The sequence below is a fragment of the Mesobacillus selenatarsenatis SF-1 genome, from assembly GCF_000813125.1.
Taxonomy (GTDB): Bacteria; Bacillota; Bacilli; order Bacillales; family Cytobacillaceae; genus Mesobacillus; species Mesobacillus selenatarsenatis.
Window position 1 is genome coordinate 1 of record NZ_BASE01000124.1, and the last position, 48,909, is coordinate 48,909.

General features: G+C 43.6%; 43 protein-coding genes, 21 tRNA genes, 1 rRNA gene, 1 riboswitch and 1 other annotated feature. Of the genes, 51 read left to right on the forward strand and 14 right to left on the reverse strand.

Annotated elements, in window-relative coordinates; genetic code table 11:
- The first annotated feature begins 84 nt into the window (after window positions 1-84).
- The 27 genes from rrf to TY49_RS21905 all read left to right on the forward strand — a co-directional run bounded on the left by rrf (window position 85) and on the right by TY49_RS21905 (window position 10,997).
- Window positions 85-200, forward strand: a 5S ribosomal RNA gene (gene rrf, locus TY49_RS21775).
- A 10-nt stretch (window positions 201-210) separates the two neighbouring features.
- Window positions 211-286, forward strand: a tRNA-Val gene (locus TY49_RS21780).
- A 12-nt stretch (window positions 287-298) separates the two neighbouring features.
- Window positions 299-371, forward strand: a tRNA-Thr gene (locus TY49_RS21785).
- Between the two features lie 10 nt (window positions 372-381).
- Window positions 382-457, forward strand: a tRNA-Lys gene (locus TY49_RS21790).
- A gap of 40 nt (window positions 458-497) precedes the next feature.
- Window positions 498-582 (forward strand) — tRNA-Leu (locus TY49_RS21795).
- Between the two features lie 20 nt (window positions 583-602).
- Window positions 603-677 (forward strand) — tRNA-Gly (locus TY49_RS21800).
- Window positions 678-687: 10 nt separating this feature from the next.
- Window positions 688-776 (forward strand) — tRNA-Leu (locus TY49_RS21805).
- A 28-nt stretch (window positions 777-804) separates the two neighbouring features.
- Window positions 805-881: transfer RNA gene (locus tag TY49_RS21810), tRNA-Arg, on the forward strand.
- A 17-nt stretch (window positions 882-898) separates the two neighbouring features.
- Window positions 899-975 (forward strand) — tRNA-Pro (locus tag TY49_RS21815).
- A 17-nt stretch (window positions 976-992) separates the two neighbouring features.
- Window positions 993-1,068: transfer RNA gene (locus tag TY49_RS21820), tRNA-Ala, on the forward strand.
- Window positions 1,069-1,090: 22 nt separating this feature from the next.
- Window positions 1,091-1,167 (forward strand) — tRNA-Met (locus tag TY49_RS21825).
- A gap of 190 nt (window positions 1,168-1,357) precedes the next feature.
- Window positions 1,358-1,434 (forward strand) — tRNA-Ile (locus TY49_RS21830).
- 16 nt (window positions 1,435-1,450) lie between these two features.
- A tRNA-Ser gene (locus TY49_RS21835) sits at window positions 1,451-1,543 on the forward strand.
- A gap of 22 nt (window positions 1,544-1,565) precedes the next feature.
- Window positions 1,566-1,639: transfer RNA gene (locus TY49_RS21840), tRNA-Met, on the forward strand.
- Between the two features lie 3 nt (window positions 1,640-1,642).
- Window positions 1,643-1,718 (forward strand) — tRNA-Asp (locus TY49_RS21845).
- Window positions 1,719-1,874: 156 nt separating this feature from the next.
- A tRNA-Phe gene (locus TY49_RS21850) sits at window positions 1,875-1,947 on the forward strand.
- 38 nt (window positions 1,948-1,985) lie between these two features.
- Window positions 1,986-2,061: transfer RNA gene (locus tag TY49_RS21855), tRNA-His, on the forward strand.
- 6 nt (window positions 2,062-2,067) lie between these two features.
- Window positions 2,068-2,141: transfer RNA gene (locus TY49_RS21860), tRNA-Gly, on the forward strand.
- A 3-nt stretch (window positions 2,142-2,144) separates the two neighbouring features.
- A tRNA-Ile gene (locus tag TY49_RS21865) sits at window positions 2,145-2,218 on the forward strand.
- A gap of 13 nt (window positions 2,219-2,231) precedes the next feature.
- Window positions 2,232-2,306, forward strand: a tRNA-Asn gene (locus TY49_RS21870).
- 7 nt (window positions 2,307-2,313) lie between these two features.
- Window positions 2,314-2,404: transfer RNA gene (locus TY49_RS21875), tRNA-Ser, on the forward strand.
- Window positions 2,405-2,407: 3 nt separating this feature from the next.
- A tRNA-Glu gene (locus TY49_RS21880) sits at window positions 2,408-2,479 on the forward strand.
- A gap of 599 nt (window positions 2,480-3,078) precedes the next feature.
- Window positions 3,079-5,037 (forward strand): 1,4-alpha-glucan branching protein GlgB, encoded by a 1,959-nt coding sequence (glgB, locus tag TY49_RS21885; RefSeq protein ID WP_041968012.1) that lies wholly within the window; start codon window positions 3,079-3,081, stop codon window positions 5,035-5,037.
- A complete protein-coding gene (locus tag TY49_RS21890; RefSeq protein WP_041968013.1) occupies window positions 4,955-6,103 on the forward strand; it encodes a glucose-1-phosphate adenylyltransferase in 1,149 nt (382 codons plus the stop codon). Before glgB ends, TY49_RS21890 begins: the two co-directional genes overlap by 83 nt.
- A gap of 22 nt (window positions 6,104-6,125) precedes the next feature.
- Window positions 6,126-7,154: a GlgC family sugar phosphate nucleotidyltransferase gene (locus tag TY49_RS21895; protein WP_041968014.1), complete on the forward strand. Its 1,029-nt coding sequence runs from the start codon at window positions 6,126-6,128 to the stop codon at window positions 7,152-7,154.
- Window positions 7,151-8,602 carry a glycogen synthase GlgA gene (gene glgA / locus TY49_RS21900; protein ID WP_041968015.1) on the forward strand — a complete coding sequence of 484 codons (1,452 nt, stop codon included), beginning with the start codon at window positions 7,151-7,153 and terminating at the stop codon, window positions 8,600-8,602. Before TY49_RS21895 ends, glgA begins: the two co-directional genes overlap by 4 nt.
- Complete coding sequence (locus tag TY49_RS21905; protein ID WP_041968016.1) at window positions 8,592-10,997, forward strand: glycogen/starch/alpha-glucan phosphorylase; 2,406 nt, start codon at window positions 8,592-8,594, stop codon at window positions 10,995-10,997. Before glgA ends, TY49_RS21905 begins: the two co-directional genes overlap by 11 nt.
- 331 nt (window positions 10,998-11,328) lie before the next feature.
- Here the strand turns inward: TY49_RS21905 and TY49_RS21910 are convergent, their stop codons facing one another.
- Entirely contained in the window at window positions 11,329-12,201 is an 873-nt protein-coding gene (locus TY49_RS21910) for an EamA family transporter (protein ID WP_041968017.1), read from the reverse strand.
- A gap of 142 nt (window positions 12,202-12,343) precedes the next feature.
- Here TY49_RS21910 and TY49_RS21915 point away from each other — a divergent pair, with 142 nt between their 5' ends.
- From TY49_RS21915 to TY49_RS21925, 3 genes are all read left to right on the forward strand, one after another.
- Window positions 12,344-13,225 carry a cupin domain-containing protein gene (locus tag TY49_RS21915; protein WP_041968018.1) on the forward strand — a complete coding sequence of 294 codons (882 nt, stop codon included), beginning with the start codon at window positions 12,344-12,346 and terminating at the stop codon, window positions 13,223-13,225.
- A gap of 153 nt (window positions 13,226-13,378) precedes the next feature.
- Window positions 13,379-13,786, forward strand: coding sequence for a DUF2243 domain-containing protein (locus TY49_RS21920; protein ID WP_269745789.1), 408 nt, complete (start codon window positions 13,379-13,381; stop codon window positions 13,784-13,786).
- 16 nt (window positions 13,787-13,802) lie between these two features.
- On the forward strand, window positions 13,803-14,351 hold the full coding sequence (locus TY49_RS21925; protein WP_052442266.1) for a hypothetical protein: 549 nt from the start codon (window positions 13,803-13,805) through the stop codon (window positions 14,349-14,351).
- A 275-nt stretch (window positions 14,352-14,626) separates the two neighbouring features.
- Here TY49_RS21925 and TY49_RS21930 read toward each other — a convergent pair whose 3' ends face one another.
- Window positions 14,627-15,391: a TraR/DksA C4-type zinc finger protein gene (locus TY49_RS21930; RefSeq protein ID WP_041968020.1), complete on the reverse strand. Its 765-nt coding sequence runs from the start codon at window positions 15,389-15,391 to the stop codon at window positions 14,627-14,629.
- A 110-nt stretch (window positions 15,392-15,501) separates the two neighbouring features.
- Complete coding sequence (locus tag TY49_RS21935; RefSeq protein ID WP_041968021.1) at window positions 15,502-16,434, reverse strand: 1,4-dihydroxy-2-naphthoate polyprenyltransferase; 933 nt, start codon at window positions 16,432-16,434, stop codon at window positions 15,502-15,504.
- Window positions 16,435-16,764: 330 nt separating this feature from the next.
- Here TY49_RS21935 and TY49_RS21940 point away from each other — a divergent pair, with 330 nt between their 5' ends.
- The 10 genes from TY49_RS21940 to TY49_RS21985 all read left to right on the forward strand — a co-directional run bounded on the left by TY49_RS21940 (window position 16,765) and on the right by TY49_RS21985 (window position 29,506).
- On the forward strand, window positions 16,765-18,171 hold the full coding sequence (locus TY49_RS21940) for an isochorismate synthase (protein WP_041968022.1): 1,407 nt from the start codon (window positions 16,765-16,767) through the stop codon (window positions 18,169-18,171).
- Entirely contained in the window at window positions 18,168-19,919 is a 1,752-nt protein-coding gene (gene menD, locus TY49_RS21945) for a 2-succinyl-5-enolpyruvyl-6-hydroxy-3-cyclohexene-1-carboxylic-acid synthase (protein ID WP_041968023.1), read from the forward strand. Before TY49_RS21940 ends, menD begins: the two co-directional genes overlap by 4 nt.
- Window positions 19,916-20,725, forward strand: coding sequence for a 2-succinyl-6-hydroxy-2,4-cyclohexadiene-1-carboxylate synthase (gene menH / locus TY49_RS21950; RefSeq protein ID WP_041968024.1), 810 nt, complete (start codon window positions 19,916-19,918; stop codon window positions 20,723-20,725). Before menD ends, menH begins: the two co-directional genes overlap by 4 nt.
- Window positions 20,726-20,740: 15 nt before the next feature.
- Entirely contained in the window at window positions 20,741-21,559 is an 819-nt protein-coding gene (gene menB / locus TY49_RS21955) for a 1,4-dihydroxy-2-naphthoyl-CoA synthase (RefSeq protein WP_041968025.1), read from the forward strand.
- Window positions 21,560-21,629: 70 nt separating this feature from the next.
- Window positions 21,630-23,120 carry an o-succinylbenzoate--CoA ligase gene (locus tag TY49_RS21960; RefSeq protein WP_041968026.1) on the forward strand — a complete coding sequence of 497 codons (1,491 nt, stop codon included), beginning with the start codon at window positions 21,630-21,632 and terminating at the stop codon, window positions 23,118-23,120.
- The gene (gene menC / locus TY49_RS21965; protein WP_156972750.1) at window positions 23,104-24,213 is read left to right on the forward strand and encodes an o-succinylbenzoate synthase; all 1,110 of its coding nucleotides are present in this window, start codon (window positions 23,104-23,106) and stop codon (window positions 24,211-24,213) included. Before TY49_RS21960 ends, menC begins: the two co-directional genes overlap by 17 nt.
- Before the next feature lie 430 nt (window positions 24,214-24,643).
- Window positions 24,644-25,858, forward strand: coding sequence for an NO-inducible flavohemoprotein (gene hmpA / locus TY49_RS21970; RefSeq protein WP_041968028.1), 1,215 nt, complete (start codon window positions 24,644-24,646; stop codon window positions 25,856-25,858).
- 102 nt (window positions 25,859-25,960) lie between these two features.
- Window positions 25,961-26,234: a binding site (T-box leader), on the forward strand.
- Between the two features lie 81 nt (window positions 26,235-26,315).
- Window positions 26,316-27,953 (forward strand): methionine--tRNA ligase, encoded by a 1,638-nt coding sequence (gene metG, locus TY49_RS21975; RefSeq protein ID WP_041968029.1) that lies wholly within the window; start codon window positions 26,316-26,318, stop codon window positions 27,951-27,953.
- Window positions 27,954-28,048: 95 nt separating this feature from the next.
- Entirely contained in the window at window positions 28,049-28,867 is an 819-nt protein-coding gene (locus tag TY49_RS21980) for an alpha/beta fold hydrolase (protein WP_041968030.1), read from the forward strand.
- A gap of 6 nt (window positions 28,868-28,873) precedes the next feature.
- Entirely contained in the window at window positions 28,874-29,506 is a 633-nt protein-coding gene (locus TY49_RS21985) for a CPBP family intramembrane glutamic endopeptidase (RefSeq protein WP_041968031.1), read from the forward strand.
- A gap of 30 nt (window positions 29,507-29,536) precedes the next feature.
- On the opposite strand, the gene TY49_RS24400 is transcribed toward TY49_RS21985, so the two are convergent.
- On the reverse strand, window positions 29,537-29,692 hold the full coding sequence (locus tag TY49_RS24400; protein WP_084135575.1) for a DUF1540 domain-containing protein: 156 nt from the start codon (window positions 29,690-29,692) through the stop codon (window positions 29,537-29,539).
- A gap of 116 nt (window positions 29,693-29,808) precedes the next feature.
- On the reverse strand, window positions 29,809-30,831 hold the full coding sequence (locus TY49_RS21990) for a metal ABC transporter solute-binding protein, Zn/Mn family (protein WP_041968032.1): 1,023 nt from the start codon (window positions 30,829-30,831) through the stop codon (window positions 29,809-29,811).
- Between the two features lie 222 nt (window positions 30,832-31,053).
- On the opposite strand from TY49_RS21990, the gene TY49_RS21995 reads away from it, so the two are divergent.
- The gene (locus TY49_RS21995; RefSeq protein ID WP_041968033.1) at window positions 31,054-31,617 is read left to right on the forward strand and encodes a beta-class carbonic anhydrase; all 564 of its coding nucleotides are present in this window, start codon (window positions 31,054-31,056) and stop codon (window positions 31,615-31,617) included.
- A gap of 3 nt (window positions 31,618-31,620) precedes the next feature.
- Here the strand turns inward: TY49_RS21995 and yidD are convergent, their stop codons facing one another.
- Both yidD and ytzI read right to left on the reverse strand, forming a co-directional pair.
- Window positions 31,621-31,875 carry a membrane protein insertion efficiency factor YidD gene (gene yidD, locus TY49_RS22000; protein WP_041968034.1) on the reverse strand — a complete coding sequence of 85 codons (255 nt, stop codon included), beginning with the start codon at window positions 31,873-31,875 and terminating at the stop codon, window positions 31,621-31,623.
- Window positions 31,876-31,926: 51 nt separating this feature from the next.
- Window positions 31,927-32,094 (reverse strand): YtzI protein, encoded by a 168-nt coding sequence (gene ytzI, locus TY49_RS24405; protein WP_084135577.1) that lies wholly within the window; start codon window positions 32,092-32,094, stop codon window positions 31,927-31,929.
- 134 nt (window positions 32,095-32,228) lie between these two features.
- Between ytzI and TY49_RS22005 the strand changes: the two genes are divergently transcribed.
- On the forward strand, window positions 32,229-32,669 hold the full coding sequence (locus TY49_RS22005; RefSeq protein WP_041968052.1) for a Dps family protein: 441 nt from the start codon (window positions 32,229-32,231) through the stop codon (window positions 32,667-32,669).
- A gap of 278 nt (window positions 32,670-32,947) precedes the next feature.
- Here the strand turns inward: TY49_RS22005 and TY49_RS22010 are convergent, their stop codons facing one another.
- Window positions 32,948-33,205, reverse strand: coding sequence for a DUF6154 family protein (locus tag TY49_RS22010; RefSeq protein WP_041968035.1), 258 nt, complete (start codon window positions 33,203-33,205; stop codon window positions 32,948-32,950).
- A gap of 254 nt (window positions 33,206-33,459) precedes the next feature.
- Here TY49_RS22010 and TY49_RS22015 point away from each other — a divergent pair, with 254 nt between their 5' ends.
- Both TY49_RS22015 and ytkD read left to right on the forward strand, forming a co-directional pair.
- Complete coding sequence (locus TY49_RS22015; protein WP_041968036.1) at window positions 33,460-33,780, forward strand: hydrolase; 321 nt, start codon at window positions 33,460-33,462, stop codon at window positions 33,778-33,780.
- Window positions 33,781-33,866: 86 nt separating this feature from the next.
- On the forward strand, window positions 33,867-34,334 hold the full coding sequence (gene ytkD, locus TY49_RS22020; RefSeq protein ID WP_041968037.1) for an RNA deprotection pyrophosphohydrolase: 468 nt from the start codon (window positions 33,867-33,869) through the stop codon (window positions 34,332-34,334).
- A gap of 215 nt (window positions 34,335-34,549) precedes the next feature.
- On the opposite strand, the gene TY49_RS22025 is transcribed toward ytkD, so the two are convergent.
- Genes TY49_RS22025 through TY49_RS22035 form a run of 3 tightly spaced genes read right to left on the reverse strand, consistent with a single transcriptional unit; the run spans window position 34,550 to window position 37,125 of the window.
- The gene (locus tag TY49_RS22025) at window positions 34,550-35,356 is read right to left on the reverse strand and encodes an ABC transporter permease (RefSeq protein WP_439646188.1); all 807 of its coding nucleotides are present in this window, start codon (window positions 35,354-35,356) and stop codon (window positions 34,550-34,552) included.
- On the reverse strand, window positions 35,337-36,113 hold the full coding sequence (locus TY49_RS22030) for an ABC transporter ATP-binding protein (protein ID WP_041968039.1): 777 nt from the start codon (window positions 36,111-36,113) through the stop codon (window positions 35,337-35,339). The genes TY49_RS22025 and TY49_RS22030 overlap by 20 nt, the downstream gene beginning before the upstream one ends.
- Window positions 36,114-36,129: 16 nt before the next feature.
- Window positions 36,130-37,125: an ABC transporter substrate-binding protein gene (locus TY49_RS22035; RefSeq protein ID WP_041968040.1), complete on the reverse strand. Its 996-nt coding sequence runs from the start codon at window positions 37,123-37,125 to the stop codon at window positions 36,130-36,132.
- A gap of 139 nt (window positions 37,126-37,264) precedes the next feature.
- Here TY49_RS22035 and TY49_RS22040 point away from each other — a divergent pair, with 139 nt between their 5' ends.
- The 3 genes from TY49_RS22040 (at window position 37,265) to TY49_RS22050 (ending at window position 39,486) form a co-directional block, all read left to right on the forward strand.
- The gene (locus tag TY49_RS22040) at window positions 37,265-38,026 is read left to right on the forward strand and encodes an alpha/beta hydrolase family protein (protein ID WP_232310504.1); all 762 of its coding nucleotides are present in this window, start codon (window positions 37,265-37,267) and stop codon (window positions 38,024-38,026) included.
- Between the two features lie 55 nt (window positions 38,027-38,081).
- A complete protein-coding gene (locus tag TY49_RS22045; RefSeq protein WP_023626888.1) occupies window positions 38,082-38,324 on the forward strand; it encodes a DUF2584 domain-containing protein in 243 nt (80 codons plus the stop codon).
- Between the two features lie 157 nt (window positions 38,325-38,481).
- Entirely contained in the window at window positions 38,482-39,486 is a 1,005-nt protein-coding gene (locus tag TY49_RS22050; RefSeq protein WP_041968042.1) for a DUF3231 family protein, read from the forward strand.
- Window positions 39,487-39,556: 70 nt separating this feature from the next.
- Here the strand turns inward: TY49_RS22050 and pckA are convergent, their stop codons facing one another.
- Window positions 39,557-41,146: a phosphoenolpyruvate carboxykinase (ATP) gene (pckA, locus tag TY49_RS22055; RefSeq protein WP_041968043.1), complete on the reverse strand. Its 1,590-nt coding sequence runs from the start codon at window positions 41,144-41,146 to the stop codon at window positions 39,557-39,559.
- A gap of 281 nt (window positions 41,147-41,427) precedes the next feature.
- A riboswitch (SAM riboswitch) is annotated at window positions 41,428-41,567 on the forward strand.
- Window positions 41,568-41,853: 286 nt separating this feature from the next.
- Here pckA and metK point away from each other — a divergent pair.
- Together metK and asnB are read left to right on the forward strand one after the other, a co-directional pair.
- On the forward strand, window positions 41,854-43,056 hold the full coding sequence (gene metK / locus TY49_RS22065; RefSeq protein ID WP_041968045.1) for a methionine adenosyltransferase: 1,203 nt from the start codon (window positions 41,854-41,856) through the stop codon (window positions 43,054-43,056).
- A gap of 253 nt (window positions 43,057-43,309) precedes the next feature.
- A complete protein-coding gene (gene asnB, locus TY49_RS22070; protein ID WP_041968046.1) occupies window positions 43,310-45,205 on the forward strand; it encodes an asparagine synthase (glutamine-hydrolyzing) in 1,896 nt (631 codons plus the stop codon).
- A gap of 3 nt (window positions 45,206-45,208) precedes the next feature.
- Here the strand turns inward: asnB and TY49_RS22075 are convergent, their stop codons facing one another.
- Complete coding sequence (locus TY49_RS22075) at window positions 45,209-46,084, reverse strand: C39 family peptidase (protein ID WP_041968047.1); 876 nt, start codon at window positions 46,082-46,084, stop codon at window positions 45,209-45,211.
- 92 nt (window positions 46,085-46,176) lie between these two features.
- Window positions 46,177-46,701 (reverse strand): gamma carbonic anhydrase, encoded by a 525-nt coding sequence (locus TY49_RS22080; RefSeq protein WP_041968048.1) that lies wholly within the window; start codon window positions 46,699-46,701, stop codon window positions 46,177-46,179.
- A 114-nt stretch (window positions 46,702-46,815) separates the two neighbouring features.
- Between TY49_RS22080 and TY49_RS22085 the strand changes: the two genes are divergently transcribed.
- Both TY49_RS22085 and tbcS read left to right on the forward strand, forming a co-directional pair.
- On the forward strand, window positions 46,816-47,619 hold the full coding sequence (locus TY49_RS22085) for an alpha/beta hydrolase (RefSeq protein WP_041968049.1): 804 nt from the start codon (window positions 46,816-46,818) through the stop codon (window positions 47,617-47,619).
- A gap of 38 nt (window positions 47,620-47,657) precedes the next feature.
- A complete protein-coding gene (tbcS, locus tag TY49_RS22090) occupies window positions 47,658-48,752 on the forward strand; it encodes a tetraprenyl-beta-curcumene synthase (RefSeq protein WP_041968050.1) in 1,095 nt (364 codons plus the stop codon).
- The last annotated feature ends 157 nt before the right edge of the window (window positions 48,753-48,909 follow it).

Genomic DNA, 48,909 nt, shown 5'->3' on the forward strand with positions numbered 1-48,909 from the left:
GTTTTTTGCATCAGCAAAATAACTAAAAAAATCTCTTGCAAAATAAATAAAAGACAGTATAATAGATATTGTCTTCAAAAAATGTCTGGTGACGATAGCGAGAAGGTCACACCCGTTCCCATACCGAACACGGAAGTTAAGCTTCTCAGCGCCGATGGTAGTTGGGGGTTTCCCCCTGTGAGAGTAGGACGTCGCCGGGCAGTTTTAAATGGAGGATTAGCTCAGCTGGGAGAGCATCTGCCTTACAAGCAGAGGGTCGGCGGTTCGATCCCGTCATCCTCCACCATTTTCCTTTAATGCCGGTGTAGCTCAATTGGTAGAGCAACTGACTTGTAATCAGTAGGTTGGGGGTTCAAGTCCTCTTGCCGGCACCTTTTGTACGAGCCATTAGCTCAGTCGGTAGAGCATCTGACTTTTAATCAGAGGGTCGAAGGTTCGAGTCCTTCATGGCTCACCAATGTTTTTTTACGAAAGTAAAATAACATTTAATCAAATATGCGGGTGTGGCGGAATTGGCAGACGCACCAGACTTAGGATCTGGCGCCGCAAGGCGTGGGGGTTCGACTCCCTTCACCCGCACCATTTTTTAAAACATTAAATTTGCGGAAGTAGTTCAGTGGTAGAATACAACCTTGCCAAGGTTGGGGTCGCGGGTTCGAATCCCGTCTTCCGCTCCATAGTTCTTAAGCCGGGGTGGCGGAACTGGCAGACGCACAGGACTTAAAATCCTGCGGTAGGTGACTACCGTACCGGTTCGATTCCGGTCCTCGGCACCACCAAGTTAGCTATTAAATAATTACATTTGCGCCCGTAGCTCAATTGGATAGAGCGTCTGACTACGGATCAGAAGGTTATGGGTTCGACTCCTTTCGGGCGCGCCATTATATTTTCTCTTTATCGGGGAGTAGCTCAGCTTGGTAGAGCACTTGGTTTGGGACCAAGGGGTCGCAGGTTCGAATCCTGTCTTCCCGACCATGCTACTTATTTTATATGGGGCCTTAGCTCAGCTGGGAGAGCGCCTGCCTTGCACGCAGGAGGTCAGCGGTTCGATCCCGCTAGGCTCCACCATATTCACTTAAAATAATAATTTGGCGGTGTAGCTCAGCTGGCTAGAGCGTACGGTTCATACCCGTAAGGTCGGGGGTTCGATCCCCTCCGCCGCTACCAAATTCAATCTGGTTGAACCTATTCAATCTAGGATATCCTGGACCTTTAGCTCAGCTGGTTAGAGCAACGAGCAATGCATCAATGAGATTGCTTCGAGTTGTACCCATCGAGCTGCTGCTTGAATAGACTTTCTGAGATGGGGACAGACCCACTAGGATACTTCACAACCTAGATCAATCCAGCTAAACATGGACCTTTAGCTCAGCTGGTTAGAGCAGACGGCTCATAACCGTCCGGTCGTAGGTTCGAGTCCTACAAGGTCCACCATTGCTTATTTTAACACGGAGGTATACCCAAGTCTGGCTGAAGGGATCGGTCTTGAAAACCGACAGGCGGGTAACACCGCGCGGGGGTTCGAATCCCTCTACCTCCTCCATTATCTTATTAAATATTATCGTCGCGGGGTGGAGCAGTCCGGTAGCTCGTCGGGCTCATAACCCGAAGGTCGCAGGTTCAAATCCTGCCCCCGCAATCTGGTCCCGTGGTGTAGCGGTTAACATGCCTGCCTGTCACGCAGGAGATCGCCGGTTCGATCCCGGTCGGGACCGCCATTTTAATTATCAGTAACATAGTGGGCTCAGTAGCTCAGTCGGTAGAGCAGATTGCTCACTTCCTGAATAAGCTCCTGCGTCACTCTGCGAGAAAGACCGAAGGTCATTCCAGCAAAGGACTTAAACCAGTTAAATTATAGGATACACTATTATAGTGGCTCAGTAGCTCAGTCGGTAGAGCAAAGGACTGAAAATCCTTGTGTCGGCGGTTCGATTCCGTCCTGAGCCACCTTATTTAATTTCAATTAATATACAATAATAGATATGGCGATTGTGGCGAAGTGGTTAACGCACCTGATTGTGGTTCAGGCATTCGTGGGTTCGATTCCCATCAGTCGCCCCATTTTTTGCGGGTGTAGTTTAGTGGTAAAACCTCAGCCTTCCAAGCTGATGATGAGAGTTCGATTCTCTTCACCCGCTCCATAAGGGCCTATAGCTCAGCTGGTTAGAGCGCACGCCTGATAAGCGTGAGGTCGGTGGTTCGAGTCCACTTAGGCCCATTTTTTATATTATTCCGCAGTAGCTCAGTGGTAGAGCACTCGGCTGTTAACCGAGCGGTCGTAGGTTCGAATCCTACCTGCGGAGCCATTTTTATGGGGAAGTACTCAAGAGGCTGAAGAGGCGCCCCTGCTAAGGGTGTAGGTCGGGTAACCGGCGCGAGGGTTCAAATCCCTCCTTCTCCGCCATAAGGCCCCTTGGTCAAGCGGTTAAGACACCGCCCTTTCACGGCGGTAACACGGGTTCGAATCCCGTAGGGGTCATAAGGAAAGCTGTTAGCAATTATGCTAACGGCTTTTTTTTATTTATTTAAGGTCAACAAATTGAATCTATAGCTTAGTCAGTTAGGTACTACTTAACTTAATAAGGGGATTAAACTTCGCAATCTTATCCCATGATTTCATTTGAATAGAGAGTAGACACCATCGATTACAGAACGATCAGGGCATTCGTCGTTCGATCAAAAATCCCAGAACTAGTTATAAACTATCTCCAACCCCTGTGTCTCTCCTTACCAAAAACTTACACTCAACTGAAAGTAATAAAACTCCTAAAGTAACATGAAAACGCTATCAACCAAAAATAATTTTCCGCTGATTCTCTCTATCAATCCCAATAAAATCAACTGAACCTACCAAAAAAATATTATTCAATTTCAATTTTCGTTCTCCAAATTTCGCGTAATTGGAAGATTTAGTACATTAAAGCGCTACCATTTAGTTGAATTTGTCGAAAGCACCACATTTATAACTATTATTGTCGAAATATTAAAAAAATGTTTACAAGGAATTTCGGATGGTAACTAGAATACTACTGAAAAAGGGAATTTTTATAAGTTTTGCAGAAGGCAGGTGGAAGAATCTTGGTGACTAATCCTACAGAGTTTGAATTGCATTTGTTCCATGAAGGCAATCTGTTCCAAAGCTACAATTTATTTGGAGCACATGTCATTAAAAGTGGAACTGAAACATATACTCGATTTTGTGTGTGGGCTCCAAATGCGACTCAGGTAAGGCTTACAGGTGAGTTTAATAATTGGGATGGGAATGACTATGAGCTTCATAAAGTCAATCAGGAGGGGGTCTGGCAGCTCGCTCTTGAGGGGGATCTGACCGGTACCATTTATAAATATGAGATTGTAACGGAGTCGGGTGAGCGATTGCTCAAATCTGACCCTTATGCTTTTTTCTCGGAAGTAAGGCCAAATACGGCTTCGATCGTCTACCCAATGGACGGCTATAAATGGAATGACCAGAAATGGCTGCAAAAGCGTGAAAAGAGGAGCACACTTGGCGAGCCGATGTTCATCTATGAACTTCATGTAGGTTCCTGGAAAAAGCATGATAATGGTTCGTTCCTTACATACCGTGAGCTTGTTGATGAATTGATTCCGTATATTATTGCGCATGGATACACACATATTGAAATATTGCCTCTAACTGAGCATCCGCTCGACATCTCATGGGGCTATCAATCCACTGGTTATTTTTCGGTTACGAGTCGATATGGAACGCCTCATGATTTCATGTATTTCGTTGATATGTGCCATCAAAACAATATTGGGGTCATTCTTGATTGGATTCCGGGGCATTTTTGCAAGGATGCGCATGGGCTGTATAAATTTGATGGCAGCTATGTGTTTGAATATCAGCGTGAGAATGATCGTGAGAACCAGGTTTGGGGAACAGCCAATTTCGACCTGGGAAAAACAGAGGTACAGAGCTTCCTGATCTCGAGTGCGCTTTTCTGGCTGGAAAAATATCATATCGACGGCTTCAGGGTTGATGCAGTGGCCAATATCATCTACTGGCCGAATTCAATTCAGGCTGCGAACCAGTATGGAGTAGATTTTTTAAAGAAGCTGAACAAAGCAGTCAAAGAGTATGAACCGGGAGCGCTGATGATTGCAGAGGATTCGACTGATTGGCCGCAGGTGACGGCTCCTGTGGAGTATGGCGGTCTTGGTTTTACATACAAGTGGAATATGGGATGGATGAATGACACTTTGAAGTATATGGAGGAAGAATCCCATAACAGGAAGCATATACATGATAAAGTTACCTTTTCGCTGCTTTATGCATTTTCAGAGAATTTTGTCCTGCCTTTTTCACATGATGAGGTTGTTCACGGGAAGAAATCGCTTCTTGATAAGATGCCGGGCGATTACTGGCAAAAGTTCGCACAACTCCGGCTATTGCTTGGGTTCATGGCAGCGCACCCCGGCAAGAAGCTGACCTTCATGGGTACAGAATTTGGGCAGTTTTCGGAATGGAAAGACAAAGAACAGTTGGACTGGAATCTCCTCGATTATGAAATGCATGAAAAGGTGAACCAATATAATAAGGAACTTATCAAATTGTATAAGCGGTCAAAGCCGCTGTATGAGGTCGATCAAAGCTATGAAGGCTTTGAGTGGATCGATGCTGATAACCGGGACCAGTCGATTTTTTCTTTTATCAGGAAAGGAAAGAATCCTGAAGAACTCCTGGTCATAGTTTGCAATTTCACAGAGAAAGTATATAGCGATTATCGAATCGGTGTACCGAAGCCTGGCGAATATCGGGAAATTTTGAACAGCGATGCTACAGTCTTTGGAGGTTCAGGCGTTATAAACAAAAAAGTTTTGAAAGTTGAAGAAATAGCCTTCCATGGAAGGCCATATTCTATAGAGATGAGCATTTCTCCATTCGGAATCTCAGTTTTACGTCCTGTTATAAAAAGAAAGGGGAGAAACAATCATGCAAAAGAAGAAATGCGTAGCAATGCTGTTGGCAGGAGGAAAAGGGAGCAGGCTGTACTCACTGACGAAGAATCTCGCTAAGCCTGCTGTCCCTTTTGGTGGCAAATATCGGATCATAGATTTCCCATTAAGCAACTGCACGAACTCAGGAATCCATACGGTGGGCGTCTTAACGCAATACCAACCTCTTCTGCTCAATTCCTATATTGGCATCGGCAGCGCATGGGATCTTGACAGGAAAGATGGTGGGGTGACTGTGCTGCCGCCTTATGCCGAGAGCTCTGAAGTAAAATGGTATTCTGGTACGGCAAGCGCAATTTTTCAGAATTTGAACTATCTTGATCAGTATAATCCTGAGTACGTCCTGATTCTCTCGGGTGACCATATTTATAAAATGAATTATGAATTGATGCTCAATTACCATATCGAAAAAGGTGCCGATGTGACGATCTCAGTCATTGAGGTTCCATGGGAAGAGACAAATCGTTTTGGCATCATGAATACGGATGCTGACTTTAAGGTTACTGAATTTGAAGAAAAACCAGCCGTAGCGAAAAATAATCTTGCTTCGATGGGGATTTATATTTTTAAATGGAGCGTTTTAAGGGAATATCTGATAAGAGACGATCAGAATCCAAATTCCAGTCATGATTTTGGGAAGGATATCATTCCTCTGTTAATACAAGAAAATATGAAATTATTTGCCTATCCTTTTAAGGGCTATTGGAAAGATGTAGGGACAGTACAAAGTCTTTGGGAAGCGAATATGGATTTATTGGATAAAGAATGTGAATTGAACCTGTTTGATCATTCGTGGCGAATCTACTCTGTTAATCCAAATCAGCCGCCGCAATATATTTGCCCTGAAGGAGAAGTGTCAGAGTCTCTTGTCAATGAAGGCTGCAAGATTGAAGGGGAGGTTTCCAGGACAGTCGTTTTCCAGGGAGTGACAGTGAAAAAGGGAGCTGTCGTTAAGGAGACCGTGATCATGCCAGATGCCGTTATTGGACATAACTGTGTGATAGAAAGGGCGATCGTTTCCCCAGGAGTCTATGTCCCGGATGGAACAATCATAAAGCCAGGAGAAAGCGCGCATGACATTACACTAGTATCAGAAGAAACAATCGGTGAATTGCAATCCAATTGAACCGATTCAGGAGGAAAAAGAAATGAACAAACAATTATTAGGAGTAATAGACGCGACAACCGTTCACGATGATCTCAAGGAACTTTCCATTCACCGGTCGGTGGCAGCGATCCCTTTTGGCGGTAGATACAGGCTGATTGATTTTATCCTTTCCAATATGGTCAACTCTGGTATTCAAAGCGTGGCGATTTTTCCTAAATTTCAATACAGGTCGCTGATGGACCATTTAGGGTCAGGCAGGAACTGGGATCTTAACCGGAAAAGGGATGGACTATTTTTCTTCCCTGCGCCTAACTTTGATAAACACTATACGGGAATCGGGACGCTCGACCACTTTGCTGATAACATAGATTTTTTTGAACGGGCTACACAAGAGTATGCATTGATCTCGAATTCTTATACGGTGTTCAATATGGATTTCCAGCCGCTGCTAGATTGGCATATCAAGTCAGGCTGCGATATCACGGAGGTCCAGAAGGAAGGGCAATCATTAGGAATATATCTTGTTAAAAAGACATTATTGATGGATTTAATCACGACGCGCAATGAAACTGGTTACTCGAATATGAGGGATGTCGCGACAGATCATGATAGCCAGTTCCATCTCTGTTATTACAATTTTGAAGGGTATGCCTCTATGGTTGATACAATTGAAAACTACTTCAGAACCAGCATGGACCTTATGAAGCCCGATGTCTGGAAGGAGCTGTTCACGAAGGATAGACCGATTCTGACTAAGGTGAAGGATGAGCCGCCTACCCGTTATGACGTAGATGCGTCCGTAAAAAATTCGATGGTTGCCAATGGCGGAATGATTGAAGGCACTGTCGAAAACAGCATCATTGCCCGCGGGGTAAAAATCGGCAAGGGTACCGTCATCCGCAATTGCATCATCATGCAGAAGACACAGATTAATGAGAATTGTCTATTGGATTCAGTGATTGTCGATAAGGATGCCAAAATTGAAGCAGGAACAGTGATTACAGCGCCAGCACACTCACCGGCTGTTATCCGCAAGGGTTCAGTCCAGGGAGTGGGGAGCACGTCGTGAAGGTATTATTTGCCGTATCGGAATGCGTCCCGTTCATCAAGTCAGGCGGCCTGGCGGATGTAGCGGGTTCTCTTCCGAAGGAATTGAATAAGCTTGGAGCGGATGTCAGAGTCATTTTACCGAAGTACGGATTGATACCTGAGAAATTCCGTTCTGAAATGAAGAAAGTGAAAGAGTATAATGTGCAATTAGGCTGGCGCTCGCAATATTGTGGCATTGAAACTCTTGAGCATGAAGGCGTTACTTTCTATTTTGTGGATAATGAGTATTATTTCAAGCGCGATAGCCTTTACGGACATTATGATGATGGGGAACGGTTCGCGTTTTTTAACAGGGCCGTCCTTGAATTTATCGCAGAGATCGAATTCTACCCCGATGTGATTCATTGTCATGACTGGCATACCGGGATGATTCCATTTTTACTCAGAACAGAGTACTATAAGCGGCCAGAATACGGGTTGATTAGGTCTGTGTTCACAATTCATAATCTACAGTTCCAGGGAATCTTCCCTCCAGAAGTATTAGGTGACCTTCTGCAGGTTGACAGTCGATATTTCAATGAAGAGCAGCTTGAATTTTTCGGGAATACCAATTTCATGAAAGCAGCTCTAATCGCTGCTGACCATATTACTACTGTTAGTCCTACCTATAAGGAGGAAATCCAGACAGACTTTTATGGTGAAAAGCTGGAGGGCATCCTGCGGAAAAGAAGCGAGGATCTATCCGGAATCCTGAATGGGATTGATCACGATTTATATGATCCTGAAAAGTATCCTGGATTGGCTGCCAATTTCGGAGTGGATTCACTTGAAAAAAGAGTTGAAAACAAGCTGCAGGTACAGCGTGATTTCGGTTTGCCGGAAAACGAGGAGATCCCTGTTGTGGCGATGATCACAAGGCTGACGAAGCAGAAGGGTCTCGATCTGGTCAGGGGAGTATTCCATGAAATCATGGCGACTGGAATGCAGCTGGTAGTGCTGGGAACAGGCGACCCTGAGTTTGAGCAATTCTTCAGGGAAATGTCAGCGCGTTATCCTGAGCAGTGTGGTGTATACATTGGCTTTGATGAGAATTTGGCCCATCAAGTCTATGCTGGCTCCGATCTGTTCCTGATGCCATCCAAGTTTGAGCCATGCGGGCTAAGCCAGATGCTCGCGATGCGTTACGGTGCTATTCCTGTTGTCAGAGAAACAGGCGGCCTGAACGATACTGTACAGCCTTACAATGAATTTAACGGTAAAGGCAACGGATTCTCCTTTGCAAATTTTAACGCCCATGACATGCTGTTTACGCTTGAAAGGGCACTGTCTTTTTATCATAAGCGCGAAAAATGGCTTAAGCTGGCGAAAAATGCTATGAAGACAGACTATAGTTGGGCACAGTCGGCCAGACAATACGAAGAATTATATTCCGATCTAATCTCAAGGAGTGAATCGCATGTTTTCTAGTGTTCCCCAATTCAAAAATGCTTTCTTGAAAAAACTCGAGATGATGTTTGGAACCAGCTTTGAAGAAAGCACGAGCCGGGAGCAGTTCCAGACTCTCGGGCATATGATCAGGGAGCATGTGAGTTCTGATTGGATCAAAACAAACGAACTATATCGTGCCGGAGCGAAAAAGCAGGTCTATTACTTGTCGATCGAGTTTCTGCTGGGCCGGCTTCTGAGGCATAACCTCATCAATTTAGGAGTGGAAAAAGTGGTCTGTGAAGGGCTCGGGGAGCTGGGCATTGAGCTGGATCAGCTGGAGGAAATCGAGGCGGATGCCGGGCTTGGCAATGGCGGACTCGGCCGCCTGGCTGCCTGTTTCCTTGATTCCCTTGCTTCTCTTGACCTGCCGGGACATGGCTGCGGGATTCGCTATAAACATGGACTATTTGAGCAGAAAATAGTGGATGGTTATCAAGTGGAGCTTCCTGAGCAATGGCTTAGGCATGGCCATGTATGGGAAATACGCAAAACGGATGATGCAGTCGAGGTCCCGTTCTGGGGTGAAATTGAAAGCAGGATGGAGAATGGGCGGCTTGTATTCAGGCATCTGAACGCTGAGACAATCATGGCAGTACCATATGACTTGCCTGTCATCGGCTATGAGACCCAGACTGTAAATACATTGAGGCTGTGGAATGCCGAGCCATCCAGGTTCCCGGCAAATGCGGATATTTTTAAATACAAAAAGGATACCGAATCGGTTTCTGAATTCCTATATCCGGATGATACGCATGATGATGGGAAAATCCTTCGTCTCAAACAGCAATATTTCCTGGTCGCATCCAGCTTGAAGGCGATTGTGAATTCTTTTAAAAAGAAGAATAAGAGTTTGCTAGAGTTTCATGATTATGTGAGCATCCATATTAATGACACGCACCCTGCGATTGCCGTTCCTGAACTGATGAGAATATTGATGGATGAGGAAGGCCTTGGGTGGGGCGATGCCTGGGACATCACCGTGCAGACGCTTTCCTATACGAACCATACGACACTGGCGGAGGCGCTGGAGAGGTGGCCAATCCGGATCTTCAAGCCGCTGCTGCCGCGTATTTTCATGATCGTCGAGGAAATCAATGAGCGCTTCTGCAAGCAGGTTTGGGAGCAGTATCCTGGCGACTGGGGCAGGGTTGAAAGTATGGCGATCATCGCCCATGACGAAGTGCGTATGGCGCCGCTGGCCATTGTCGGAAGCCACAGTGTCAACGGAGTTGCCCAGCTTCACACGGAGATCTTGAAAAACCGGGAGATGAACCTTTTTTATCAGTTTTATCCTGAACGGTTTAACAACAAAACAAATGGGATCACCCACCGCCGCTGGCTGCTGAAAGCGAATCCTGGCCTGTCGGGATTGATTACAGATGCTATAGGTGGTAGTGACTGGGTTTCTTCTCCTCAAAAGTTAGAGGAGTTAATGCGGTTTAAGGACGACTCCGCTTTCCTTGAAAAATTGCATGATATAAAGCAGGCAAACAAAGAGCGCCTGGCAAAGCGGATTTTGGATAAAACGGGGATACAGGTTGATACGGAATCGATTTTTGACGTACAGGTAAAAAGGCTTCATGCTTATAAGCGGCAGCTGCTGAATGTATTGCACATCATGCATCTGTATAATGCTTTGAAAAAGGATCCCGAAGCATTGCTTTATCCGCGCACATTTATTTTTGGGGCAAAGGCTTCTCCAGGTTATTATTTTGCCAAAAAGGTCATTAAGTTGATTAACTGTGTGGCTGATAAGGTGAATAATGATCCCGCAACGAATGGTAAGCTGAAGGTCGTTTTCCTTGAAAACTACCGCGTTTCCCTGGCCGAGGATATTTTTCCGGCTGCGGATATCAGTGAACAAATCTCAACCGCAAGCAAAGAAGCTTCTGGTACAGGGAATATGAAGTTCATGATGAACGGAGCAATGACACTTGGGACGCTGGATGGTGCCAATGTAGAAATAACCGATTTGGTCGGCAGGGAAAATATCTTCCTATTCGGGTTGACGGCAGAAGAAGTGCTAGATTACCAGCATAATGGCGGCTACCATTCGCTCGAATATTATCACCATGATGAGCGGATCCGGGGAGTGGTCGACCAGCTGGTCAATGGATTCTTCCCAGACACGGAAAACCACTTTAATGAAATCTATGATACCTTGCTTGGCCATAACGATCAGTACTTCGTATTGAGGGATTTTGCTTCGTATGCAGAGGCACACCAGGAGATCAGCCGGAGTTATTTGGATCGAAATGCATGGCTGCAAAAGAGTCTGGTTAATATTGCGAAGTCAGGTTATTTCTCCAGTGACAGGACCATTATGGAATATGCGGATCAAATCTGGAAGGTACAATCTGCTTTAAAAGTTTAAAAAGCTTTAGGCCAAATCTGAGACGATTTGGCCTTTTTGCTATGTCGGTGGATGAAAAGCAGAACGCGAGATGAGCATGAAGGCGGATCTAGTTGGCCGAGGTGGTATTGCAATCTTAACGAAGGGACCCTAGAGAGGTTTTATTAGCTTAAAGAGGACGCGGAATATAAACCTTCAGTTAGAAAGATTCTATAAGCCCAAAAAGCGGCAGAAGGGGCGAAAAGGTCTTATAGAAAGATTCTATTAGCAAAACGAGGCCATGAAACCAATAAGGTAAACAGAAAGCATTTCAATGCCTCAATAAGTGTAGATGCTGGCGCGGCCACTCTCTCTATAAGATCAACAAAGCGGTTCCAATCGTGATCAGTACAGCACCTGCAACGGTAGATTTTGTTGGTTTTTCTTTTAAAATGATAAAGCTCAGGATCATCGTCAATACGACGCTGAATTTGTCAATTGGATTGACAATGCTCACTTTGCCGATTGCCAGTGCTGCAAAATAACATAACCATGAGAAACCAGTTGCTGCGCCGGACAGGATCAGGAATATGTAAGATTTCCTGGAGATTTTCGTGAGTTCCTTCACAGTCCCCTGGAAAAACACAATTCCCCAGGCAAAAATAATGATTACCACTGTTCTGATGAAGGTGGCCACATTTGAATCAACATCTTCAATCCCGATTTTTGCGAGGATATTGGTCAGGGCTGCAAATATTGCTGACATGATAGCGAGAAAAATATATGATTTGGTGTTGAAAACCTTTTTTTCCTGCTTTTTCTTCTTTTTGTCTTTTCCAATCAGCACAAAGGTTCCAATAGATATAATGACACCACCAGCGACAACAGGCATTGTCGCAGGCTCCCTTAATACTATAAAAGATAACACAATCGTCAATACGACACTGGCCTTATCAATCGGGACTACTTTGGATACATCCCCAATTTGGATCGCTTTAAAAAAGGCAAGCCATGAAAGGCCGGTCGTCAATCCTGAAAGGACCAGGAAAATGAATGATTTCGTTGACAATGTGGTTATGTTTCCGGTTTGCCCAGTGATCACAACCATCAGGTAGGCCATGATCACAACGACTATCGTCCTGACGGCAGTTGCCAGGTTTGAATCGACATCCTCGATTCCGATTTTAGCGAGAATAGCAGTAAAGGAAGCAAATAGCGCAGCTAGTAAGGCTAAAATGATACTCATCGTTTATCTCCATTTCTAATAAGGTACTCTTAGTTTGGTAAACTGCAGTGGGAATATGCCTGTCCTTCAATCGAACAATGTACGTTACTTAGGTACTGGGCATACGATAGGTTGATAAAACCTGTGAAGGGAATGAAGCAAATTGTATAACGTTCCATCCTATTCCTATCCATATTATGTTGATTCCTCATCATACAGCCCAAGAACCAGCCAAAATAGCCATCAGCAAGTACTTGAAGTTCTGCTTGCTGGGATAAAAGGGGAAGCTTCAGCAGTTGATTTTTACAGTCGCCTGGCGCAGTCAGCACCGAATCAAAGGCATAAGAAAGCGATACAGCAGGCTTTGGAGGATAAGCAAGTCCACTTAAAACAATTTACCGATCTTTTTGTCACACTTACGGGACAAACGCCGCAGTATCAGATTGAACAAGTGAATTTTCGCTCTTATCAGGAAGGCCTGCAAAAGGCATATGAAGCAGAAGTAGAAGATTATCATGAATATCGAAACAGTTATTTGCTGACTCAGTATCTTCCGGTAGGGAATGTCTTCTTTAGGGCATTTGCGGATGAAATCGAGCATGCAACAAGATTTGGCTGTTTAAGGCAAGAAGGGCACAGGCCATTAATGGATAATGGAAAGCAGCCTTTTATCATAAATATTGAAGACGCTACCTTGCAAAACGAAACATTCCGTACAGCGATTTGGACAGGGAACAAGCTTCAGGTGACAGTGATGAGCATCGATGTCGGTGAAGATATTGGTCTGGAGGTCCATGAAACCGGTGATCAGTTCATCCGAGTAGAAGAAGGAGAAGCGCTTGTACAAATGGGGGACAGCAAAGATAACCTCGATTTTGAGTCCAGGGTATCTGATGACTTTGCAATTATGATTCCTGAAGGAAAGTGGCATAATGTCACCAATATAGGTGATACAAAACTTAAAGTATATGTGATTTACGCTCCACCTGAGCATCCATTCGGAACGGTCCACGAAACAAAAGCAGATGCTGAAGCTGCCGAGTAAATATTGAATACAGGGATTGGAGGTGATACTCCAATCTTTTTTTATTTTCCGTATAATATCAACATTTTTTGGGCACTAATCGTGATAGTATGTATTCTTCTAAGAGGGTGTTTTTAGTTAAAAAAAGAAAACAAGAATTTATTTATCGCAGGCTTGATCCTGGGATTAGGATTGTTGGGCGCGATAGATGGAATAGTGTTCCACCAGCTGCTCCAGTGGCATCATATGGTTCTTAGCGATAATATTCAGTTGGAGATTTTTACAGACGGCTTATTCACTGCATTGTTTTCTGCAAAGCTCCTCTGGGGCGGAGTGAAAATTTTTCAGGATGCGCGAAAGAATCAGCTTGGATACAGCTGGAGAATTTTCCTTGGAGGGATATTCATCGGCGGCGGAGCGTTTAATCTCGTTGAAGGAATTGTAGATCATCATATCCTGCAAGTGCATCGGGTCAAACCATTGGCAGAAAATCCTTTAATGTACGACCTGGCATTTTTGGCGATTGGTGCTTTGTTAGTGGTCATTGGGTTTATGATCAAGCGGCTGGAACAGAATGCGTAAAGGTGAGGTGTAGAAATTGAAAAGGTTGAGAAGCTTTTTAGTCTTTTTCATACCATTCATCGTGTTCTTTTTTTATTTTACGAGTAATAATGAGCACAATCCTTCAAGTGCCAATGCATCAAAAAATCATATGGGTCATGGTATTGTAGAGATTCCAGAAGAATATCAAATTCCTACTGTTGATGTGAACGTGAAGCAAGATCCATCCGGTACGTGGCTATTGAAGGTAAAGACAGAGCACTTTATGTTCGCTCCGGAGAAGGTAGGGGTAAAAACGCCAAGCTATAATGAAGGACATGCCCACTTATACATCAATGGGAAAAAGATCAATCGGCTGTATGGAGAATACTACAACCTTGGTGACTTGAAGAAGGGGAAGAATGAAATAATGGTTACACTCAATTCCAATAATCATGGAATATTGGCTTATAGAGGGAAGCCAATCAGTAGTAATGTAGTTGTGGAAAACGGAAAGTTAATGGAATGGTGTAACAAGCATCGCGCACCAATTATGTCCCTGGCCGAGCGTATTGGTGCCCTGTTTTCGGAAAATATTGATATTTAGGTATCCAATCGAGCGTATTGGTGCCCTGACTCTCGGAAAATGTTGATATTTAGGTAACCAATCGGCCTAATTGGTGCCCTGTTTTTCGGAAATATTGATATTTAGGTAACCAATCGACTTTATTGGTGTACATATTTTCCAAAGATTTGCGATTATCGTCTCCAATCAGCTTTATTAGCACCTATTTTACATAATGTCACAATTTTGTTGCCAAAAAGGAAAAATCCCTTCCAAAAAACAGCCTCAGTCCCAAAAGTGAACTGAGGCTGTTTTCCTTATTCATTTTTCTTTTTGTCATCATTAATATAACTGTCTCCCTCTTTATAAGGGATATCTCCAAGCTCGGACTCGATTCCGGCTTCGTCCAGCATTTCCTCGTATTCCTCTTCGGTATCACTCTGGAATACTTGTCGGTCATCACCTTCAATGTCAGTGGCGCTGAAGGATTCATAGTCTTCCGTGAACCCTTTTTCTTTTTCATTATCAATGTAGAGCTTATTGTAGTCTTCATGATCTCCAGTAAGATCAGAAGGTGTTTCAGATGTACCGAACTCGGCTACATCATTGAAGCTGTTCCTGTTGTCGGTCATTTCTTCGTTTTGCCTGCGATCGAAGTCGGCTTCATGGGTATATTCAAGAACATCTTCTTCAGCTGGACGGTCATTTGAAAGAGTTTGTTCGGCAGAGTGCTCGACGCAATATAAAGTATAAGGTACGGCTTCAAGTCGCTCAAAAGGAATCTCTTTCCCGCATTCCGCACATTTTCCGTAGGTGCCATCCTCGAATGATTTAAGAGCGCTATTAACTTTTTCAATCTGGTCATCATGATGCTCGTCCATCGCCAGATTTTTGCTGCGCTCAAACAGCTCTGTCCCGCTGTCAGCAGGATGATTATCGTAGGAAGAAAGTTCTCCTGTCGCTTCACGCTGGCTGCCCTCGAGATAGCCTTCCTCTTCATTGTTTTTTATTTGTGAAATTAGCGTTTCTTTTTCATCTATAAGCGTTTGCTTTAGTTGACTTAGCTGGTCATTTGTCAGCATATTTACACATCCTTAGTTTTAATTCGGCGTCATACGTACTAAATACCCGCTCGTGATTTTAAGAAACATAGAAAAAGCTTCCGCCAAAGGCAGAAGCTTCTCAAGTGAAATTATATTAAACTGATGAAAATGCCTACAGATAAAAGTAATCCGAAAATGGTATTGGTCTTTGCTGTCGCTGCCATTGCCGGCATCATTTGCAATGGATTTGATTTCCCGATGAAGCCTTTCGTTGCTTTTACAGCCTTAGGAATGCTGAGGGCAACAATCGCAAGCCATGGCGAAACGACTCCAGCAATGATTAAGCCGATTACCCACGCGTAGGATACAATGAACATACCCGCGAGCAGCCTGATAGCACCATTTCGTCCAAGCAGGATAGCCAGTGTTTTCCGGCCGAATTCCTTGTCGCCATCAAGGTCTCTAATATTATTCGCAAGCAAAATCGCGCCGACTAGCAAAAAGCTAGGAATAGAAACAAGTACACTTGTAGGAGTTACCGTGCCAGTCTGGATGTAGAAGGAAATCAGGATGATCAACACGCCCATGAAAAATCCTGCGACAAGCTCACCGAAAGGAGTGTAGGCAATTGGCAATGGACCGCCTGTGTAAAGATAACCAGCAGCAAGGGAAACGACACCGACAGCAGCGACCCACCAGCTAGTACTCATGCAAATATAAATGCCAAGAAGGACTGAAATTCCATAAAGGCCAAACGCCAGATTCAAGACCGTTTTAGGCTTAATGCCATGGCGGACGATCGCTCCGCCGATCCCAACGGAATTTTCATTATCAAGTCCACGTTTAAAATCATAATACTCATTGAACATATTCGTTGCTGCCTGGATTAGCAGGCTTGCTATTAACATCGCGAGGAAGATTCCCCAATGGATTCCACCGCTGTATTCTATCGCTAAAGCAGTCCCCAAAAGGACAGGGGCAAATGCGGCAGTCAAAGTGTGCGGCCGTGTAAGCTGCCACCAGACTCTCCAGTCTGCGCCATTGACTGCTGGTGAAGAACTAGGCTGTAGCTGTGGTTGCATAACTAATTCTCTCCCTTATATATCAATCTATCAAACCTTTATATTTTATCTAAAAGAACCAAAATTGTCAAAAAGACCTTTCATATCTAGGCTAAATTACCTTACAATTAATAGTGTAGATATTCACATATACACTGTCAATTAGTATTTTCACGTATAATGAGGATGGATTTTCCAGATTGTCTCAGCTGTTTGCGTGTAATATATAATAAGGATGATAATAGGTTAGGAAAGCCCGCCATTATTGACATCGTGATGTATGAGGTGTATCTTAAAATAAGCTTTAAAACGTGTGATAACAGATGAGAGGCTGTTATTGGGGGGATATTTTTGGTTGCCATTCAGGAAACGGAACTTAGACAGGGAATTCTTGATGCGATTGAGCGAGCCAAAGGACAATCTCAGTCGGTTTTGGTCAGCGAGGTCCATAAAATAGATCGTATAGATCCTTTTTATTTTTTTGCTTCAGGCAGGGAAAAGTTTTTTGGAGAACGCTTTTTCTGGAAGGATCCTGAAGGGGAAGACTTCCTAGCTGGATTGGGTATATGCGGACAAATACAGTCGGATCAGGGAGCTGACCGCTTTTTTCATGTTGAAAAAGAGTGGAAGCGCTTCATGGGTACAGCACTGGTGTTTAATAAACACAATGTAAATGGAACAGGGCCATCTATGTTTGGCGGATTTACCTTTGATCCACTGAAGAAGAAAACGAGCTTATGGTCCAAATTTTCCGAAGCTCTTTTCCACATTCCGAAATATATGCTGACTATTGTCAAGGGAGAGGCGTACTTTACAACCAATGTAATCTGCACCCAACACGACGATATGTCACTATTTGATAAAGTCACAAGGGAGAGGGAAGAGGTTCTTTCGAACGCTGGACAGAAACCAGCGCTAGGCAGGCTTGATCTTAAGGATATTATTGAAATTGATCCTGAGGCATGGAAGCAGACGGTAACTGATGTTGTAAACGGTTTTGAAAATAGTGAACTGAAGAAGGTCGTGCTTGCTAGGGAGTTGCGTCTTCACTTTACAGATGAAGTACAGTCAGAAAGTGTCCTGGCGAATCTGCTTGAGAATCAGCATAAAAGCTTTACATTTGCCTTCGAATCAAATGGTGATTGCTTTATCGGAGCTTCTCCTGAACGGTTGGTCAAGAAGGATGGAGCAAGTCTGTTTTCAGCCTGCCTGGCCGGTTCGATCGCCAGGGGTATCACTCCTGATGAAGATGAAAGTCTCGGCGAGGAGCTTTTAACAGACGAGAAAAACTTGATTGAGCATCAATATGTGGTGGATATGATTAAGGGAGCGATGGAAGAAACCTGTGATGAGGTGATTCTTCCTGAACAGCCTGTATTAATGAAAATGAAATATATTCAGCATTTGTATACACCTGTAATCGGGAGGAATCGGGAAGGTACATCACTGCTTCATTTAGTAAACCGACTTCACCCGACTCCTGCACTGGGCGGATTGCCGAAGCAGGCAGCAATCGTGAAAATAAGGGAAATTGAACAACTTGATAGAGGCCTTTATGCAGCACCTGTTGGCTGGATGGATTATCAGGGAAATGGTGAATTTGCCGTAGCGATCCGCTCAGGACTGATTCAGGGAAATGAGGCATCGCTATTTGCAGGCTGCGGCATTGTGGCAGATTCAAATGCCGAAAGCGAATATAAAGAGACTAGCATCAAGTTCAGGCCGATGCTTACAGCACTTGGAGGAAAGATCACATGAGCCACCAGGAAGGTTTAACAGCATATATCGCAGCATTCGTTGCGGAATTATCCAAAACAGGAGTGAAGGATGTTGTCATCAGTCCTGGATCGAGGTCAACGCCAATGGCACTCGTTATGGCTGAGCATCCAGACCTGCGCATCCATATCCAGGTCGATGAACGATCTGCTTCATTCTTCGCCCTTGGAATTGCGAAGGCTACTCGAAAGCCTGTCGCTTTGCTTTGTACGTCAGGAACAGCTGCTGCGAACTATTATCCAGCAGTGATTGAGGCCAGTATTTCACGGATTCCGTTGATTGTCCTGACAGCAGACCGGCCGCATGAATTGCGTGATGTCGGTGCCCCGCAGGCGATTGACCAGATTCATTTGTACGGCAAGAATGTAAAATGGTTTGTCGAAATGGCACCGCCGGAAAAAACGGAGGATATGATCCGCTATGCCCGGACTGTTTGTGGCAGGGCAGCGGCTACTGCTGCAAGCTATCCACAGGGACCTGTCCATTTGAACTTTCCATTCAGGGAACCGTTGATTCCGATTATGGATGAAAACATGTTCGAACTGCCTGAACGCGTTGGCGGATATGTGGAAATCGAGACAGGACGCCTTAGTTTATCTGATCAAACGTTTGCGGCAATCAGTGAGGATATTGCTTCATATAAGAAGGGGATTATTGTCTGCGGGCAGCTCGACAACAGCGAATTTGCAAATGAAGTCATTGCCCTTGCTGATATATTACAATTCCCAATCATCGCTGATCCACTGTCACAATTGCGAAGCGGAGAACATGATGGCCAACACATCATTGATGCCTATGATGCGTTTTTAAGGAATGAAGATGCGAAGGAAGCATTGAAGCCGGATGTGATTATCCGGTTTGGAGCAATGCCAATCTCAAAAGCTCTGACTATTTTTATAAAAGAAAATCGGACTGCCCGACAATTCGTTGTCGACAGCGGCGCCGGCTGGCGTGAACCTACGATGTCGGCTTCTGAAATGATATATTGCGATGAAGCTTTGTTCTGTAAAAAAATTGGTGAGGCTGCTGCACCATCAGGCAATCCTGACTATCTGAATAAATGGCTCACCGTCAATGAACTAGCCAAAGAACAGTTGTCTGCTATTTCTCAAGTTGAGGACTTAAGTGAAGGGAAGCTATTCCAACAGCTCACTGAAATGCTTCCGGAAGACTCGACATTGTTTGTCGGAAACAGCATGCCAATCCGGGATCTTGATTCTTTCTTCCTATTAAATAAAAAGAATATCAAGGTAATGGCAAACAGAGGAGCAAACGGTATAGACGGTATCGTTTCTACCGCACTTGGTGTAGCCAGTGTATCGCAGCCATGCTACCTTGTATTGGGCGATTTGACATTCTATCATGATCTAAACGGTTTATTGGCTTCAAAATTATATAATATCGATATCAATATTTTGCTGATCAACAATAATGGCGGCGGAATCTTCTCGTTCCTGCCTCAGGCAAAGGAACCAAAGCATTTTGAAAAGCTTTTCGGTACACCTTTGGACTTGGATTTCAGCCATGTTGTCGAAATGTACAACGGGAAATATGATTTAATCAAAGATTGGGAGCAATTTTCAGAGACTTTGGCCAAAAACCAAGAGGTTGACGGCTTAAAAGTGATGGAAATCAGGACAACAAGGGATTCCAACCTGAAGGAACATCGAGATTTGTGGAATTCTGTTTCCCGGGAAATAACTACTATGCTAAAAGGTGACACGAAATGAAAACCATGATTAACGGCGTACGATATCATGTCGAGCAGTACGGCGATGGTTTTCCCCTTGTGTTGCTCCATGGCTTTACGGGCGCGGCTTCTACTTGGAAGCCGTTTTGTCCTATATGGGGGAATCATTCAACGTTACTGATGGTGGACCTTATTGGCCACGGGGAGACTGAATCGCCTGGCGATACGGCGCGATACAACATCAAGAAAGCTACTGATGATTTGAAAGTGCTTCTAGACCAGCTAGAGATTGAGAAAACCGATATGCTTGGGTATTCTATGGGTGGCCGTATAGCTATCACATTTGCAAGTATGTATCCCGAAAGAATCAGGAAGCTGGTCCTTGAGAGCACTACACCCGGCCTCGAGAATCCTGCAGACCGGGAAGCTCGAGTCCAGCAGGACCAGAAGCTAGCTATGAAGATTGAAACAGAAGGCCTTGAAAAATTCATTAGTTTCTGGGAATCAATTCCGCTTTTTCAATCACAGTTGAATCTTCCGAAAGAAATAAGGGAACAAATAAGGAGTCAAAGACTGAGGAACAACCCTGTCGGACTCTCCAACAGTCTGAGGGGGATGGGGACGGGTGCTCAGCCTTCATGGTGGGACAAGCTAACGACTTTTGATTTCGAGACTCTTTTGATTACAGGCGAACTCGATGATAAGTTCTGTAAAATAGCTGCTGACATGGCTTCAAAGCTTCCAAATGCGAAACATTTGTCGATAATTGATTGCGGCCATGCAATTCATGTGGAAGAACGTGAAAAATTTGGTACAATAGTAAGTGAGTTTTTGTCGAATACATAATAGGAGGTAGTCTTAATGACAGTTGAATGGGTTTCAGAACGCAAGTATGAAGATATTCTGTATGAAACATATAATGGCATCGCCAGAATTACCATTAACCGCCCGGAAGTGCGCAATGCATTCCGTCCTAAAACGGTTATGGAATTGATCGATGCATTTGCTTATGCACGCGACGATGCCAGTGTTGGCGTAATCGTCCTGACTGGTGCTGGAGATGATGCATTCTGCTCCGGTGGAGACCAGAAAGTGCGCGGACATGGCGGATACGTTGGTGAAGACCAAATTCCTCGCTTGAATGTCCTTGACCTTCAGCGTTTGATCCGTGTAATTCCTAAGCCGGTAATCGCTCAGGTTAAAGGGTACGCAATTGGTGGGGGACATGTTCTTCATGTTGTATGTGACCTTACTATTGCAGCAGATAACGCAATTTTCGGCCAGACTGGACCAAAAGTCGGAAGCTTCGATGCTGGTTACGGTTCAGGCTACCTTGCAAGAATCGTCGGTCACAAAAAGGCTCGCGAAATCTGGTTCTTATGCCGTCAGTACAATGCCCAGGAAGCTTTGGACATGGGTCTTGTCAACACAGTTGTACCTCTTGACCAGGTTGAAGAGGAAACACTCAAGTGGTGTGAGGAAATCCTTGAGAAGAGCCCAACCGCGCTTCGCTTCCTGAAAGCTGCGATGAACGCTGATACTGATGGACTTGCTGGACTTCAGCAAATGGCAGGGGACGCAACTTTGCTTTACTACACAACAGAAGAAGCGAAAGAAGGCCGCGATGCGTTCAAAGAAAAGCGCAAGCCTGACTTCGGCCAGTTCCCAAGATTCCCTTGATTTATAGTTTACCCACAGCTTGATGGACTTCCATCAAGCTGTTTTAGTATGTAGAGAAGAGGTGACATCCATGACTGAAACCATGCCAAACTGGCTGAAAAAGCGGGCGGATCTGTCTCCGAACCGCGAAGCACTGATTTTCGAAGGGAATACATATACGTTTAAACAAGTTTTTGAGAAGGCTAAGTCCTATGCAGCGAAGCTGGGAGCAATCAGTCTGAATAGAGGGGAAACAGCAGCGGTGCTGTTTTCGAATCAGGCTGAATCTGTGTTTATTTTATACGCCTTGCAAATGGCTGGAATCAGGACGGTTATTTTGAACAATCGCCTTACATCTGAAGAGCTGTCATGGCAGCTTGGTGACAGTGAAGCGAAAGTATTGTTATATGAGACTCGCTTTAATGATAAAGTGTCAGAGATTAATTATGACATAAGAAATATTAGTTCTGATGAATGGAGCCAGTTGCAGGAAAAGACTGTCACTATTCTCGAAGAGTACAATTTAGACGAAGTAACGACGATCATGTATACATCAGGCACGACCGGCAATCCGAAGGGTGTTATGCAAACTTATGGCAACCATTGGTGGAGCGCAAACGCGTCAGCTCTCAATCTTGGATTGCATGAACATGATAAATGGCTCTGTACCGTTCCTATCTTCCATATTAGCGGCTATTCTATTTTGATGAGAAGCCAGATATATGGAATGCCAGTTATTCTTCATTCCTCTTTTGAAGAAAAAAAGGTAATTGAGGATATTCGAAAATATCAAGTTACAGTGATGTCTGTGGTCAGTACGATGTTGAGGAGAGTCCTGGCGGAGCTTGGCTCAGAAAAACTGCCGGTCTCCTTCCGTTGCATGCTGCTGGGCGGTGGACCTGCGCCGCTCCCTTTGCTAGAAGCATGTCTTGATAAAGATATTCCTGTGTTCCAGACATATGGAATGACGGAAACATCGTCACAATTTGCAACTCTATCACCGGAGTACAGCATTCAACGCCTTGGTTCTGCCGGTAAAGCTTTATTCCCTAATCAGATCAGGATTGTCGATTCTGATGAGCAGGATATTCCACAGGGAGCCGAGGGAGAGATCCTGGTCAAAGGTCCAAATGTGACGATTGGCTATTTGAATCGTCCAGATGTAACTGCTGATAAAATCCGGGATAAATGGCTTCACACAGGTGATATCGGCTATTTGGACAGTGAAGGCTTCCTTTATGTCCTTGATCGCCGCTCAGATTTAATCATTTCAGGAGGTGAAAACATCTATCCTGCCGAAATTGAAGGCGTACTGCTTTCACATCCCGGGGTTTCCGATGCTGGAGTGATTGGGGCATCAGATGAAAAGTGGCAACAAGTGCCTGTGGCTTTTATTGTGAAAAGCGATCCAGATATTTCTGAAGATGCATTGTTGGCTCTTTGTGAAGAGAAACTTGCAAAATACAAACTTCCGAAAAAATTCTACTTTGTAGAAGACCTGCCAAGGAATGCCGCGAAAAAATTATTAAGACGCAAACTACGCGAGTGGCTTGAAGCGGAGGGGGATGCTATTGGACATTAAAGGTGTTAAACTATCAATCGTCAAAATGCCATTGAAAAACCCGTTCACCACCCATTTAGGTTCAGTGACAGAGAGAGAAGCGATTATCGTCGAGGTTGAGGACCGTAATGGTTTTATTGGCTACGGTGAAGGTGTCGCCTTTTCATCACCATGGTATACGGAGGAGACCGTCCAGACCTCGTATCATGTCCTGAAAAATTTTCTGATTCCTCTTTTGAGGAAAAAAGGGATAAGTCATCCTGAAGAAGCCTCTCTCTTATTCAGCTCGGTTCGTCGGAATCATATGGCAAAGGCAGCGCTTGAAACGGCATTATGGGATTTGCGGGCTAAAATAGAAGGTATCCCATTATCGAACCTGATTGGCGGAACTATGGAATCGATCCCTGCGGGTGTGGTTGTAGGGAATAATCTACCGGAGGCACTGAAACAAATTGAAGGTTATCTGGAGCAAGGATTCAAGCGGGTTAAAGTAAAAATCAGTCCGGAAGATGATTTACATTATATCTCTGAAATTCGTAAGCAGTTCCCGGACTTGCCGTTGATGGCGGACGCCAATTCTGCTTACTCTTTGGAGGATGTTGACCGCTTAAAAGCACTGGATGATTTCGGCTTGCTGATGATCGAGCAGCCGCTGGGATATGACGACATCATTGACCATGCCAAACTGCAATCTCAAATAAAGACGCCTATATGCCTTGATGAAAGCATCGTCACTTTTGAAGACGTAAGGAAAGCAATCGATCTTGGTAGCTGCAAAGTAATCAATATTAAAATTGGCCGGGTCGGTGGACTGGGTGAAGCAAAGCGAATCCACGATTATTGTGTTTCAAAAGGAATCCCAGTCTGGGCAGGCGGAATGATTGAATTTGGGATTTCAAGAGCACATAATATCGCTCTTGCGTCGCTTCCTGGATTTACGATACCAGGAGATATCTCCGGTTCTGATCGCTATTGGGAAAAAGACATAATCCAGCCGGAAATCACGGTTTATGATGGTATGATTAAAATGCCAGAAGGACCTGGGATTGGCTTTAAACTAAATACAAAGCGAATGAAGGAAGTTACAGTATTTGAAGAAATATTCGAATTTTAGAGTGGAGGAGCACTGCTTAGGCAGTGCTTTTATTTTTTTTGAAGCTGGAAAAAATCAGCGCTATTTTCCAGTTCGCTATAAAAAGTATAATTTCGCTATAAAAAATTGTTTTTCGCTATAAAAGATAAATTTTCGCTATATAAATGAGAATTTCGCTATAAAAATGAATTTTTAGCTATAAAAAAGGATTGGCAATCTTTTTGGCAAAGATTTTGATCAAAAAATACAATCAGTATCAAAAGTTGAGGTACTTCTGTCTGGTAATTGAATGAAATTGATAGGAATTCAAGTTAAACCTCTAGTTGAAAAGAACTATTTTACAATAGTGTGATTTGAATCACTTAGTCTGCTGAAAAATTTTATTATAATCACTATGGGAATGAGGTTAAACACCTCGACGAGTAGATATTGACATAGGGGAGTGTATATTATGCTAGATCAAAAAACAATTGAAATCATAAAATCTACAGTACCGGTTCTAGAAGTTCACGGTGAACAAATCACGACAGTATTCTATAAAACTATGTTTGAAAATCATCCAGAACTTTTAAATATTTTCAACCATGCGAACCAAAAGCAGGGAAAACAGCAAAGAGCGTTGGCTGGAACTGTCTATGCAGCTGCAAAATACATCGACAACCTTGAAGCAATCCTGCCGGTTGTAAACCAGATCGCCCATAAGCACCGCAGCCTTGGCATCCTTCCTGAGCATTATCCGATTGTTGGAAAGCATTTACTAATTGCAATCAAAGAAGTCCTTGGTGATGCGGCTACAGACGAAATCATAAATGCCTGGGCTGATGCATACGGAGTAATTGCAGACGCATTCATTTCGGTTGAAGCGGAAATGTATGATGCAGCAGCGAACCAAAAAGGCGGCTGGGATGGCTTCCGTCCATTTATTGTTGGAAACAAAGTCGAGGAAAGTGAAGTCATCACTTCTTTTTACCTGAAGCCAGTAGATGGAAAAGAAATTGCTGCCTTCAAGCCAGGACAGTATATCAGCGTCAAGCTTGAAATCGAAGGAGAAGATTTCACTCATATCCGCCAGTACAGCTTGTCAGATGCACCTGGTAAAAGCTACTACCGTATCAGCGTTAAAAAGGAAGCTGGCTTGGAGACTCCAGATGGCAAGGTATCCAACTACCTGCACAGTAGTGTAGAAGAAGGCGAAGTCCTGCAAATTAGCGCTCCTGCTGGTGACTTCTTCCTTGATACAGAAAAGGTCACGCCAGTTGTATTGATAAGCGGTGGTGTTGGTCTGACTCCAATGGTTAGCATGCTTAACACAGTTGCAGACCTTCAGCCGGAAAAAGAAGTTACCTTCATCCATGCAGCTCAAAACGGCAAAGTCCATGCACTTAAAGACGAAGTAGCTTCCACAGCTGCAAAAGCAAAGGTGAATTCAGTGGTATTCTACGATCAGCCAACTGAAGAAGACCGCGAGAACAGCAGCTTTGATGTAGAAGGTTATATTACGAAAGAATGGCTAAAAGAAAATGTGGATATTGCTCAATCTGACTTCTATTTCTGCGGCCCGGTACCATTCATGAAAGCAATCAACGCAGCGTTAAAAGACCTTGGCGTCACAGATGACAGAATCCACTTCGAATTCTTCGGACCAATGGCAAGCCTTGAAGTTTAATATTGCTCAGCTCCCTTCATAATGGAGGGAGTTTTTTACTATATTATCAAAAATGTTATTGACTTCCTGGAAAATTCTGAATAGAATACTGATTAATAACTTTTAAAAGCGATGAAGAGAAAAAGTAAATTGTCCTTGTTTTTTACAGAGAGCTTCGGCAGCTGAAAAGAAGCAAAAACAGGCATTTGAAAAATGGTCTCTGAGCTCCGTCCTGAACGTGCCTTTTTGCATAAGTAGGATTCGGCGAGATTTGGCACTCGTTATCAATGTCACAGTATAAGAGCAAGCTTTTTGCTCCGTACTTGCTGAGGCGAATAGTGTGAACTATTTGCGAAATAAGGTGGTAACACGTGGGATTCCAAACCTCGTCCTTAACTATTGCAGTTAAGGGCGGGGTTTTTATTTTTTATAGGCACTTTTTTTAAAAAGAGACACGAATTCTAAGGAGGTCATTAAAATGGGTATTTTTATCGGAGGAGCCTGGGCTTATGCTAATGGATCTTTGCATCTAGGGCATATTTCGAGCCTGTTGCCGGGGGATATTTTAGCGAGATATTATCGAATGAAAGGCGAGAAAGTTTTGTATGTATCAGGCAGCGATTGCAATGGAACGCCTATTACAATAAGAGCGAAGCAAGAAGGCGTGTCACCAAAGGAAATCGCAGACAGATACCACCACGAGTTCACAGACAGTTTTTCGAAGCTTGGGTTCTCTTATGACATCTACACAAGAACGGATACAGCACATCACCATAAAGTCGTCCAGGAAATCTTTCTGAAGCTGCTTGATAAAGGGTTAATTTATAAAAAAGAGATTGAACAAACGTATTGTGAACAGGACCAGCAGTTTTTGCCTGACCGATATGTTGAAGGAAATTGTCCGAAATGCGGGGCGAACGCTCGAGGTGATCAATGTGATCAATGCTCAAGCGTGCTTGAGCCGCTGGATTTACTGGAGAGAAAGTGCAAAATTTGCGGCAATCCGCCAACAACGAGAACAACAGAGCATTTTTACTTTGCGTTAAGCTCTTTTCAAAGTGACCTGGAGATTTATACACAGGAAGCCGAAGAGAATCAGCTATGGAGAGAGAACGCCATTTCATTAACGAAGAGATACTTGCATGAAGGTTTGCAGGACCGGGCTGTTTCAAGGGATTTGTCTAATGGCGTAAGCGTGCCGGTAAAGGGTTATGAAGAGAAGAAAATTTATGTTTGGATTGAGGCGGTTTCGGGTTACTACTCAGCAAGCAAGCTCTGGGCTGAACAAGCCAACCAGGATGACGCGGCATTTTGGGATCCCGCTGCCAAGTCTTATTACGTTCACGGGAAAGATAACATCCCATTCCATTCGATTATTTGGCCAGGTATCCTTAAAGGACTTGGCATAGAAGCACTGCCAACCCACATCGTCTCTAATGAATATCTCACATTGGAAAAGAAAAAATTGTCCACGAGCAGAAATTGGGCAGTTTGGATCCCGGATATCATAGAATGGTACAATCCTGATTCAATCCGCTACTTCCTGACTATCAATGCACCGGAAAACCGGGATGCTGATTTTTCATGGAAGGAGTTCATCTACAGTCACAATAGTGAACTGCTGGGAGCATATGGGAACTTTGTGAATCGGACTTTGAAATTCATACAAAAATCATATGGTGGCGTTCTTCTAGAAAAAGAGATAAATAAAGAAATGGTAGAGAGGGTTAATCTTCTATACGAAGAAACAGGACGAAACATTGAAAGCGCTAGTTTTAAAAAAGCTCTGGAAAAAGTGTTTGAACTAGTGAGATATTCAAATAAATATTTCGATGAGCAACAACCATGGAAGCAGATTCACGAAGATGTTGAAGCATGCAAGCAGACTATTGCAGACTGTGTATATATTATCGGAAACCTGGCCAATATACTGGCACCATTCCTTCCTTTTTCAAGCGAAAGGATTAAAGGTATGCTGCAAATAACGGAACAAAGCTGGGAACCGTTACTAGTAAAGCCACAAATATTAACTCCCGTCGAGCCATTATTTGAACGAATTGACAAGGATAAGATCAACAAAGAGCTTGAAGAGTTGAAGCGGCGTGAAAGAATTTAATTTAACCTGCTTGTCTTGAAGGCATAAGTAAATTTCTGCGCTGTTTTTGCGTATCAAATATTCGGGTAAATGGAGCATAAAGGGGTGAAACTTTTATGCCGTTTGTCAAAATCGATGACTCTCTCTCTCTTTACTATCATATAAAAGGTGACGGGCTGCCTGTTGTGTTCCTTCATCCTTTTGTGATGGGGCACAATGTTTTTAAGTATCAGGAGGCTCTGTCCAATCGCTATAAGACCATCTTTTTCGACCTGGCCGGGCATGGCCGCAGTTCGAAGGGAAACAAATCTATAAGTATTGCTGGACTCGCTGATGATTTAAAAAAGTTGCTAGACGAAATAGGTGTTCAGAAAGTGGTGCTCTGCGGCTATTCTCAAGGCGGATTAGTTGCCCAGGAATTTGCATTGAAATACCCTGAACGGTCGGAAGCGTTAATTTTGTCAGGGGGTTTTTCTAAAATAGATACCCTTATCCCGAAGCTTATTATCAAGTTTGTGCAGCTAATGGTTCAATTTGCTCAAGTGTCTCTTGCTGCAAAATGGCAGGCAAAGTTTCACCAATGTGACCAGGAAGATGAAAAAGAGATATTTGAGCTAGCGCGGCGCTCTGATGCTCAGCGGTCGTATGAATATATTCAATCAGGGCTTCAATATGATTCCAGCAGCCAGCTACATAAGCTCGATATTCCTATCCTTCTTATATACGGAACTTTAGAAAAGCCGATGCACCGGTACCGCATTCCTTTTCAAAAAAAAGCCCCGCAGACTCAAGTAGTGTATATAAAGGGGGGAACGCACCAGCTGCCGTCAAGGTCTTATCCGGAATTCAATGCGATTGTCGACACCTTTTTAAAGCCACTCAATGAAAAGTATAAAAGGGAAAATAACAAAGAGAAGGAAGCAGGACTGGGGTAGGTGGTTATGAAGAAAATTTTCCTTTTAGTTGGACCAACGCTCATGATTTTCATAGGCCTTCAATTGCTGGAGAGTGTAATTGTTGCGTTTTTGCTTTTCTATAGCTGGCTTCTTGCAGTGCCTTTGCTTGGTGGTGGAGTTCACTGGGAAAAGTTCAAAACGTCCAGGAAGGATGCTTTATTGGGAATTGGCAGCGGGCTGCTCTTTTTACTGTTCATTTTTGGTGGGGTAAACTGGCTTCATATTTATCTATTGGATATTGATCAGCTACGGGTTTTATTATGGGAATGGGGTTTTTCTTCACGAGGTGAGGTTTGGCTCGTTCTAATTCTGCTGGTGGTTAATCCAGTTTTGGAAGAAGTTTACTGGAGAGGTTATATCTTTGAGAAGCTGAGATTGGAAGGCACAGCTAAATATACAATTTTCATGACATCTGCATTCTACACGCTGTATCATTTTCTCTCTGTTATTCCAATTTTTTCGGGTATATTTGGAATTGTTGCAGCTATCCCAGTCTTCATTGCAGGCATATTCTGGGGCTGCATCAGAGAAAAAACAGGTACCATTACAGCAGCCATAATAGGGCATGTATTGAGTGACATGGGAATCATCCTTGTATATTGGTTTTTAGTCAGGTAAAAAGACCGGGCAAAACCCCGGTCTTATCCATTAACTTAACGCTTCAAACGTTTTGCAGTCTGTTTCGCGGCTGTTGTCGGCTTGCTCGCCGGAATGGCTGACTACATAGATTTTATCTGCGCTGCAGAGGTTTCCGTCTTTCCAATAATGACAGTTGTTGACTTCGCATAAGACATCTTTTGCCATCGGTGTACCACTCCTTTTTTGGTTGATACAATCTTAGCATGCAACGAAAAGGGGATCGTGATTCCAGCTAAAATCAGGAAGCAAAAAATGCCTCCCAATAAGGGAGGCAACCGTGTTTATTCATTCAACGCCTTTTCAAGGGTCGAGATATTTTTTTCCATTAACGTGAAATAAGTTTCCTTATTATTAATATCTTCGTCGGTCAATACGGAAAGATTGTGAAGTGTCAGCGATTTTGCGCCGATTTCTTCCTGGACCATTTTTGCCAGCTTGGAATTGAAATTTTGTTCGTTCAAAACGTATTTAATTTTTTCATCTTTGGCGTGTGTAATCAACTTTTGAAGCTCTTTTTGAGATGGCTCATTAGTAGTTGATTGGCCAGAAATGCTGATTTGCTGGATTCCGTAACGCTCCTCCCAATAACTAAAGGCAGAGTGTGATACAAGGATTTCCTTGCGCTTGGCTGAACCAATAACCTTTGAGAATTCCTTGTCAAGGTCCTTTAGTTGTGCAGTCAGCTCTGTGTAATTCTGTTCGAAAGTATCTTTATGCTCAGGCATCTTTTCGGCTAATTGTTCTTTGATTGCAAGTGCCAGCTCGTTTGCGTAAATCGGATCAAGCCAGACGTGAGGGTCGAGATCTCCGTGATCATGCCCATCCTTATCTGCATGCTCTTCATCAGCATGTTCTTCCTCGTCATGACCTTCTTCATCATGACCTTCTTGAGCCGAGCCATCCTCGTTGTGTGCCTCGTCTTGATGTTCGTCATTCTCATCCAGGTGCAAAGACTCACTAACCGGTACCATTTTTACATCTTCATTTTTAAGTGTCTTGCTGGCTTTATCAACAAAACCTTCTAGGCCCAGGCCGATATAGAAAAATAAGTCTGCGTCTGCCAGTGCCATCATATCTTTTTGGGAGGGCTCGAATGTATGCTCATCTGCTCCCGGTGGATAAACGGTTTCAACATTTACATAATCACCGCCAATTTGCTGTGCGAAAAATTGGAGTGGATATACAGTGGTATAGACTTGAAGCAGGTCAGCGTTCTTCTCTTGATCAGTAGCATCCTGCCCACAGCCGCTTAGAAAAGCAGCAATGACCATAAATAAAGATAAAATAAATGCAGTTTTTTTCATATGTGCCTCCTGATAGTCAAAACGGACTCATTACGATTTAGGAAATGGAGTTTATTTGTTATTAGTTTTCTTTTCATATTCAAAAATATTAATTCGTAATGGTTACGATTTACCTTATGTATCATACAAAAGGATGACGGCAAAATCAAGTAAAACATTTTGGTTCAGGTTCATTTTACGGTATTCTATTAGAAAGAAAATTTTTAAAAGGAGAAGGAATATATGAGAATGCTTGATGAAATCCTTGATTTTAATGAAAAATTTGTAGCAGAAAAGAAATATGAAGAATTCACGACTACCAAGTTCCCGAATAAAAAGATGGTTATTTTAACTTGCATGGATACAAGGCTTGTTGAACTTTTGCCAAGGGCTTTGAATATTCGCAATGGTGATGTGAAAATTGTAAAGAATGCCGGTGCCCTGATTATGCACCCATTCGGAAGTATCATGAGAAGTCTTCTTGTTGCTGTTTACCAGCTGCAGGCGGAGGAAGTAGCGATCATTGGCCATTACGACTGCGGAATGAGCGGGATGAAGCCCGACATCATGATTGATGAGATGAAAAAACGCGGTGTTACAGATGATATGTTGGGAACATTGAATTATTCGGGAATAAATGTAGAGGAATGGCTTCACGGTTTCGACAATGTCAAGGACAGCGTTGCCCACAGTGTTGAAATCGTTAAAAACCATCCCTTGATGCCTAAGGATGTTCCGGTCCATGGTCTAGTAATTGATCCTTCAACGGGAAGGCTTGATCAGGTGATCGATGGTTATGAAAAGTAATTTTTAATGGTTATGAGCTTTAGCATTTTTCTTTGATGGCCACTCTTCCGGAACCGGGTCCATGCCACCTGGATGGAAAGGCTGGCACTTAAGGATGCGTACAATCGTCAGCCAACCGCCTTTGAAGGGACCGAATCTTTTAATCGCTTCAAGCCCGTAATGGGAGCATGTAGGGTAAAAACGGCATGTAGGCGGCTTTAATGGCGAAATCACAACCTGATAAAAACGAATGATGCCGATGAATGCTTTTTTTAACATGGTGTTCATCCCTTCTTTAAACTCTAAAAAGGAGCTGAGTCGCAGCTCCTTTTATTTATTTTCATCCGAAGATTCTGGTTCATTAGAATCTGCAAGGCTGTTATTGTTGTCAACCGGATCGACAGTATGTTTATACTGATATGCTTTTGAAGTAGTGACTACGCTTAATATTAAAACAATGATAACGATAATGACTGAGATAATCAAAACGGTATACATAAAACGGCCTCCTTTGCTTCAAAATTATTGTAGCATGTTCTATTCGGATATAGGTAAAAAGTTGCTGGCAGCATGTTTTTTATAAGGAAGAAAGGGGAATATAAACTATGACTAAAAGGGAGGATGAAATAACTATGGCACAAAAAGATTTAATCCAAGCGGTTAATAAGCAAGTTGCAAACTGGACGGTTCTTTACACGAAGCTTCACAACTATCATTGGTATGTAAAAGGGCGGCACTTTTTCACGCTGCATGTAAAATTCGAAGAACTTTATAACGAAGCAGCGACAATCATTGATGAATTCGCCGAAAGAATTCTCGCATTGGACGGAAAGCCTGTTGCAACGCTTAAAGAGTATCTTGAATTATCCTCAATCAAAGAAGCATCAGGTTCAGAAAAAGAAGAGGACATGGTCAAACAATTGCACGATGACTTTGCCACAATAGTGGACGAGCTCCAGGAAGCAATTGAACTAGCAGAAAAAGCCGAAGATACAGCTACAGCGGATATGATGACAGAAGTGAAAATGAGCCTTCGCAAGCATATGTGGATGTTCAAGGCTTATCTAGGATAAGAAAAGCGGAAGTGCCTTGGTCAGCCCCGACAAGCCTGACAGTGAAGTCGTTCTTTGACTTCATTGGCAGGACCGAAGCGTCTCGAGGAGTTAGGAGCCGCAGCTAGACAAGCGTCTCGAGGGGCTAGGCGCTGGAGCTGGACATAAAATATTTGCTTAACTAATTCTCTACAAAGGAAACTGGCCGAATTCGGCCAGTTTTTTTCAGTGTTATACGAAATAAGACAAAAAGAAAAACCGGCCCGCAGCCGGTTTGTATGTATGGTTATTTACAAGGATTAGTGCACATTACGGGAAGAATATGAATTGACAGACCGTGCACCGAAATCATCCTGGGCAAACTTTCCCTTCAAGCTCTCGATCAAGTAAAGGCCCATCAAATCATAAAGCTCCTGTTTATCAAGGTCCTGGATGATTTTCAATAAGTCTTCACGGCTCATCTCTTCAAGGAAGGCAAAAGCGAGCATATCGATATCCTCTTCATCACCGGTCAATTTATTACGGTATAGTTCGTATAGCTCATCAATCAGTTTCATTAAATTTCACCTCTCCTTCTTAATCGTCCATAATTCCTTATAGTTATTTAATACCCTCCATCGGAAAAAATATGCCTTGTAATTGAAGTATTTTCCTGTTGGGTTTGCTGATTTATCTATATCTATATTTGGTCTAATTTTAACATACAGACAACTTGAAGAGTAATTTGGAGGGCAGAAAAAATTATTTATTTTAAAGATATTCAGTATAAACGATTATAGACGCAGGGAACGATATCCATGAGGTGAGGCATATGCCAGAAGGCAAAAAAACATACTATATCAACATCAGTGATGGCGAGATTCAAAGTGTTTCAACTGCATCTCCATGGAATTTTAAAATTGAGGCAAATGACGAGGAAATCACCGCGTTGAGGGAAATATTCGATCAGAGCCATTCCACAGGCTGGCAGAATTTCATGAGGGCGCACGTTCCATATGTGCAATACCATTATGACCGTGAGAATGATGCGCTCGACAGACAACTGATCCAGACCTATGAAATGATTCATAAACTAGGCGATGAAGAAGCCAGGAACCATATTGAAAGCATGGGGATCCTCCCTGAAAAATAGAACAGCCGCAGACAGATGTCTGCGGTTTATTCATTTTCTAATTTTCTATATAATTAGATCATGAGTTAGTGACGGGGGAGACTTTAATGGAAAATTTTAAAGATATTAACGGCGGAGAGGTGACCTTATCCTTTCAGGAAAATGCCTTTGAAAAAAGTGCACGCCACGTGTTGGTCATCTGTAAGTATCAAGGTGAATGGCTTTTGACCAAGCATAAAGTTAGAGGTCTGGAGTTTCCGGGTGGCAAAAAGGAAAAAGGTGAAACATTGGAAGATGTAGCCCGCCGTGAAGTTATGGAGGAGACCGGCGCGGTTTTAAACAAGCTTATAAGCATTGGAGAGTATCAGGTTAGTGATAAAGAGGACTCATTTGTAAAAAGAATTTTTTACGGTGAAGTTGAAAGAATCTTACCACAGGATGATTACCTGGAAACAGGCGGCCCAGTACTGGTAAGCGGCAATTTACTGATGGAAAGAATGAAAGACGAGTACAGTTTTATCATGAAGGACGATGTGATCAAGCATAGTCTTGAATTTTTGCAAAAAAAGTTGTAAAAGTGGCTGATTGCCGCTTTTTTTTGTGTTATTTGGTTAAAACGCATCGTAATTAACTGTTGTTTTTAACCCTGATTCTGATATATTGGCGAAAATCTGATTTTATTGGCGGAGTTCACAACTTTATTGGCGAAAATCTGATTTTTTTCGACCAAGTTCACTTTTGCGGGATACTTTTGAGACAGTAAAGAAGCCGGATCATAATCCCGGCTTCGTTATTGATTGCTTTTAATCAGTTTCTTCTCAAGCAGTTCGACCAGCTGGTACATTACGGTTGCGAACACGGCGATGACCAGCAGCGACAGGAACACGAGCGTGAAATTGAAAACCTGGAAACCGTAGATAATCATATATCCGAGACCCCGGGCCGAAACGAGGAATTCCCCGACAATGACTCCTACCCAGCTCAGGCCGACATTCACTTTCAAAGTGGAAATGATGGTAGGAAAAGATGCTGGCAAGATTGCCTCCCGAAAGCACTGTGTCCTTGTTGCTCCGAATGTCTGCAGCACCTTCAGATAATTTGGGTCCACCTCTTTAAAAGCGGTATACACAACGATTGTCGTGATGATTACTGAGATGATTGCACCCATTGCGATAATCGAAGTCATATTGGTGCCAAGCGCAACAATCAATATCGGGCCAAGCGCAACCTTTGGCATGGAATTCAATATTACAAGGTATGGATCCAAAATCCTGGAAAGCAGCGGAGACCACCATAATATTGCTGCGAGTATTGTACCTGTGAGTGTACCGAGGATAAATCCAAGTACGGTTTCAGCCAATGTCACTCCAAGGTTTACAGCCAGGGAACCATCCATCGTCTTAACGATTAGCATATTCCAGATTTTCGATGGTGAACTGAATAGGAGCGGGTCGATCCACTTTTGCTGGCTTGAGATTTCCCATAGAGCAAAAAAGGCTATGAAAATCAGCAATTGATAGATGCGGACGACTTTTCGCTCGCGATTTAACTTTTTTAGATATTCTTGATGGAGGAGTTCAGTTTTCTTCTGGTTCAATTGACTCCAACTCCTTCCATACTGTCTGGAACAGTTCATTGTATAAAGGGTGATTCCTGGCCTCGAAAGGACTCAAGTTCCTTAGCTCATCGGGAATGATAAAGGTCCTGTGCAGGCGTCCTGGTCTTGGTGAAAACAAAAAGATCCGGTCGCTCATTGCTATCGCCTCTCCGATATCATGTGTTACGAGAATCGCGGTTTTTCCGAAAGTTTTAAAGGTGTTTGACACCAGGTCTTCGAGCTTTAATTTCGTTTGATAGTCCAATGCGGAAAAAGGTTCGTCGAGCATGAGCAGCTTAGGTTCTGTTGCCAGTGTCCTTACCAGTGCGACACGCTGGCGCATTCCGCCGGAGAGCTGTTTTGGATAATGCTTTTCTACATTTTCCAAACCCATTTGCTTTAGCAGCGATAAAACCTCAGCCTTTTTGGTATCTTTCAAAGTTCCGCTAATCTTCAAGCCGAGAAAGATATTTTCCTCAATTGTTTTCCAAGGAAATAAATAATCCTGCTGCAGCATATATCCGGTTTGATTTGCAGAATCCTTGACTGATTTCCCTTCCAGTTTTACCTGTCCGTCAGTAGGCTCAATCAGCCCGGCGATAATTGAAAGCAGCGTTGTCTTGCCGCAGCCGCTCGGACCCAGGAAGGAAACAAACTCACCTTCCTGGACATGAAGTGAGATATTATTCAAAGCATTGACAGCGGTTGTTTGTGTGAAATAAGTGTGCTGGATCCCTGTTAATGTCAAAAAGTCCATTGGCTGCAACCTCCTGTTATTTCATGATATCTTCTGCCACCTCTGTGTTGACTAAGGTGTCATGGCTGACTTCCTCAGGAAGTTCTCCTGCCTCATCCATGATGTCCTGCAGGTTTTTCCATTCCTCTTCATCTAGAATCGGGTCAGTTGCGTATGATCCCTGGCTCTTGTATCGATCAACAACCGTTTCGATCAGCGACAAATCTGTATCTTTAAAGAATGGCTGGATAACCTCGGCTGTTTCTTTGGCACTGTGTGATTCCACCCACTTCTGTGCTTTATGGATTGCGCGGGTGAATTTTTCGATTGTCTCCGGGTTTTTCTTCATGTAGCTTTGTTTGGCCATAAATGTGGTATATGGTACATGACCGGACTCTGTTCCGAAAGAAGCGACGATATGGCCTATGCCTTCCAATTCAAACATGCTGGCCTGCGGCTCGAATAGCTGGACGAAGTCACCAGTTCCGGAAGCGAAGGCATTGGGAATATTCGCGTAATCAATATTTTGGATCATCTCTAAATCTTCTTTTGGATCGATGCCGTGTTTCTTGAGCACGAATTCACCGACCATTTGCGGCATTCCGCCCGTGCGCTGGCCGAGATAGGTCGCTCCTTTTAACTGATCCCATGAAAAATCATTGATTTTTTCTCTGGATACAAGAAAGGTGCCATCTGTTTGCGTCAGCTGGGCAAAGTTGATGACCGGGTCATTTGATCCCTGGGCATAAACGTATATGGATGTCTCTGAACCAACGAGTCCAATATCTGCTGCATTCGAGAGTACGGCTGTCATGGTCTTGTCGCCGCCCCATGTTGTCGTCAATTCAACTTTCAACCCTTCCTCCTCAAAAAATCCTTTTTCAAGGGCAACATATTGAGGGGCATAGAAGATTGAACGTGTTACCTCTGCAACTTTGACAGTCTGTACCTTGTCTTGACCGCAGGCTGCTAGAGGTATAATAAGTACAGCCACCATAAATAAAGCAAAACCAGCTTTGAACCATTTTTTCATAATGATGCCTCCTAAAAATCTGTATTAAATTGGGCTTACAGTATCGTATGAATTCCCTAAAAATGTGTGAATGCCCAGGAACCAAATTTATAGAATTTCATATAAGAGAGGAGTGTTTGCTTTGGAAAAAGACGGAATAATGATCTCAGCTAACAAATTTCCTTCCCCCAATCCGGCAGTCGAGCTGCAAATGGTGACCTACTATGCAGGCGGGCTGCGGGTCAAAGGACTTCTGGCCAAGCCGATTGACGGGAGCGGAACTGAAGGATTCCTGTATCTTCGGGGTGGAATCAAAAATGTAGGAAAGGTGCGGCCAGCTCGGATTGCCCAATTCGCTTCAGAAGGCTTCACTGTTTTCGCTCCTTTTTACCGTGGGAATCAGGGAGGCGAAGGAGATGAGGACTTCGGAGGCGATGACCGAGTCGATGCATTTGCAGGATTCACGCTGCTGCAATCATTGCCATGGGTTGAAAGGACTCATGTCTTTGGATTTTCACGCGGCGGGTTGATGGCTTTGCTGACTGCCATTAAATATCCAGAGACAGCGTCGGTCGTTACCTGGGGAGGGGTAACGGATATGTTTTTAACGTATGTAGAGAGAAAAGACTTGCGCAGGATGATGAAAAGGGTAATCGGCGGATCACCGAAAAAGGTGCCGAACCGCTATAAGTTCCGTACGCCTTTATACGATATCGAAAACCTGAAAGCACCGGTGCTGCTGATTCACGGCCGGAACGACCGCAATGTGTCGGTTGAGCACTCTTATCGGATTGAGAAACGGTTAAAAGAGTTGGACAAGCCTGTCGAAAGCTGGTATTTTGATGACTACACACATTACTTTCCGCCAGTAATGAACCGGAAAGTTGTGTCCGACTTAACGAATTGGATGAAATCACAGTAGCAAGAATGATAAAATGAAAGTGATATTAATGATGAACAATAGAGGAGCGAGTACAATGGGGATGCCATTAGAGTTGAATACAATGATCGTGACAAAGGGTCGGGAAAAGCGGCTCGAAGACAATTTCTTCTCTCTGACAAAGGAAGGCTACAGGCTTTATCCAGTTGACATTCCACTTGAAGTCAAAAAGACAATTGAAGGTGACCTTACCGGAACAGGTGTCATCAAGAAAGTAGAATGGACAGAAAACACTACAACACTTACGTATCAGTTAATTTCCTTGAACTCCACTAACTAAGCAGGGCACATATTGTGCTCTGTTTTTTTCTTTACAGTCATTCTTTTGAGTTTAGTCTCTTTTAATAACAGTTCTTAGATAGCTGAACAGTTATTAACGAATAATATCTCTTTTTTAACCCGAAAATAAGGAGAAAAAGAAGGAGTTATGAATTGAAATGGAACATAACCCTCAATTGACTTCATCAGAGGTTGCTGCGATGTGGGGAGCGTACATGCAAAACTCAATGGCACACTGTATCGTCCAGCATTTTGCAAAGGTTAATGAAGATACCTCAATGACCGAAATTATAAATGACACGTTATCAAATACCAAATTTGTAGTAGATCAAGTCAAATCCATTTTTGAAAAAGATCAACATGCACTGCCTATCGGTTTTACTCAGGAAGACATAAATTCAAAGGCAGGCCGAGTGTATTCAGATCTTTTTGCCTTGCGATATATTAAATATATGGCTTCCGCAGGGACTGTGGCATCAGCAGCATTTCTGGAAGTATTGGCAAGGAATGATGTAAGAGAATTATTTTCGAAGACTTCTGCGATTTTTATGAAGCTTTATAATGATTCTTGCGACTTACTTTTAAAAAAAGGTACATTCGTACGCTCGCCAACAATCCCTCCAATGGAGAAAGCAGAATACCTTCAGGACGAATCATTCTTGTCCAGTTTAATTGGAAGACATCGGCCACTAACCGCTGTGGAACTAGCTCATATATCTAAAAATACAGAGACAAATTCCATTGGCAGAACATTTTTGGCTGGTTTTTCGCAAACAGCCCAATCACAAGAGGTACGAAAGTTTATGGAAAGAGGTACTGAAATAGCGGCTAAGCATGAGACCGTATTTAGGAGAATTTTAATACAGGATGGAGTTCCGCTTCCAACCACCTGGGATTCAGCGATATCTCAATCAATTGATCCGCCTTTTTCAGATAAGCTGATGATGTTTCAAACCAATAGTTTAAGTGCTATCAGTGTTGGTGGCTACGGAACAGCAATTGGGGCGAGCCTTAGAAAAGATTTAGGCGGACACTACACGAGACTTGTGACTGAAATCCTTCAATATGCAAATGACGGTATTAAAATAATGATTAATAACAGATGGATGGAACAGCCTCCACAAAATGTTGACAGGGAAGCATTAAGAAACAGACGTAATTAGGTATAAATAGGCAACCAATAGACAGGAGAAAAGAAAAAGGCCATTTCCAATCGGAAATGGCCTTTTATGATTATTTCGCTGTCGGACCGCCTTTTTCTTCAATCTCGGACGGTACGTTTGAGAACTTCTTGAAGTTTTCACGGAACTTGCCTGCAAGTTCGTTTGCTTTTGCGTAGTAGGCTTCCTTGTCGCTCCATGTTTTGACTGGCTGGAGGACGTCGTCAGGTACACCAGGTACGTGTGACGGGATATCCAGGCCGAAAATTTCGTCTTTGACGGTTTCGACATTGTTCAGTTCGCCTTCAAGTGCTGCCTGGACCATTGCGCGAGTGTAAGCAAGCTTCATGCGGCTGCCGGTGCCATACTCTCCTCCTGTCCAGCCTGTGTTCACAAGGAATACCTTCGCGTTGTGCTCGTCGATTTTTTCACCGAGCATTTCCGCATATCTTGTGGCTGCAAGCGGAAGGAAAGGTGAACCGAAGCAAGTCGAGAACGTTGCCTGAGGTGAAGTGATGCCACGCTCAGTTCCAGCAAGCTTTGATGTATAGCCGCTCAAGAAATGGTACATTGCCTGTTCCTTCGTTAGTTTGGCGATTGGAGGCAATACTCCAAAAGCATCGGCAGTAAGGAATACAATCGCGTTTGGATGTCCGGCAATGCTTGGGTCCACGATGTTATCGATTGCCTGGATTGGATAAGCTGCACGTGTATTTTCAGTCAAGCTGCCGTCATCATAATCCGCAACCCGGGTTTCATCATCAACAACGACATTTTCAAGGACAGAACCGAAACGGATCGCGTCATAAATTTGCGGTTCTTTTTCCTTGGACAAGCTAATGCACTTCGCGTAGCATCCGCCCTCGATGTTGAAAACGCCATTAGCTGACCAGCCATGTTCGTCATCACCAATCAAACGTCGGTTGTTATCAGCAGACAAAGTTGTCTTTCCTGTTCCGGAAAGACCGAAGAACAATGCAACATCGCCTTCGCGTCCCACGTTTGCGGAGCAGTGCATAGAAAGGATGCCATTTTCAGGCAGCAAATAGTTCATCACGGAGAAAATCGACTTCTTCATTTCACCAGCGTATTCTGTTCCGCCGATCAACACGACGCGCTGTTCAAAAGAAACAATGATGAATGTCTCGGAATTTGTTCCATCAACTTTAGGATCCGCCTTGAAAGTTGGAGCAGATATAACCGTGAATTCAGATTCATGATCAACAAGCTCTTCCTCCGTTGGTCGGATGAACAATTGATGTGCGAAAAGGTTGTGCCACGCGTATTCATTGATTACCTGGATCGGAAGCTGGTATTTCTTATCAGCACCCGCAAATCCTTTGAATACAAATACTTCTTCTTTTTCTTTAAGGAAATTCAATACCTTATTATATAGTTTTGTGAAAGATTCCTCGGAAATCGGCTGGTTAACAGAACCCCAGTCAATTTTGTCTTTTACCGATTCTTCCTCTACAATGAATTTATCTTTAGGTGAGCGGCCAGTATACTTACCAGTGGTTGCTCTTACAGCACCAGTTGAAGTCAGGAGCCCTTCGTTTCGGTTCAGGACTTTTTCAACAAGCTGAGGAACAGATAACTGCACCTTTACATTGCTTCCTTTTAATAATGCTGAAAGTTCATTTGATATTCCTACAACATTCATCGGAGAATACCTTCCTTTTTAAAAGTTTAATATTTTGTAAGTGTTTACATCTCGCTATTAGTATAACACATTTGTTTAATTAATCTATACTAATGACTCGAAAAATTACCTTGTACCTAACTTGCGTTATATAATTCTTTCTTTATATAGTCAAGCAAAAAGAAGCGTTTCGAGCCCATTTTATTATACAAAAAAACTTTCAACAACAATCGACAAATTTACCGAGAAAATCATTGACATGCAATTGTAGTTTCGTTATGATTTGGTCTTGAACGGATACTCTCTTATCCCGAGCTGGTGGAGGGACAGGCCCAATGAAACCCAGCAACCTGCAGACGTGAAAAAACAGCATTTAGAATGCTGCTATTTCCGGGCAAAGGTGCTAACCTGACGCAAGGGAACTGCCCTTGAACGATAAGAGCGAAAGGCGCGGATTTAAGCATAAACCTTTCCTCGAAATTGGAGAGGTTTTTTATATTGCTTTCTTCTGTCCGATGCATGGAAATGCAACAGGACTGCCTTCTTTGGTGTCATTGCTCCCGTGGGTGAGAATTAGAAAAAAAAAGAAATTCACCATGAATCCTAAACAAATTTTTCTAATAAAAACTCAGCGTTTATTTCATACTACATAGGGAATGAGTACCGTATCAACCGAGGTCTGTATTGGGACAGTCTCGATCAATTAAATAAATGAGGGAGGTAATCAGATGTCAAACAAACGCCGTTTGTTCACTTCTGAATCAGTAACTGAAGGCCATCCGGATAAAATTTGCGACCAGATTTCTGACGCGATTTTGGATGCGATCCTTGCAAAAGATGCTAACGCACGTGTTGCTGCTGAAACATCCGTTACGACAGGCCTTGTACTAGTTGCAGGGGAAATCACTACATCTACATACGTAGATATTCCGAAAATTGTCCGTGAAACAGTCAAGGAAATTGGCTACACTCGTGCTAAGTACGGTTTCGACTCTGAAACTTGTGCAGTTTTGACTTCAATCGACGAGCAGTCTGCTGACATCGCAATGGGTGTTGACCAGGCTCTTGAAGCACGTGAAGGCCAAATGTCAGATGAGGAAATCGAAGCAATCGGAGCGGGAGACCAGGGCTTGATGTTCGGTTTTGCCTGCAACGAAACGAAGGAGCTAATGCCTCTTCCGATTTCATTGGCACACAAGATTTCACGCCGCCTGACTGAAGTGCGAAAGGAAGAAATCCTTCCATACCTTCGTCCGGACGGAAAAACTCAGGTAACAGTTGAATACGATGAGAACGACAAGCCTGTCCGCATCGATACAATCGTTATCTCGACTCAGCACCATCCGGAAGTTTCGCTCGAGCAAATCCAGCGCAATCTTAAAGAACATGTCATCAACCCTGTTGTTCCATCAGAATTGATCGACGAGAACACAAAATACTTCATCAACCCAACTGGCCGTTTCGTCATTGGCGGACCTCAGGGTGATGCAGGCTTGACTGGCCGCAAGATCATTGTTGATACTTACGGCGGATATGCTCGCCACGGCGGCGGTGCATTCTCTGGTAAGGATCCTACAAAAGTTGACCGCTCAGCTGCATACGCTGCACGTTACGTTGCGAAGAATATCGTAGCTGCTGGCCTTGCTGAAAAAGTTGAAGTTCAGCTTGCTTACGCAATCGGCGTTGCACGTCCGGTATCGATCTCAATCGATACATTCGGTACAGGCAAAGTGAGCGAAGATGTCTTGATCGACGTAGTTGAAAGCAACTTCGACCTTCGCCCGGCTGGTATCATCAACATGCTTGACCTGCGCAAGCCAATCTACAAGCAGACAGCTGCTTACGGACACTTCGGCCGTTCTGACGTAGACCTTCCATGGGAGCGTACAGACAAGGCTGAAACACTTCGTACTCAAGCACAAGGAAAATAAAATCAAAAGGGAGTTGCATAGAAATATGTAACTCCCTTTATTATTTGCCGTCTAATCAGGGAAGAGGCAAAAAGCACTCAGGTTTGCGGATGGTTCAAAAGGTGTAAAATAGAGTATTACCTTAAATTTCCCTTAGATTTTACTGCAAAAACTTTGCGTTTAATGATAGTATTAGATGGTATGTTTTTAGATAGTAAAATCATTGGAAAATCACAATAAATTTTTATTTGAAATGGAGAAGGTGAAGTACATAATGTGTGGCTTTATCGGTTGTGTACATGAAAATACACAGGAATTCAGCAGCGATGACAAGCAGCTGTTTAAAAATATGAATGACATCATCACCCACCGTGGTCCTGATGATGATGGATATTTCTATGATGAGCATATCCAGTTCGGCTTCCGCCGTCTGAGCATCATCGACCTTGAGGCTGGCCATCAGCCATTGACGTATGAAAATGAGCGCTACTGGATTATTTTCAACGGAGAAATCTACAACTATCTTGAACTTCGTGAAGAGTTGATTGAAGAAGGGCTGACCTTCGAAACTCATTCCGACACTGAAGTCATCATTGCCCTATACAGTCATTATAAAGAGCAGGCTGTTGACAAGCTTCGCGGGATGTTCGCGTTTGTCATCTGGGATAAAGAGGAGCAGCTTCTTTACGGTGCGCGTGACCATTTCGGCATTAAGCCATTTTTCTACTTTGAAGATGAAAATCGCACATTCTTCGGGTCTGAAAAGAAGAGCATTTTGCTAGCGCTTGAGAATGATGTTCTTGATTACAAAGCACTACAGCATTATTTGACTTATCAATTCGTGCCAGAACCTAATACAATGTCCGAAGGCATTTACAAGCTTGAGCCAGGGCATTATTTTACAAAGAAAATCGGTTCGCCGATGGAAATCAAGCGTTACTGGAAAGCGAGCTTCTCGCCGATCCATAAATCAGAGGATGAATTCACGAAGGAGATCAGGGATGTCCTGTTCGAATCGGTAAAAATCCACATGCGCAGTGATGTGCCAGTTGGTTCTTTCCTTTCTGGCGGAATTGATTCTTCGATCATCGCATCGATTGCGAAGCAGTATCATCCTTCAATCAAGACATTCTCTGTTGGGTTTGAACAAAATGGCTTCAGCGAGATTGATGTCGCGAAGGAAACGGCTGATAAACTCGGAGTTGAAAACATCAGCTATGTGATCAGTCCGCAGGAATATATGGATGAACTTCCGAAAATCATGTGGCATATGGATGATCCGCTTGCTGACCCGGCTGCTATCCCTTTGTACTTTGTTGCCCGTGAAGCAAGGAAGCATGTAACGGTTGTCCTATCCGGAGAAGGTGCGGATGAACTGTTCGGAGGATATAACATTTATCGCGAGCCGCAGGACCTTGAAATGTTCAACAAGATTCCCCAGGTAGGAAAGTCGATGCTGAAGGGCATTTCGAAAATGATGCCAGAGGGCATGAGGGGCAAGAGCTTCATCGAACGCGGTGTGACGCCAATGGAAGAGCGTTACATTGGAAACGCGAAGATGTTCACTGAAAAAGAGAAGAGCGAGCTGCTCCACGTTTATAATGGACAGTATGATTACAGGGATATCACGAAGCCTCTTTATCGCGAGAGCAGAGGCTACGACCCGGTTGATACAATGCAATATATTGATATCCACACTTGGATGCGCGGGGATATTTTATTGAAGGCTGATAAAATGACGATGGCTCATTCTTTGGAGCTTCGTGTTCCATTCCTGGATAAAATCGTTTTTGAAACAGCTTCAAAGATTCCTACAAGCTTAAAAACAGCTAACAACACAACCAAGTACATTTTGCGTAAAGCTGCTGAAGGCGTTGTACCTGATCACGTTCTTACTCGCAAAAAGCTTGGCTTCCCGGTGCCAATAAGACACTGGCTGAAGAATGAAATGAATGACTGGGCAAAAAACATCATCAAGGAAAGCAACACAGAGCATCTTATCAATAAGTCTTACTTATTGAAGCTACTGGATGACCACTGCCAGAACAAAGCTGACAACAGCCGTAAAATCTGGACGGTGCTGATGTTCATGATGTGGCATGATGTTTATGTCGAAAAAAAATACTCCTTCCAGAAGGAGTATGAGACTCAGAAAGTTTTACAATCTTAAAAATCAGGGAAGGTAGGTAATTGCTTGCCTTCCCATCTGCACCCAGGCTTCCACGAAGTCTTTCATGGGTGCTTTTTTATTTTTCTCACCAGTTAACGGGTCGTTGAAATAAACGGAATTTTCATCATAGCCGGTGACCAATACAGAATGCTCTTTTGTGGTAACTTTGACTTCTCCATTAGGTGTATACCATGTTTGGAAAAAGCTATCGTCCAATCTTTTATATTCAGTGTTCGTGATGATCCATACTGGCCGGTTATCTGATAAGTGGATTTTAAGTTCCGGGAATTCTGCGCCTGTTAGGTCCTTTATTTTTCCAGGAAGATATTGTTTTGCCAGTTCAGCAATCGGTTTGTGATAGACACCCAGTCCTGGTTGGGTATAGGTATACATATTGCCGACAAATCCTTCATGAGGATCGCCAAAATAGATTTTGCCATTATTGAGCCGGTATTCAGCTGGATTTTTCTTTACTTCCCTGGCAAGTGTCAGCTTGTCCACTTGAACACCCTGGTACTGCAGGAGCATGGCGAGACTTGTGACTTCACATCCTCTTGGGAGTTCAGGCATCTGCCAGATGACCGGAGCATCCAGGAGAACCTGGTTTTTTATTGGGATGATTTCAGGTTTGTATTCTTCTATGATGGCAGCTGACTGTCGTGGCGCACTTGGTTCGGGCTCATCAAGCCATTGTTTGACCGACTGGACAGCCTTGGCGACATGTGAAGCCTGCAGGTTCTCGAACAGGAAGGCACCGGCCACCGATGTAAAAACAAACATGAACATCAAGATGGATTTTATCATGCTATTTTGATTTCGGATTAACAGAAAAAACAAGACTAGCAGAGGTACAACAGCCGCAATTGATATATATGACATATCCACATCGATCACCTGGCCCGTCCGCATATTTTAAAAATTGCAGGGTATAATATATAAATTAATATCGGACTGATGCGGGATTTGTTTAATCAATCATTGTCTTTGTTTTGTAGGTTTTTATAATATTGTCCTTTTTCGGCATACTCTCTTGAAATTCGCTCCATGTCTCGGATGTCGTCTTCATTCAGCTCGCGGATGACCTTTGCTGGGCGTCCGAATGCCAGTGTGTTCGGCGGGATTTTTTTACCTTGAGGGACAAGGCTGCCGGCGCCAATGAAAGCACCTTCTCCGATTTCAGCCTGATCGAGGATGATTGAGCCCATCCCGATTAATGCTTTTTTTCGGATGATACAGCTGTGGAGGACGACCTGGTGGCCAACAGTCACTTCATCCTCAAGAATTAGCGGATTATTTGGACTTTGATGGAGGACAGAGTTATCCTGTATATTCACTTTATTACCGATAATAGTGGGAGCGACGTCGCCACGGATTGAGGTGTTGAACCAGACGCTCGATTCCTCGCCGATTTCGACATCCCCGCTAATCGTTACATAATCTGCAATAAAAGCTGAATCCGCTATTTTAGGTGTCTTGCCTTTGTATGGATACATCATTTAATACACTCCTAAATAAAATAGATTTAATCAATGCTTTCATTTTTATTTTTCACTAATTATATATTATAGTTCTTTTAAAGAAAGAAAAAGTATTTGAGTGGGGGAATGGTCATGTGGAAATGGGAAGCTGACGGGGATGCTAAGGCTGTAATCGTTATGATTCATGGTGCCCTCGAGCATCACAGGCGTTACGGATGGCTAATTGAAGCTTGGCGCTCATCGGGATTTCATGTCATAATGGGTGATTTGCCTGGACAGGGCATGACAACAAGAGCAAACCGTGGCCATATTGATTCATTTGATGAATACATTTTGGAAGTGAAAGAATGGGTCGAGGCAGCCTATGAATTTGACTTGCCAGTATTTTTGCTCGGCCATAGTATGGGAGGACTTGTAGCGATCCGCATGCTGCAAGAGGAACGTGTCGAAATTGCCGGACTCATTTTGTCATCGCCATGTCTTGGTTTGGTCAATTATCCTTCTAAAATGCTGGATATGCTTTCGCACGGCTTGAATGTCATTGTTCCGACTTTCCGAATCGCATCAGGTCTGTCAGTCGAGATGGCAACCAGGAATGAAGATGTGAGGGCGGTCGACGCGAATGACTCACTATACATTACGAAGGTATCGGTGCGCTGGTACCGCGAGCTGGCAGCGGCAATGGAGCAAGCCTTTGAAAACATGGGGAAGGTCCAGGACGTTCCGACGCTCTTGCTGCAGGGCGGCGATGATCGCATTGTTGATAAACGTTCTGTTAAGGAATGGTTCAACAATGCTCCGCTGTCTGAAAAAAGATATAAAGAATGGCCGAACTGCTATCATGAGGTGTTCAACGAACCTGAACGCGAAGAGATTTTTGATTATGCGCATGATTTTGTCATCAGCCAGCTGAAGGCAATTGGTTATGTTTACTAGAAGGTGTTGTTTTACATGGAAAGGATGAAGGTGTATACATGTTGATTCCATCAATGCCAATCAGTTTAATGTACCGTGTATACAAACAAGTCCTGCCTCAAGTGCACAGGGAGCTGGCGTACTGGAAGAGCAGGGCAGAGGAGATTCCGAACCAAGAATTAAGAAAACAGGCACTGGCCAGTATCGAGCATAAAACCTTCCATTGCGAAGGAGGCTCGATTTTGAGCCTGACTGCGAAAAAGAATTACAAAACAGCGATCCGTTTCATAGTTGCTTACCAGACGATCAGCGATTACCTGGATAATCTTTGTGATCGCAGTACATCATTGGATCCAGCCGATTTCGCTGCGCTGCATGAATCAATGGCAGACGCTTTGAATCCGGGCCGCCAATTGAAAAATTATTACCGGGAGCGGGAGGACCAGAATGACGGGGGATATCTCATTGAGCTGGTGACTGTCTGCAGGGAAGTCCTGTCGGAGCTAGATCACTTCGAGGATATCCAACATCATCTGAGCGAGCTTTGTGATTATTATTGCGATTTGCAAATCCACAAGCATGTTGAGGTAAAAGACCGTGTGCCAAGGCTGCAAACATGGTTTGACGGCCACCGTGACAACATTCCCGAGATGGAGTGGTATGAATTCTCAGCGTGCACCGGCTCGACACTTGGTATCTTTTGCCTCGTATCCTACGCGCTCCGCGATGATTTTAAACCCGAATATGCCGACAGCATTCGCAACGGATATTTTCCTTACATACAAGGCCTTCACATCCTGCTCGATTATTTCATCGACCAGGAAGAGGACCGCGAAGGCGGCGATTTGAACTTCTGTTTTTACTATGAAAATGAAGAAGCTTTGTTTGAGCGGCTTCGACATTTCGTGGAAAACGCTGATCATCATACAGCCAAGCTTCCGCATCAAAGATTCCATAAACTGATTAACCGGGGCCTCTTAGGCGTTTACCTGTCCGATGAAAAAGTAAGACGCCAGGAAAGAATCAGGAAGCTGGCCAGGGAAATGATCAAGACAGCTGGCCCCGTCAGCTACTTCTTTTATATTAATGGACGAGCTTACCGGTCATTACAGAGGTGGGTTCCTTCGGGAGTGGTTAAGGCGTTTATTAAATGATAGTGAATTTGTGAAAAAGCCGGGTAATGAATCCTGGCTTTTTTGGTTTTGACAATTTGAATTGCCCGGTCTCAGTTCAAGAGGGAAAAACGGGGAACATAACCCCCAGAAATGTGCCCCGTTCCTGTCCAAGAGGGAAAACGGGAACATAAACCCT

Excerpts from the sequence above, each read along its gene's own strand:
- TY49_RS21890 (WP_041968013.1), top strand. The coding sequence starts at position 4,955 with ATGCAAAAGAAGAAATGCGTAGCAATGCTGTTGGCAGGAGGAAAAGGG.
- TY49_RS21895 (WP_041968014.1), top strand. The coding sequence starts at position 6,126 with ATGAACAAACAATTATTAGGAGTAATAGACGCGACAACCGTTCACGAT.
- TY49_RS21905 (WP_041968016.1), top strand. The coding sequence starts at position 8,592 with ATGTTTTCTAGTGTTCCCCAATTCAAAAATGCTTTCTTGAAAAAACTC.
- TY49_RS21910 (WP_041968017.1), bottom strand. The coding sequence starts at position 12,201 with ATGAGTATCATTTTAGCCTTACTAGCTGCGCTATTTGCTTCCTTTACT.
- TY49_RS21930 (WP_041968020.1), bottom strand. The coding sequence starts at position 15,391 with ATGCTGACAAATGACCAGCTAAGTCAACTAAAGCAAACGCTTATAGAT.
- TY49_RS21935 (WP_041968021.1), bottom strand. The coding sequence starts at position 16,434 with ATGCAACCACAGCTACAGCCTAGTTCTTCACCAGCAGTCAATGGCGCA.
- menD (WP_041968023.1), top strand. The coding sequence starts at position 18,168 with ATGAGCCACCAGGAAGGTTTAACAGCATATATCGCAGCATTCGTTGCG.
- menH (WP_041968024.1), top strand. The coding sequence starts at position 19,916 with ATGAAAACCATGATTAACGGCGTACGATATCATGTCGAGCAGTACGGC.
- menB (WP_041968025.1), top strand. The coding sequence starts at position 20,741 with ATGACAGTTGAATGGGTTTCAGAACGCAAGTATGAAGATATTCTGTAT.
- TY49_RS21960 (WP_041968026.1), top strand. The coding sequence starts at position 21,630 with ATGACTGAAACCATGCCAAACTGGCTGAAAAAGCGGGCGGATCTGTCT.
- menC (WP_156972750.1), top strand. The coding sequence starts at position 23,104 with ATGCTATTGGACATTAAAGGTGTTAAACTATCAATCGTCAAAATGCCA.
- hmpA (WP_041968028.1), top strand. The coding sequence starts at position 24,644 with ATGCTAGATCAAAAAACAATTGAAATCATAAAATCTACAGTACCGGTT.
- metG (WP_041968029.1), top strand. The coding sequence starts at position 26,316 with ATGGGTATTTTTATCGGAGGAGCCTGGGCTTATGCTAATGGATCTTTG.
- TY49_RS21980 (WP_041968030.1), top strand. The coding sequence starts at position 28,049 with ATGCCGTTTGTCAAAATCGATGACTCTCTCTCTCTTTACTATCATATA.
- TY49_RS21985 (WP_041968031.1), top strand. The coding sequence starts at position 28,874 with ATGAAGAAAATTTTCCTTTTAGTTGGACCAACGCTCATGATTTTCATA.
- TY49_RS24400 (WP_084135575.1), bottom strand. The coding sequence starts at position 29,692 with ATGGCAAAAGATGTCTTATGCGAAGTCAACAACTGTCATTATTGGAAA.
- TY49_RS21990 (WP_041968032.1), bottom strand. The coding sequence starts at position 30,831 with ATGAAAAAAACTGCATTTATTTTATCTTTATTTATGGTCATTGCTGCT.
- TY49_RS21995 (WP_041968033.1), top strand. The coding sequence starts at position 31,054 with ATGAGAATGCTTGATGAAATCCTTGATTTTAATGAAAAATTTGTAGCA.
- yidD (WP_041968034.1), bottom strand. The coding sequence starts at position 31,875 with ATGTTAAAAAAAGCATTCATCGGCATCATTCGTTTTTATCAGGTTGTG.
- ytzI (WP_084135577.1), bottom strand. The coding sequence starts at position 32,094 with ATGTATACCGTTTTGATTATCTCAGTCATTATCGTTATCATTGTTTTA.
- TY49_RS22005 (WP_041968052.1), top strand. The coding sequence starts at position 32,229 with ATGGCACAAAAAGATTTAATCCAAGCGGTTAATAAGCAAGTTGCAAAC.
- TY49_RS22010 (WP_041968035.1), bottom strand. The coding sequence starts at position 33,205 with ATGAAACTGATTGATGAGCTATACGAACTATACCGTAATAAATTGACC.
- TY49_RS22015 (WP_041968036.1), top strand. The coding sequence starts at position 33,460 with ATGCCAGAAGGCAAAAAAACATACTATATCAACATCAGTGATGGCGAG.
- ytkD (WP_041968037.1), top strand. The coding sequence starts at position 33,867 with ATGGAAAATTTTAAAGATATTAACGGCGGAGAGGTGACCTTATCCTTT.
- TY49_RS22030 (WP_041968039.1), bottom strand. The coding sequence starts at position 36,113 with ATGGACTTTTTGACATTAACAGGGATCCAGCACACTTATTTCACACAA.
- TY49_RS22035 (WP_041968040.1), bottom strand. The coding sequence starts at position 37,125 with ATGAAAAAATGGTTCAAAGCTGGTTTTGCTTTATTTATGGTGGCTGTA.
- TY49_RS22040 (WP_232310504.1), top strand. The coding sequence starts at position 37,265 with ATGATCTCAGCTAACAAATTTCCTTCCCCCAATCCGGCAGTCGAGCTG.
- TY49_RS22045 (WP_023626888.1), top strand. The coding sequence starts at position 38,082 with ATGGGGATGCCATTAGAGTTGAATACAATGATCGTGACAAAGGGTCGG.
- TY49_RS22050 (WP_041968042.1), top strand. The coding sequence starts at position 38,482 with ATGGAACATAACCCTCAATTGACTTCATCAGAGGTTGCTGCGATGTGG.
- pckA (WP_041968043.1), bottom strand. The coding sequence starts at position 41,146 with ATGAATGTTGTAGGAATATCAAATGAACTTTCAGCATTATTAAAAGGA.
- metK (WP_041968045.1), top strand. The coding sequence starts at position 41,854 with ATGTCAAACAAACGCCGTTTGTTCACTTCTGAATCAGTAACTGAAGGC.
- asnB (WP_041968046.1), top strand. The coding sequence starts at position 43,310 with ATGTGTGGCTTTATCGGTTGTGTACATGAAAATACACAGGAATTCAGC.
- TY49_RS22075 (WP_041968047.1), bottom strand. The coding sequence starts at position 46,084 with ATGTCATATATATCAATTGCGGCTGTTGTACCTCTGCTAGTCTTGTTT.
- TY49_RS22080 (WP_041968048.1), bottom strand. The coding sequence starts at position 46,701 with ATGATGTATCCATACAAAGGCAAGACACCTAAAATAGCGGATTCAGCT.
- TY49_RS22085 (WP_041968049.1), top strand. The coding sequence starts at position 46,816 with ATGTGGAAATGGGAAGCTGACGGGGATGCTAAGGCTGTAATCGTTATG.
- tbcS (WP_041968050.1), top strand. The coding sequence starts at position 47,658 with ATGTTGATTCCATCAATGCCAATCAGTTTAATGTACCGTGTATACAAA.